We start from the raw sequence: 57671 nt of genomic DNA, 5'->3' as shown, positions 1-57671 counted from the left end.
ATACTTCAAGTATAGTGACTAAATGATGGGTTTGCTGTGTTTCAGTAGAGAGTTTTCAAGCAATTAATCCTGATTGGTCAATGAGTTAAACCAATCAGGGTAAGTGGATGAATATTATGACTTAGGTGGCTATGTTGACATCTAACAGACGCTTGAATACACGTCTAAATAAACAATGACACTAGCGGTTAAGGTAAACACTCGAGCGTTGTTCAATGACTTTGAAAATACGTGAAAGGGTGAAACATAACGCGAAGTAAACCGCACCAACAATCAGCCAGATCTCGAAGATCAAACCGGAAGAGTTCGCCATTTCAGTGCCAACAAATGTCATCTCTTGAATCGAAATCAGGGATACAATCGAGGTATCTTTTACTAGAGAAATTGCCTGACCTGCTAAAGGCGGTGTGATGGCCGTTAATACTTGCGGGCCAACCACAAATCGATACTTAGACAACGCCGATAAGCCGAGTGAATCGGCCGCTTCCCATTGCCCTTTAGGAATACTTTCTAAGCCAGCTCGAATCACTTCTGCGATGTAAGCCGAAGAGAGCAAACCAATACAGATAACACCAGACGCCAAGTTTTCCCAAAGGTTAGCAGGACCAAACAGAAAGGCTTGAACAGCGTTAATCTCGCCGTTGTGTTCACGTAAAATGCTTTCTAAACCAAGGAATGGAATCAGTTGGTTAGAAACGAAGAAATAGAATATGAAGACAAAAACCAGTGGTGGAATATTTCGAACCAGTTGGATAAAAATCAGTGCAGGCGTACGAAAGAAAGCAATTTTAGAGTGCCTAGCAACGCCAAGTAATGTGCCAAAAGAGAGTGCTAAAACCATGCTCCAAACACTCAAGCGCAGTGTCGCGATCAAGCCTTGGAAAAAGTAAGGAATATTGCCTTGAGAAGGCGGAATGAAAATCAGGGTAAACGCATCTTCCCAGCGCCAATGGTAGTTAATACCAACAGCGGAACGATAATAAAGCCAACCTGCGAACGCGAAAATGATCGCAAACAACACTCCATCTAATAGATTGAGGCGTTGATACCAAGGCTTCGTGTGAAGGTTGGGCTTGGGCGTTGATAATGCGCTAGTACTACTCACGTCATTCCTGTTTAAACAATGATAATTAATATGCTGTGAGAGTGGCTATGAGTTTATAGCTATCTCGGGTGTTTCTTAAAAGACAGTACCAGCAAGGTACTGCCTTGATTGGTTCTTTAGCGTCTAATTGGCAGTTGATTACTGACCTTGAGCAATCTGGTCTTGCCAATCTAGAGTAGAGAACCAGTACTCGTAACGCTCTTTCAACCAACCGTCTTCAGTACGTGCTTTGATCCACTCGTTGAAGAATTCTGTCTTGTCAGTTTCACCTAGGCGAACTGCAAATGCTTCATTACCTTTTGATAGGCGTTCTTCGAATGGAATAAATAGCGTGTCTGCGTTTTTAATCGCTTCATGTTCTGGTTTCGGGCTAGACGCGATCACCGCGTGCGCGTTGCCGTTTAACACTTCTTGGAATGCTTGAGCATCGTCATCGAACTGTAGAACTTTCGCTTTAGGGAAGGTTTCACGAGCCACTTGAACTGTGAACGCACCACGACGCGCAGCGATTTTTACACGGCGAGAATCAAAATCAGAGATTTGTGTATAACCTTCTGCTAGCTCTTTATTCGCCGCCAGTTGGACGCCGGAGTGCGAGTAAGGTTCAGTGAACAATACGCTTTTAGCGCGAGCTTCAGTGATAGACATACCGCCAATGATTACATCAAACTTGTTCGAAAGTAGAGAAGGGATGATGCCGTCCCATGCCGTAGGAACGAACTCGACTTTCCAACCCGAATCTTCGGCAAGGCGTTTCGCCACGTCGATTTCAAAGCCAACAAGATCGCCTTGTTTGTTACGCATCGCCCAAGGAACAAACGTCGACATACCAACGCGTAGAGAGCCACGTTCGTTGATTTTGTCTAGGTTAGGCGTTTCAGAAGCAAGAGCAGGCAAACTGACGGCAAGCGCAAGTAGGGCTGTAATTGCGGTTTTAAATAGCTTCATGCTGATAAATCCTTATTGTGTTCGCCAGTTAGCTCCGAGCTTATGCTCAAGCCAAGCTGCAACGGCAGAAAGTGAAAGTGTAAGTGCAAGATAAATGATCGCCACAGAGAACCAAATCTCGAATGGCATCGCGGTTTCAGAAACAATGTTTCTGGCTTCAGTCGTCAGGTCAAAAATAGCCATGACACTCACAATTGAAGAGTTTTTAATAAGAGAGATCACTTCATTGGTCAAAGGTGGCAAGGTGCGTTGCACCACCTGAGGAATAATCACATCCCAGTAAGTATAGGTCTTTGATAAGCCCAAGGATTGAGCTGCTTCAAATTGTCCTCTCGCAATACCATTTAAACCAGCACGAAATATCTCGGCGGTGTAAGCGCCTTGGAAAAGTGCCAAGGCTAAAACGGCAGTACTAAAGCGATCGAGCCCTAATACGGGGCCAAATACAAAATAGAGCAAATAAATTTGTACTAATAACGGCGTGTTACGAATCAACTCAACATAGCTGGTGGCTAAGGTGCGTCCAACCACCGAATTGGAGTTTCGCAATAGGGCTGTGGTTAAGCCAATCACCAGCGTTGCAACCAAAGAAATCAAAGAGATATTGATGGTAACTAGTAGCCCTTCAACTAATTCTGCAGGCCACCATTCACCATCTTCATAGAAAGCAATATAGTCCGGCACACGCTCCCATTGCCAGCTGTATCCCATGGTTTGTGCGCCAGAATCGAGAATCCAGACAACAGCGGCCACTAGTACAACAATTTGTATTAGAGCGGAAAGGGCTGGTTTAATAATTCGAATCAACATCAATAAGTCAGGATCTGATTTAGGAACGCTTGAGTACGTTCATGTTGAGGGTTTTCAAAGAGCGCTTGTGGGGTATTCGATTCCACAATTTGTCCTTCATCCATGAAGATAACGCGGTCGGCCACTTGTTTTGCAAAGCCCATTTCGTGGGTGACACACACCATGGTGATGCCTTCGCTCGCCAGTTCAACCATCACATCGAGTACTTCGTTGATCATCTCCGGATCAAGCGCTGAAGTGGGTTCATCGAACAAGAGTAATTCCGGCTTCATACACAGAGAACGGGCGATAGCCACACGTTGTTGCTGGCCGCCAGAAAGTTGCACTGGGTATTTGTTGGCCTGTTCTGCAATGTGCACACGCTCGAGATAGTGCATTGCTATCTTTTCGGCTTCTTGTTTGCTTTTTTTAAGCGTACGAATTGGAGAAAGAGTAAGGTTCTCAAGCACGGTAAGATGGGGGAATAAATGAAAGTGCTGAAACACCATTCCGACTTGGCCCGGTGTGTTGAACTTACTCGGGAGCACTTGTTCTAGCACGGAAAGTTCGCCACTTTCGAAAGGCTCTAGCTGATTGATACAACGGATCAATGTTGATTTACCCGAACCAGACGGCCCGCAAATCACCACTATCTCTCCTTGTTCAATATTTAAATCGATACCCTTTAGGGCATGAAAATCACCATACCACTTGTTAAGTGACTTAAACTTAACCATTTCCTTGAGATTGTTCAAATCGTTGTTCATACCTAGTAAAGAGACAGGTTTACCTTAACAATATAGAAATATGATTGCACATAAAATTAGGGACTTATGAGAATTTAATAGCATCTTGTAGGGCAAATTAAAAAGCAGCGCTCAAAATGAACGCTGCTTCTGTTGTACGAAAGAAAAAAGTAATGGGTTCAGTCAGATGTGAAAATTCATCGTTGTATGACCAATATCTTTACTTTCTCTCTATTTTCCCGATTCTTAGTGAATCGCAGACTCTAGAATCTCACGTGTTTTCTCTGGCGTGATTGCTTGGTTCTCACCAAGTTGTAGGTAGCCGTGTGATTCAAGTTGAGCAACAACATTGTCAATCGCCGTTGCTTTGTTTGTTTCGTAGCCGTCGAACATGGTTGCTACGTCTAGGCTGTGGTAGAAAGCTTCGATTGCAGCAATAGTGCGCTCTGCTAAATCGGCACCCGCTTCTAGGCCAAATACGTTGCGACCCATTTGCTCTAGCTTGCCACGCTTCGCTTCGATTTGATTACGAAGTAGTGAAGGTTGAACAATCGCAAGAGAACGCGCGTGGTCTACGTGCCATAGTGCTGTGAACTCATGGCCAATCATGTGTGTTGCCCAATCTTGAGGAACGCCAGTACCAATCAGGCCGTTAAGCGCTTGGTTTGCTGTCCACATTAGGTTTGCACGCCATGCGTCGTTGTCACGCTCGTCGTATTGCTTACCCAGTACAAGTAGGTTCTTAAGCAGTGTTTCTGCGTAACCGTCTTGAACCATTGCGTCTGTTGGCATCGTGATGTATTGCTCACATACGTGAACCCACGCATCAACTAATCCGTTGATCAGCTGGCGCTCAGGTAGAGACTTCATTACATCTGGGTCCATAACCGCAAACTTAGGCTGTACTGCAGGGTTCATGAATGCCAGTTTCTCTTGAGTCGCTTTACGCGTGATTACCGCACCCATGTTAGATTCAGAACCTGTCGCAGGAAGTGTCAGTACCGCACCGATTGGCGTCGCTTCAGTTACTTGGTGTTTGCCCGTTAGGATGTCCCAACCGTCGCCGTCATATTTAGCCGCTGCAGCAACGTACTTAGAGCCGTCGATTACTGAACCACCGCCAACAGCGATAATGAATTCTACGTTTTCTTCTTTAACAAGAGCGACTGCTTTGTCTAGCGTCTCTTTGGTAGGGTTTGCTTCAACGCCAGAGAACTCGATCCAATAGTGATCTTTCAAAGATTCTACAACTTGGTCGTAAACACCGTTGCTCTTGATTGAACCGCCACCATAGATGACCAGTACTTTCTTCGAAGTATCAACCGCTTGGCTGATAGCGTTGATTTGGCCTTGGCCGAAATGGATAACAGTAGGGTTAACGTAAGTAAATTGCATCAGAGATTCCTTGTGTAAAGCGAAATTTGTTATTTTGGTTTATTGCTCAATTTCTATATTTGCATATTAGTACAGTAATCTAGGTCAATGAAGAGCTGTTCCTCCAAATAAATTGCCTATTTCTACAAACTTGATATTCTTCCTCTGCTTTAGCTTACTTACTCTTAGCACTTAGAATGGAAAGTCGCCACTTATGAAAACACTCGCTCAGTTATTACAGTCTTATGTAGAACACAAAGGTTGGGATGACCTTGAAGGGATCAGAGAAACTGAAATTAGCGGCGTGTGGTTGTATAGAAGTAGTGGCGGGAATCAGCGTCAGCCATTTACTTACCAGTCTGGCATTATCATGCTCGGACAGGGTAAAAAGAACATCTACATTGGCGAAAGGCCAGTGACTTACGCTGCAGGTGATTATCTTGTGGTAGGTGTGCCAATGCCGTTAGAGTGCGAAGCCTTGCCTGTTAATGGTGAACCATTGCTTGGCTTGTCGATAAGCATTGATTCTCAACGTTTACATTGCTTAGTGAAAAAGCTCGAAGACCAAGGCTTCTTAGAAAGTTATTGCAACAAGCACAAACAGAACTCGAGTGGCTTAGAATCGACGCCGATGGAAGAGCAAATGCTAGAGAGCTTTACCCGGTTGGTGAAAACGCTGCATTGCGACATTGAAGCCAATATATTGGGCGATGCGATGGTGACAGAGATTGTCTACCGCGCATTAACCGGTTCAGAAGGGCGTGTGCTGTTTGATTTAGCTCATCATGATGGCCATTACGCACGTGTCGCTAAAGCGCTGTCTAAAGTGCATGAAGAATACGACCAAACCATCACTGTTCAATCGCTCGCTGACGAAGCCAACATGAGCGTGTCTGCCTTCCACTATGCATTCCGTAATGTCACTTTTGAATCACCACTGCAATATTTGAAGAAGGTTAGGCTCAACAAAGCGAAAGAGCTGATTCAACTAGAAGGCCTTCGTATTAGTGATGCTGCACGTCGAGTCGGTTACTCCAGCCCATCTCAATTTAGCCGCGAATTTAAGCGCCACTTCAATACTACTCCAAGAGCGGTTTAGTTCTTCTTTCAACGAAACTATGTGTTGAGAGCTATAATGCCAAAAGCTATGGTGACGATTGCTCATATTTGTTGAATTATATGAGTAAATGTATCTAATCATAGGCATTGTCAGATTGTAGGTATTTGATTCTCGAATATATTATTAACGTACTTATATAAAATAAGCTCTCGAAAATAATTAATTAAATAGCCTAAGAGTTTATGCACAGGTATAGGGGAGAAACTCACTAACTTAGCTATTAACGAAGTTTTAGTGTGAACAACCTATCAAATATTATCTAAAATTCTGGAATTACTCACCGTACTATCAGAGAGAGTATTCAGGATTATTGAATAGACTTAAAATTAAAGATAATTTAGCACTTGATAAAGCCTAGCACGACGGATAATTAGTCGTTTGATGACTAATTATTCTGTAACTTGCTGATTTATAGTCACCTTAGAGTCTGACGGGTATCACGTTTACCCTAAAATAATTCACTTAACATGGCGCTACTTTAATCATTCTTCCAAATACGATTGTTAAATATAAATACGTATACCTATTTTATTAAAAGGATAATACCGATGAGTAGCGATATCATTAAAATTTCAAGAAACACTGAAAACGCACCAATTAATTCTGTATCTACACAAACGGTCGCTTTTTCTCATTATAATAACTTTTCTGCTCAACTTCCGATTGACCCTAAAACGGGTGAAATAGTCATCGGTGATATTAAAGATCAAGCAGCACAATGTTTGAATAATATTAAAGCGATTGTTGAAAGCATCGACCATGTTATGGATGATGTCGTGAAGATTAATGTTTTCGTTAAGAATATTTCTGATATCGATGCTATTGATGAAGTTTACAAAAACTTCTTCCACAACAGCCTTCCAACACGCACTGTCGTGGGTGTCACTGCACTGCCAAGCAGCGATGCGCTGGTTCAAATGGATGCTCTCATTTCTAACGGTGAAGGCACTAAACCACAAGCACCTTGCGCGCTAATTAAGGTCTCAAGAAATACGGATAACGCACCTCAAAGTGCTGTGTCTACGCAGACTGCAGCCTTTTCTCACTACAACAATCTTTCAGCTCAGTTGCCTATAGATGTAGCCACAGGTGAGTTGGTTGATGGTGGTATCAAAGCGCAAACAGCGCAATGTCTATCAAACATTAAAGCTATTTTAGAAAGCATCGGACACGTCATGAATGATGTGGTTAAAACGACTATCTACCTAAAAAATATCGCAGATGCGGAAGTGGTAAATGAAGTATGTGCTAAATTCTTCCCAAGCTACGTTCCTGCTCGTACTGTTGTTAACGCAGCTGAATTACCAATGGGTGCTTTAATTCAAATTGATACATCCATTTCACATGGCGACGGTACACCGCCGCAATTACCAGAAGACACTCGCTTACTGGTTATTGAAACCAATAATACTGTTTCTGCACCATTCATGCCTTATTCGCATACTGTTGCTTTCTCTCACTACAATCATATTTCAGCCCAATTACCTTTAGATCCGAAAACAAATGAAATCGTTGCTGGCGGGGTAAAAGAACAAGCGGAACAATGTTTAAACAATATTAAGGCGATAATTGAAAGCGTTGACCATAGCATGGACGATACGGTGAAAATTAATATTCAACTTAAGGATATTTCAGATATTGATGTGGTAAACGAAGTCTACACCACATTCTTTAATGCTGAGTTGCCTGCAAGAACGGTAGTCGGGGTTTCAGAAATCCCAATGAATGCTTTAGTACAAATTGATGCTGTCGTTTCTAACTGTGAAGGGACACCTCCACAAGACGTTGTTGCATAAATCAATTGAACCCTTCTCGATAATATCGATCAGATCTCGGTTTAGCTTCCAAATAGGGAGCAAACTCAACAGGCCGAGATCTGATCCGTTCACTTCATTACTCAAGTCCATCGAAGCGACACACCTAAGCTTATCCCGTAAACATGGTATTTATAAGGTTGAAGTGTTTTAATATGAAAAACAGATGCTTAACGTAATAAAGAAAACCAGTTTATGCAATTTCGAGCCATTTTACTGCTATGCCTTACCCTAATAGGGTGTTCGTCCAATCAAGAGTTGGTACCCGACCCAACAACCATCACGCTATTTTATGGTGATACATCCATCGCCGCAGGTGTTTTAGAGGATAAAACATTCAATTCAGTCCTTGCCGATAGGGTTGAAAGCGTTACGTTTTCGGGCTCAATATCAAAGAAAGACTCTGGCTATTTTGTCGATATGTTAGTGATTCGAGAAACAAAAGAGCCACGTTCAACACGACAGCTTAACACCTCGCTTCTAATGAAACCGGGAGAGTTAGTAGATGTTGGCGGCGTGAATAACGATGTGTTCAGGGTAATCCTCGAGTAACAAAAATAAAGTGTTCAATTAATCTGATTTTTTGCTTTACCTCAACCTAACTTCAAGTCTTAAGCTTCTCTTACTGATTAAGAAGGAGCTTATTATGCAAAATAACTACGTAAAAGAACTCGCCGTTAAAACTTATCAAGAAGACCTTCAAAAAGAGTACGTTAGATCTAAAGCTCAGCCATTCCACGCCCCAAGTTTTATCGGTGGGGTGCTGTTGTCAGTTGTGCTGGTAGGACTGTTTTAATTTATGCAGAATTTCTGATCCATTGCCAACTCTCAACATATCTATTTGCTGCACTTTAATGCTTACGGCACAATCTCTTAGGTTGAATTGTGACGCTAATGTCGAGAGGAAGTGAAGTATGGCAAGTCCAAGAGTATTAAAGTCACAGATTACTGATATTACCTGTGGCGAGAATGTCACTATCATCGAGCCAAGTAACGTTTATGGCTGTGAGCTTAAAGATGATGTGTTCGTTGGCCCCTTTGTTGAGATTCAAAAGAACACCGTGATAGGTGCGAGAAGCAAGATTCAATCTCACACCTTTATCTGTGAGTATGTGACCATTGGAAGTGACTGCTTTGTTGGTCACGGAGTCATGTTTGCCAACGACTTATTCAAAGAGGGCAAGCCAGATCCTAATCCTGAAAGTTGGGGGCGTACCTTGATAGCTGACAACGTCACGATCGGTTCTAACGCTACGCTACCCGAAACTAAATCGGGTAGGGTATTAAGCGATACCTTGATCTCTTGCCATCTGCTTCGCGATCTTCGGCGCGTGCCATAGACACGGGAGCAAGATAAACGATACCGGAACCGCTGTGATTACAATGAACGACTGTAGAGCGGAGATGCCGCCTGAACCCATCGAGATAAGTGTGATCGCTACCGCACCCATGATGATACCCCAGAAGGTACGTACCGCTGCGTTTGGCTCTGTCGTACCCGTCATTACCACACTGATTGTGTAAGTCATTGAGTCACCTGTTGTCACGATGAACGTGGTCGTCAGGATCAGGAACAGAATTGCAATCAAAGTCGGGAACGGCAGTTGAGCGGTAATGGCCAGTAGCACAGCAGGAAGGTTAAAGCCTTCGAATGCACTAGAGATCACACCTGGGTTCTCTAATTCAAACGCTAAACCGCTACCACCAACGATGCTGAACCAGAAACACGTTACAAGCGGTGCAACGATGCTGATAGAAACGATCATTTGGCGAATAGTACGGCCACGTGAGATGCGAGCAATGAAGATAGCCATCATTGGGCCATAACCTAAGAACCAACCCCAGAAGAATACCGTCCAACCACCTAGCCACGCTGTATCTTGGCGGTATAGCGCCATTGGGATGAAGTTATCAACCATTTCGCCCATACCTTGCAGGTAGCCATCAACGATGAAGCTCGTTGGGCCAACAAGAAGGATGTAGCCGATTAGACACACAGACAAGATGATGTTGTAACGGCTTACCAGTTGGATACCTTTGTTCACGCCGCTCAAAGCAGAAAGCGTGTACATTGCGATAGCAAAGATAATAACAACACTTTGAGTTGCAAAGCTGTCTGAAATGCCAAACAGTTCGCTCAGTGCGTAGCTGATTTGTAGGCCAAGGAAGCCGATAGGGCCGATAGTACCTGCGGCTACAGCCACGATGCTGCATGCGTCGACAACGTTACCAACCCAACTGTTAATCGCTTTGTCGCCAAGTACTGGGTAAAGCAGAGTGCGAGGCTTAAGAGGAAGGCCTTTGTCGTAATGCAAGTGCATTAACACGATGGAAGACAAACCACCTAAGATTGCCCATGCAAGGAAACCCCAGTGCATGAAAGATTGTGATAGAGCATTGAACGCCATCGCTTGAGGATCTGCGTTGCCATACAGTGGCGGAGCTGAAACAAAGTGAGCGATAGGCTCTGCGGCTGCCCAGAACACACCACCGCCGGCTAGCAGCGTACATAGGACGATAGACATCCATTTAAAGGTGGTCATTTCAGGTAGGGCAAGCGTTCCTAAGCGAACGTGGCCGGTGCGACCTAGTGCAAGCACTAAACCGATAATGAAGTTGAGAAGTAGTAGGACTTGCCAGAAAGCACCGAACCACTTAGTTGAATAACTAAAGCCGATGTTTACAAGTTCGGACAACACGGAGGTGTTGGTGAAGGCTAGGATGACAAAGAGGGTTAAAAAACTGCCACTAAGCCAAAAGACTGGGTTTCCGAGTTCCAGTTTTTCACCCAAAGATTGAGCTTTATTGAAATCGATAGAAGTAGATTCTGCGTTGATGTTTTCGTTGGCGACTTGCGTCAAGTTGGACATTATTTCTTCGCTATATTTGGCTCTTTCGAGCCTATGTATTTCTCCCACACTTGCATTGGAAATGTGAGGTTCGTCAAAAAAATCCGCGATACTACCACAATTGTTAAGAAAAAGTGGGCAAATTTAGAAAAGAAATCAGTTCTACGGCGAAATCAATCCCTTTTGGTTAGTTTTAAAACGAAATTTCAGAACGAACAAATAAAGCAGATATGAATAGAGTTTTGTAATTAAGGATACGAATTAGGCGATATTTTTTAGCGTACCGAAATAAATTTAATATTAGTTGTTCGTGCAAAATAAGTGTCGACTCATTGCATGCTATAAACAAATTAATGCGAGTCATTTTATAAATATCGAATATTTTAGGTGTTAAATTGGCACTGTTACCTACAGTTGTTTTGCGAAGAGATTTAAGTGATGAGAAATATGACACTTAAATTAAGCATCTTGAAACAATAACTTAAGGGACAGCTAACATGCACCTAAACCAAGGAAGAGTGGCCAAGAAAGTTTTTACACTCAGTACTCTCACCGCGTCATGCTTAATGGCGTTCAACAGCTACGCGGCTGTGGATTGTTCAACGTTAGAAGCGTGGGATTCCGCCACGGTGTACACCGGTGGTGATCAGGTTTCACATGACGGCAGCGCGTACTCAGCGAATTACTGGAATCAAAATAACAACCCGAGCCAATTTGAGGGTGACTATGCACAATGGAAAAAGATTGATGTGTGTAGTGGTGGCGGAGGTGGCGGTACGCCAAATGAAGTACCAACGGCTTCATTAACGGCACCCTCTGCTTCTGACGTGATTACTGAAGGCGATAATGTTGTATTGAGTGCAACAGCACTAGATTCTGATGGCAGTGTGGCTTCGGTTGAGTTCTTTGTTGATGGCGCATCTGTTGCGGTAGTCACAGCGGCACCTTTCGAAGCGACTTGGGCTGCAACGTCGGGTAATCATCAGGTTTCTGTTGTTGCAACGGATAATGAAGGCGCAGCAAGTGTTGCAAGTGCGGTTTCTGTTTCTGTTGATTCAGCACAACCAGGGAATGAAGCACCGACAGTTTCAGTTGCACTTTCAGTGACATCTGTTGATGTTGGTGGTTTAGTCACACTGACAGCAACGGCAGCAGATAGCGATGGCACGGTTGATAAGGTTGATTTCTACGTAGCGGGTGCTCTTGTGGGCACTGCTGCAACGAGCCCTTACACGTTAGATTACACAACAACTCAAGCGGGTTCTTTAGCAGTTTACGCGAAAGCAACAGACGACCAAGGTGCGACTGCAGATTCTGCGTTGGCATCTTTGACCGTGAACGGCGCTCCAACAGTGAGCACATGTCGCCCTGATGGCTTATATCAAACTCAAGGTGTCGATGTTCCTTACTGTACAATTTACGATGATGAAGGCCGTGAGAAAATGGGCGCAGACCATCCCCGTCGTGTCATTGGTTACTTCACAAGTTGGCGTGCAGGGGATGACCCACAAGCTGCTTACCTAGTAAATGATATTCCTTGGGAACAACTCACACACATTAACTACGCTTTCGTGAGCATCGGTTCAGATGGCAAAGTAAACGTCGGTGATGTAAACGATCCAAATAACGCAGCGGTTGGTAAAGAGTGGCCGGGTGTGGAAGTTGATCCGGCATTAGGCTTCAAAGGTCACTTCGGTGCATTAGCGACAGCGAAGAAAAAACACGGCGTGAAAACGTTAATCTCAATCGGTGGTTGGGCTGAAACAGGTGGTCACTTCGCGACTGATGGCAGCCGCGTGGCTGATGGTGGTTTCTACACCATGACGACCAATGCTGATGGTTCTATCAACCATCAAGGTATCGAAACATTCGCGACTTCAGCGGTCGAAATGCTGCGTAAGTACCAGTTCGATGGTCTAGATATCGATTACGAATACCCAACTTCTATGGCTGGCGCAGGTAACCCATACGACAAAGACTTCATGGAGCCGCGTCGTCAATACCTGTGGGCGTCGTACCAAGTGTTGATGAAAGTGCTACGTGAGAAGCTCGATGCGGCGTCTGCGCAAGATGGCAATCACTACATGTTAACGATCGCAGCGCCTTCTTCTGGTTACCTATTACGCGGTATGGAAACATTCGATGTAACCAAGTACCTCGATTACGTAAACATCATGTCTTACGACCTTCACGGTGCGTGGAACGATCACGTAGGTCATAACGCAGCCTTGTTTGATACGGGTAAAGATTCAGAGCTAGCGCAGTGGAACGTATACGACACGGCGGCTTACGGTGGTATTGGTTATCTGAACACGGATTGGGCTTACCATTACTTCCGTGGTTCTATGCCAGCAGGCCGTATTAACATCGGTGTGCCTTACTACACTCGTGGTTGGCAAGGCGTAACGGGTGGTGAGAATGGTCTTTGGGGCCGAGCAGCACTGCCAAACCAATCTGAATGTTCAGCGGGTACGGGTGAAGGCGAGAAAAACAACTGTGGCCATGGCGCTATTGGTATCGACAACATGTGGCACGATACCGATCCAAAAGGTAACGAAATGGGCGCGGGTTCTAACCCTATGTGGCACGCGAAGAACCTAGAGAAGGGTATTTGGGGCTCTTACGCTGAAGCTTACAAGCTTGATCCTGTGAATGATCCTTCAGATGTTCTAACGGGCACTTACACGAGAAACTACGACAGTGTGGCGGTTGCCCCTTGGTTGTGGAACGCAGAGAAGGGCGTATTCCTTTCAACAGAAGATAAACAGTCTATCGACGTGAAAGCGGACTACGTTATCGACAAAGAGATCGGCGGCATTATGTTCTGGGAACTAGCAGGGGATTATAACTGTTATGTTCTCGATGCGAATGGCAACCGAAGCTCTATCGATACGACTGAGCAAGCGTGTAACAGCGGTAACGGTGAGTTCCACATGGGTAACACCATGACGAAAGCTATCTACGATAAGTTTAAGTCTGCAACACCATATGGAAACAAAGTAGCGACGGGTGCTATCCCGACAGAAGCGTTAGATATTACGGTGTCAGTTGGTGGCTTCAAAGTCGGTGACCAAAACTATCCAATCAATCCTAAGATCACGTTTACAAACAACACAGGGCAAGCACTTCCGGGTGGTACCGAGTTCCAGTTTGATATCCCAGTGTCAGCACCTGATAATGCGAAAGATCAATCGGGTGGTGGTTTGACCGTGATTGCTTCGGGTCATACTCGTGCGGATAACATTGGTGGGTTAGATGGCACCATGCACCGAGTGGCGTTTACGTTGCCTACATGGGAAGAGCTTCCAGCTGGTGGTGTGTATGAGCTAGATATGGTGTATTACTTGCCAATCTCGGGCCCTGCTAACTATGCAGTAAGCGTGAATGGTGTCGATTATGCCTTTAGCTTTGAGCAACCAGACCTACCATTAGGTGATATCAGTTCGGGTGGCGGTAACCCTGGCGATGGTGGCACAAACCCAGGTACATGTGATACAGCTGGTTTAGCGGTTTACCCAGACTTACCTCAGAAAGATTGGGCGGGTAATCCAAGCCATGCAAACACAGGTGACCAAGTGGTTCACAACGGCAGTATTTACCAAGCAAACTGGTGGACAAGTTCTGAACCGGGCAGTGATGGTAGCTGGACTCAGGTTTGTTCTTAATCTAACGCTAGATTATGTATTCATAGATAACGAATGAGAATGATTTTAAGTTTATTTATCAATACCTTAGTTTGATTTAAATACATGACTGAAGCGTAAAATTAAAACGCCGAACTGAATCCAGTTCGGCGTTTTTGCTATAAGTCACAGATTGCGTATAGAAACCTCTCAGAATATCGACACTCGTTCAGTAAAAAAGATAAGTATGATATAAAACAGTCTGCCTATAACAAAAAATAGCGTTACCTAAAATTAGAAAGCTATGGGGTAATCTTGAAAGTCAGACGTAAATACATTCTTAGTTTCTCAATTGTGCTGGCCGTAGTTTCTCTGATCCTCTCTGCTGTTCAATTCAACCGGACGAAAGAATCATTATTAGATTCCAACCAATTCTTCTTTCGTACTATTGTGAACGCGAGTTACGACATCGTAGACACCACAGTCAACGAAGCGATCAAAACCTATCTAAAAGGTGTGACTGATACCGTCGCCTCTCACGCACTGCGTGTCTCTCCAGAACAAGAAGTTGAAGAAGTCATTCGAATTGCCAACGAATTGGTGATTGGAGAGTCTGGTTATATCTACCTGATGTCACCACAAGGTATTCATCTATATCACCCGTTTTTACAAGGGAAAAATCGCGCGCATTTAACCCATATTCAACAACAACTGAGCTTACAGTCTGGAATGACCCAATACTCGCACGCCAATCCACATGAAGTTGGCAAGCGTGCGAAGGTCGCATATTCAGTGAGGCTACCGAGTGGCAATACATTGGTGGCGACCACCTATAAAGATGAACTGATGTACCTGGTTGATCTCGAAGCACTTAAAGACAAATTGAGAAAGTACTCGTATGGCGATAGTGGCTATGTATATATCGTTGATTTACAAGGCACGTTAGTCCTTCAACCTAACTTTGAACACGAGCACTTAAAAACCTTGATTGATGACTCTTCAGAGTTGCTTATCGATAAAGTCGTCGATGAACCTGAAGGTCACTTTAGTTACTCTATCTCTACGGCAGATGGCACGACGAGTAAAAACATCTTCTACAAGTTTTATCCGTATCTTAATTGGGTTATTTCTGCTGGTGTCTTAGAACAAGAGCTCAACAAGAACCACAGCTTATTGTTGGCAAGTTTGATGACGTTGGTTGTTAGTCTACTGAGTATCATTGTTGTTCTGGTGCTTTACCTGCGGCATCGTCATCTCAAAATATTGGATGTTGCGAGCCTCGATTACCTCACAGGCCTTCCTAGCCGACGGAGTTTTATCGAGCAGCTAAAACTGAAAATTACTCAAAGGTCGCCTTATCCGCTAACAAATGTCGGTGTCATTTTGCTGGATATTGACCATTTCAAGCGGGTGAACGATCAATATGGTCATGCTCAAGGCGATAGGGTTATCTGTGAGGTCGCAAAATCACTGAAGAGATTTGTTAACCGTCGTCGTTTGATTGCACGCTATGGCGGTGAAGAGTTTATTTTGGTGACGTTTGATTGTGATGAACATGAGTTATTCGAATTATCAGAGGCGTTACGGTTATGTGTTGAGCAACTTCAAGGCTTAGTGTCGCCAGTAACAATCAGCGCTGGTTGTTGCCATGCTCAAGCACTGACTGACATTGAAACCGCTATCGATAAAGCCGACAAAGCGCTTTATCAAGCAAAAGAGAGTGGACGTAACAACACTCAAGCGTATCGAGAGAACGAATATCACGTTGCTTACATGTGATCGGTTGAAAGCCTCATTGAATTGAAAAGTTTTGTTCACACAAATCGAGCTCTTGAGAACGACAAACACAAAAAAGCCCAAATAGATCGCTCTATTTGGGCTTTTTCAGAATTATTTGAAAGGCTAATCGTTAATTTAAGCTTTCGCTGCTTTCATCGCTTCCGTTTTTTTTTCCTTTTGCATTTTTGCAAGGAAGTAGATGTTTACACAAGCGATAAAGCCGTTGGTGGCTGCAACTGGCCATGCGTCAATCATGATGCCGTATGCTGTGAAGAGTGCACAGCCAATAAAGTTAAGGACACGCAGACGAACGATATCTTTCATTGTTAATGAAATTGCGACCATAATAGACGCAGCGTAACCTAAAATTTCAACCATATTGAATTCCATTGTTTGACCCTCTTAAATTTGCCGATACTTTGTCGGTACCAATTCTTCTCTTCATGAGATGATTGAGGAAGCTCCGTGCCTCGAATGGTCTGGTTTTGTTTAACGGGGAGAACTATACCAACTCTGTTTTTGTGATTAAACCCCCAAAACAGACAGAGGTGAAGGTTAGCGATTACGCAAACGTTTAATGACCTTTCTATTAACATAATTACTATTTATGTTGGAGGTTGAATTGATAGTTATTCTTATATAGGTAAGGAAGCCTCGAATGATAAAACGATCCATTTGTGCAACAAAAAGCATAAAAAAAGCAGCACTATTGGCTTTGATGGCTATTGGGCTGACCGCATGCTCTACGCAAGAAATACCACCCACACACAATTATGGTGTGGCCACTAGCGGTGACTTTGGTTTCATGAAACACGGCGTGATGACGTACTCCTGGCACCCTGAGTCAGAAAAGGTTTACCTTTCTCAAAAATACGATGAAACCGTGGTAACCGATTTAGTGCGTGATTCGATTCAAGAACAGCTCTCAAGTAAAGGTTATCAGTTAAAGCAGGATGGTGTCGGTGATGTTGTTGTAGGCTTTGGATTAGCGGAAGAATCGGAACTGAACGATGAGTCTATCTTCGATGCGATTAGGCTATCTACTGGTGTGCCATTTTACGATGGTGAAGGTAAAGTCGCGGAGAAAGGGTCGTTGTACATTGCGTTTTTCGTACCTAACTCAGAGGTCGTACAATGGCAAGCATTAGCACAGTCTGGCATCCAACCTGATTTAGAGCCAAGCGAGAGCAAACAGCGTATTACTGGCTTTGTTGAAATGTTATTTAGACGCATGCCTGAGCGATAGCATTAGGCGTTGAATGCATTCGTGGAGTAAATATTAGTTGTGGAAAATATGGTCAGATCGCAGATTATACTTTTTTATTTGTAACGAATGGTACAAATACGTAAAGCAACGTAAAGCTCGCGCTTCTTTTGCTAGTATTTGTCTATACTGCTCAAAACGTTAACTTAGGTTTGATTCAATGAAACTGTTTTCCAAATACTCTCTCCCTCTATTAAGTATATTCATTGTAAGTAACGCCGCGATGGTAAGTAATGCAGCTATCGCAGCACCTTCTATAGTACCAAGCCCACCTAGCCTAGGCGCAAAAGGGTATGTGTTAATTGATTTTAATTCTGGTGATGTGCTGGTAGAAAAAAACGCACATACGAAGTTAAACCCAGCAAGCTTGACCAAACTGATGACCAGTTATGTGGCAGGTCAAGAGATGAAGCGAGGCAACATCTCTGCTGATGATCAGGTACGAATCAGTGAGAACGCGTGGGCGAAGAACTTCCCAGACTCTTCAAAAATGTTCATCGAAGTAAACACCGATGTAGCAATGATGGATCTTTATCGTGGCTTGATTATTCAATCCGGTAATGATGCTAGCGTTGCGATTGCAGAGCATGTTGCAGGCTCACAAGATGCATTCGTTGACCTGATGAACTCTTGGGCTACCTCTCTGAAGCTAGAAAACACCCATTTTGCCAATGCACATGGTTTGGATGCAGACGACCTCTATTCGACTCCTTACGATATCGCGTTACTCGGTCGTGCCATTATTCGTGATTTACCGGATGTGTATGGCTTATACAGCGAACGCTCTTTCAGTTACAACGGCATCACTCAACATAACCGTAATGGCTTGTTGCGTGATAGAAGCTTAACCGTTGATGGCATGAAAACGGGCTACACCTCTGGTGCTGGCTACAGTTTGGCGAGTTCAGCGACACAAGGTGAGATGAGACTTATCGCGGTTGTGATGGGCGCATCAAGCGTTAAGAGCCGTGAATCAGACAGCAAACAGCTGTTGAGCTACGGTTTCCGTTTCTTCGATACACTAAACCCGCATAAAGGCGGCGATCAAGTGGCTGAAGAGAAGGTATGGTTTGGTGAGCAAGACACATTGAAATTAGGTGTGGCAGAAGACACGTTCATTACGTTGCCTAAGTCAGACAGTAAAAAGCTGACTGCATCTATCGAGCTTAACTCTGAACTGAAAGCGCCAATTGCAGAAGGTCAAACTCTAGGTGTGGTTCATTACACCGTTGATGGCGAAGATGTTCAAACTCAGCCTTTGATCGCGCTTGAAGCGGTTGAACAGGGCGGTTTGTTCAAACGTTTAATAGACTACGTTAAGCTGTTCTTCGCGAGCCTGTTCTAAATAGAGCCTGTGGCGATAAGCCGCGCTGAAAAGTCGAAATATTATGGGTGTTGTGAGTGAATCACAGCGCCCTTTGTTATTTCTACATCAATGAAAACGCCGCGCCGCACTATCTTTATTAGCCGTAGCGGGCGGTTTCGATTACTATACGCAAAATTTAGCAGTGTAGTCACTTATGACGATAGATATAAAGAACGTAACCGAACCCGAAGTAACCTGTGCAAATTGTCAGGCATGCTGTTGTCGTTTAGAGGTTATGATCATCACAGATACGGGCGTACCTGAAGAGCACATCGCTTATGATGAATGGGGCGGTGAAACCATGAAGCGCTTAGACGACGGCTGGTGTTCTGCGGTAGATAGAGAAACACTGATGTGTACTATCTACGAAAACCGACCATGGATCTGTCGCGAGTTCGAAATGGGCTCTTTCGAATGTGTTGACCAGCGCAAAGATGTGATGGGCTAGGCGTCTGCAGTATTGAACTCAGTAACTAAAGTACGCTAATGAACTGTGATAATCATATTAAAATTAAATATCAGGGTTCTATACCTTAAGCAGTTGTAGAACCTTGATGCGTTTTATGAGATCAAATATTGAGTGAGATAAGAGTCTTAGCTCGATAAGTTAGAGTTTAGAACTCGGAAGGCACTTCAAACTCCATCCATTCACCGGTTGTCGGGTGAATCAACTTTAAGTAGCCAGCGTGCAGGTGTAAGCGCTCGCGTTTGTATCCGTATAAGTCGTCACCACGAATAGGTACACCAAGCCCTAATGGATGAGCACAGTGCACTCGCAGCTGGTGGGTTCGCCCTGTTTTAGGGTACAAGTGAACCTTGGTTTTGCCATTGTGAGTGCTAACCACTTGCCAATGGGTCTCTGCATTTCGGCCGTGTTGGTGACAAACTAGTTGTCTTGGTCTGTCCGTGATGTCGCCGCGCAAAGGAAGGCTGATATTGCCAGATTCGCCCGTTATCTCGCCATCTAACAAAGCGGTGTAGCGTTTCTCTACGGTTCTATTAATGAACTGCTTCTGAATATGCTTGTTTGATTCCGCCGTGAGCGCCAAGATCAACAAACCTGACGTCGACATATCCAACCTATGGATAATCAAAGGACCAGTCGCATCCGGGTAACGCGCTTTTATGCGGGTATAAACTGAATCTTCGATGAACTTACCGGGAACCGACAAGAACTCTTCAGGCTTATTGACGACTACGATTTCATCGTCTTCATAAACAATATTAAAAGACTTACCAACCGCAGGGTTCACGATAAGCGGGTTATCTTCTAGCTCTATGCCACTTAACTGGTGTTCGAGGATCTCAAAGCTTTTACTCTGACAAACAGGGTAGAGGTTTGCGTGTTGTCGAATGATGTCTGTAGGCGGTAATCCCCACCAAAACTCAGATAATGCTAACGGCTTGAACCCGTGTTCAAACGCAAAGTTAAGCAACTTAGGTAGGCAGCAGTCACCAGAGCCTTCAAGCGCGTCTTTACCATCGAGCAACTCGAGTAAATTCTTAGATTGCTTGGCTTGATTGATAAAGCGATAGTGAGAGAGGCGTTGAGTTTCCAACTGTTGTGAAACTGCTTGGTGATCTTGCTTACGGTTTTTCAGTTCGCTTTCAATCAAATCAATTTGTGATTGGCGCTCTGCGATCTTCTGTTTCCACTCAATACGAAGTGCTTTTAGGTCACGTTTCTCTTGGCTACTTTGATTGCCCAGTTGTTTGAGCAAATTCGCCGCTGACTCTAGATTCCCTAATGCTTTTTCTTGATTGGCTTGTTCTCTGAGTTCGTTACGCTGAGCTTTGTTTGCGGCCATTGCTAACTGAAAGGCTTCGATAGCTTTTGCTGATTCGATTTTTAACCCTTCAAGCTCGGCCAATAATGTGTCTAGATTGTGCGACTGTTGCAGCTTTTCAATGTCGTCCGAGAGCTGCAATTGTCGAGCAAGGTTCGCACTGTTTTGAGATTGAAACTGTTTTGAATCGAAGGCTGGTGGAACAAAGTGAATGTTGTTTAACTGAGAGACCAAAGCCGGATCTAACTGCAAGCCTGAAAACGCAGAAAGGTAACCTAACCCTTGTGTGGTTGGATTCTGAACAAGAAGCACAGCGTAGAGATTACCTTGCGAGGTTTCATTCACACCACAGTCGACAAGTGATTGCTGAAGCTGCAGCATAGCGAATTCACACACAGGGTGCGGGGTATAGTAATACGGAAACGTAAAACGAGTCGGTAGCGCTAAATCGACATTCGTGTTTGCTAGGTGCAGAGGTGTGTATTGAGCGAGGTTTGTTGGCATTAAGATCAAACTCTATGGCTGTTCAGTTAGAGTTCGGTATTGTTGTCGAAATGAAGACAAATGAGAAGCCAAAGCAGAAGATAAATCGGCTTTGGCTTCATTTAGTTTCTTGTGTTTACTCTAGCAAGCACGTGTTTGAGTGAAACTCGATCAGTTCGAGTGTTCTAGCTCTACTTGCTCAGCTTTTTGGTAAGCAGGGTGGCTCTTTAAAAGTTCACCGTATTTAGCGATGTTAGGGTAAAGCGCAGTTGCACCAAAGTTACCCACGATTTCTACGATGAACGACATCATAAAATCTGCACCTGTTAGTGTGTCTGCAACCAAGTAGGTTTTACCTTCAAGTGCATTATTCACGTAAGTGAGGATCTTTTGGTTTTCGTCGTCTGCATAACCGCCTAGGAAGTTAGTTTCGCAGCCGTCCTTCATTACAAAGATCTTAAGTAACATTGGCAAAATACCTGAACTCTCAGCGAAGTGAAGCCATTGCGAATACTCAACGTAGTTTGCGGTGCCGCGTGTAGGTGCGAACTTACCCTGACCGTATTTGTCGATTAGGTATTCCGTGATAGCACCAGATTCAGTGATCACGACGCCATCGTCTTCAATGACAGGAGATTTACCCAATGGGTGAATGGATTTGAGTTCTGGTGGTGCAAGAAAAGTGACACTGTCTCGTTGGTAGGGTTTGATTTGGTAATCTACCCCAAGCTCTTCCAATAGCCAGATGATGCGCTTTGAGCGCGACTTATTCAGGTGATGCAAAGTAATCATGATTCTACCTAGTTAACGGGTTCAGTTTATTGAATTTATTTAGCTTCGTTCGTTTTGATAACAAGCTTACCGAAGTTCTGACCTTCCAATAGGCCCATGAATGCTTGTGGCGCATTTTCTAGACCTTCAACCAGGTGCTCACGATAGTGCATCTTGCCTTGAGACAACCATTCTGTCATTTGAACAGCAAATTCGTTGTAACGGTGTGCGTAGTCATCAAAGATGATGAAACCTTGCATCTTAATTCTTTTAACAAGCAGCATACCCATCAGGCTAGACATACGATCTGGTCCTTCAGGCAGTGAAGTCGCATTGTATTGAGAGATAAGGCCACACACAGGAATACGAGCACCTGTGTTAAGCAGAGGCATTACTGCATCGAATACCTTGCCGCCAACGTTTTCAAAGTAAACGTCGATGCCGTTGTCACACGCTTTAGCCAATTGCTCCGCGAAGTCGTCAGCTTTGTGGTCGATGCATTCATCAAAGCCAAGAATCTCTTTCGCGTACTGACACTTCTCTTGACCGCCTGCAACGCCGATAACACGACAGCCTTTTAGTTTGCCGATTTGTCCAACGGTTGCGCCTACAGCACCTGTTGCTGCTGCAACGACTAGCGTGTCGCCTTCTTTAGGTTGGCCGATATCAAGCAAGCCCATGTAAGCAGTAAAACCAGGCATACCCATGATGCCAAGCGCGTAAGAAGGGTGCGTTGGTTCTTTACCTAGTTTGATAAGGCCTTCACCGTTAGACACACCAAGATCTTGCCAACCTGTGTAAGCCAGTACCCACTCGCCAATTTCGTAATCAGCGTGGTTTGATTCTTCAACCTGACATACGGTTGCGCCTACCATCACTTCATCAATCGCAACGGGATCTGCGTAGGATTTAGCATCGCTCATACGACCACGCATGTATGGGTCTAGAGAAAGGTAAACTGAGCGAAGTAACATCTCGCCGTCTTTGATGCTTGGCGCAGCTACTGTCTCTAAACGGAAGTTGTCTTGAGTCGGTGCGCCAACTGGGCGAGAAGCCAATACGATTCGGCGATTGTCTTGTTGAGTCATTGGATGTCCTTAATTGTGTATTTTATACATTTAGAATTAGACCAGTCGTCTAGTCTTGTTGTCTAAAAATCCCGCCGTCATCAAATTGATAAGAGGGCGGGTGATTTTTTTAAGTTAAAGCCAATAAAGCGCGCTGCGCGTTATTAGCTTTCACCTTTTAAAATTCGTTCGGTAAGGCTCAAAGCTGACTGTAAGCTATGTGAGCTTTGGCTCAGCTTGCTCAATAAGCTGGCGCCTAACCACATTGAGTATAGGTTCTGAGCTGCTTCTTGGCTCTCTTCAACCTTTATGGAGCCATCTTCAATACCGCCGACAATGCACTGTTCGATGGTATTCGTCACTTTTTCTGCACCCTTTAATAGCGCTTGGCGCATAGGATCAGAAAGATCAGAAACTTCCGCGCTGAGTTTAACGACCAAGCATTTATGAGCATTGCAGGTGCCGTTTTCAATCTGTGACCATCGAGTGAAATAACTGACAATTCTCTGGTAATGGTTGCCTTCACCATGAACCAAAATAGTTTCAACTCTGCTGATGTAGGTCTCAAAATAGTGCTGGATCAGAGCCTCGCCAAATTGCTCTTTCGATTTAAAGTAGTGGTAAAACGACCCTTTCGGCACGTCCGCTTCTTTAAGCAATTGCGATAAGCCAACGCCGTTAAAGCCGTTGTTCACTATTAATTGGTAGCCAACATCTAAAACATGCAGGCGTGTGTCATTCGTTTTTTCGTTCATGGGCGGTACTATAAGTTAAATTAGACCAGTCGTCTAGTGGTCGGTTTTCGAGGGTATATTTGGTCGTTGTTACAGTAGCTAAATAGCTAAATAGCTAAATAGCTCAATATCTAAAGAGGCTTCAAATGTTCAGATATAAAAAAGCCCCGACATAGCGCGTATGTTGGGGCTTAAATCAGTAACTTCGATTATTTGATAGAGATGAGTTCTACATCAAAAATCAGAGTCGATGATGGTGGGATAGGGCCTGAACCGCCTTTACCGTAAGCTAGAGTGCTTGGAATAAATAGACGAACTTTTTGGCCTTCAACCATGTAAGTCAAACCTTCTTGCCAGCCTTTAATTACTTGCTTAAGAGCAAATGAGATTGGCTCGCCGCGCTCAACAGAGCTGTCGAAAACAGTGCCGTCGATTAGCGTACCGTGGTAGTGAACCGTTACTTTGCTGTTCTTAGTTGGGTGCTCTGTGCCTGTACCTTCTTCAAGAACAAGGTATTGAAGACCGCTTTCAGTCGTAATCACGCCTTCTTTAGTGCCGTTTTCAATTAGAAATTGTTGGCCTTGTTCGAAGTTTTCTCCGCCAGACTTATGATTCGTCCAAGTACGGTAAATCATGAAACCCGCCAAAAGAAAGACAATGACCGGGATGACAAATTTAGACATAGTAAAACCTATTTATATTGAGTGCTGAATTTCGTAGTTAATACAAAATGTGTTAATCAGTTGACTAAAGCCGTGATTATGGTTGAGTCAAAAGGTAGTTGATCGTTTTTGCAATGCCAGCAACGTCTTGGTGACCTGCTGTTAGTACTTGGTATTTACCGTTGATGATAAAGGTTGGTACTGAGTTGATCTGACCTTTTACTGAGATCTCTTCTGCTTGCTTAACGTAGTCGAAAAGAGCGACTTGCTGTTCTTTATTCAGCTGGTATGGGCTAACCAAACCACGAGAAGTAAACGCTGTCTCTAGTGCTTGTTGACGCTGCTCAGGTGTTGCATCTGCACCCATTTGAACGGCACCAAATAGGTCGTCCATGAATGCGTGGTCAGGCGTCGCATCAAGCTGCATCACTGCTGTGTAGTAGATCATTGCGCTGATTTGAGCGCTTTCGTTGAACGTCACGTGCATCTTGCCAATAGTTTGGTCTGTTAGAGATTCAATCTCTGGAATGGCACTTTCCATTTGACGGCAGTGACCACAGTTAAGAGAGAAGATTTCAGTGATCGGAGACAAGTTAAATTCTGTTAGAGCAGTAGGAAGCGCTTCGTATTGAACGCCTTTTTGTGGCTCGTCTGTTTCACTACAACCCGCGATAATGAGTACGGCAGCGAGTGCTGTGATGAATTTAGTAAATGGTTTAAACATAATGTTTGCTCTAGCGTTGAGAAGTCGTGAGATTCTAACTATTTAGTACGAATTGGAAAACAATTATAAGGTAAATAAATGCAAACAGTTCGAACTAGCGGCTGAACACAAGCTAGTAGACGGTTAACTGTGATCAACAGCACTTTTTTGGGTTCTGCTTTCTTTTCGTCTAAAGTTTTTCCCTCGGTGCCGATATAGACATTAGTGAATGGTTTATCTGCATGAGTGGTTGGTGAAGTAATGAGATATTTAGCGATAATGTTAAGCATAGCTTTGGCTGGGTGTGTAGCCACGTCACCAACTGACTTACTTGGCGGTGACATGCTAGAGACTGCACCACAAACCGATTACGACTTGATGCATCCTGAATGGGGTGTGGTTCAAACGACTCATGTAGCAAGCAATCGTGGGTACTCTATCCAGAGTAGCACTCATCAACACAGAACCATCACGACCAACTACGGACGTGGCGTTTCGACTAACGACCCACTGGAAGTCTTTTTAAGACAAAACCGCATCGATTTTGAAGTGTTGCCGGGTAACCATGTGATGGTAAAGCTTGAGCAGCACGTGAACTTTAAAACAGGTTCAGCATTCCCCGAGCCAGCTTATAATCAATGGTTAGATACGCTAGGCAGCTACCTTGCTCAACGCCAAGATATTGATGTGGTGATTGAAGGGCACACCGATAATACGGGCACAGATCGAATCAATGATCCGCTTTCAGAGCAGCGAGCAAAAGAAGTGAAGGCTCGATTAGAGAGTAACTACGTATCAAGTCGTTCCATCTATACTCGTGGCTTCGGTGAGTATGTTCCAGCTTGTACGAACGCTTCTGCGCAAGGCAAGGCGTGTAACCGCCGTGTTGAATTGATGCTGATTGTCACGAAGTAGTCGTTTGAACTTTCGCGCCCAATTTGAAGCGATTAACGCCAAATAACAGACATAAAAAATCCCTCACATTCGAGGGATTTTTTGTATCTGACTTTTGTTGCTTTATTGCTTATGCAAACTGCTTTTCTAAGTAAGTCACGATATCTGAAGATTCGTACATCCACTCAGTTTTACCGTCTTTTTCGATACGTAGACAAGGCACTTTCACACGACCGCCGCCAGCTTCAAGCTCAGCACGGTGTTGCTCGTTGTTTTTTGCATCACGAAGTTCAAATTGAACCGACTGACGTTTCATCGCGCGGCGCACTTTCACACAAAATGGGCACGCTTCGAATTGGTATAACGTGTGCGTTTTTGCTTGCTCATTTACTTTGCTTTGTTCTTCTTGAGAACGCTTCACACCACGTGGGCTGAAAACAAAATTCAATAACAAGATGACACGACCTAAGAACCAACGGATAAACTTCATAACTCTCTCTACATATTTAAAATTAGCGTTACAATTTGCAGCATTATATACACAAGTTTTGTCAGATGCTCGCAACAAACCGCTAATATCTATTTTGTCCGTTCGATCGTATGAGACTTAGCCACATTTAGCCCTAAACGCTTAGACAGTCGAGTCAGATTTGCTCGGTCTGTTTTCAGAACTCGCCCTGCTTGTGCCCAGTTAAAGTTGGCATCTTCCAACACCTCAGTAATGATACTGCGTTGAAAATCGTCCGTTGCACCACGTAGCCCAGCAGAAAGGTCGATCGTTGGTGTCGATAACGGTGTGTTCTTCACCTGTGTCGTCGCAATTGGCTGGTCTTGGTCGAGTGGGCCACAATCTTCTTTAGTGATTGTCACGAGGTTTTTGTTGGTGCTACGAGCTAATGCTTTTAGTGCCGAACGGCTAATCACGTGCTCAAGCTCACGTACGTTACCTGGCCAACCGTAACGGTTTAAAAATACCAGTACATCAGAGCGGAATTTAACTTGGTTGATACCAAGCTTACGACGGGCTTGTTCTAAGAAGAAACCCGCTAATAGGCTGATGTCGTCACCACGATCTTTCAGTGCTGGCACCGCGATAGGGTACACACTCAATCGGTGGTACAAATCGGCTCTGAATCGACCGTCTTCAACTTCTTGTTTTAGATCTCGGTTTGTCGCTGCCAATACTCGAACATCAATAGTTTGAATGTTGTCTTGACCAACAGGTTGGATTTCGTTGTTTTGTAGAGCGCGTAGGAGCTTACTTTGAGCAGCCAAAGGCAATTCACCAATCTCATCAAGGAACAGTGTGCCACCATCGGCTAAAGCAAATTTACCTAAGCGGTTTTTGTCTGCGCCAGTGAACGCGCCACGAACGTGACCAAACAGTTCACTCTCTACTAAGTTTTCAGGAATTGCAGCACAGTTTACGTAGACGAGTGGGTTACGTTTACGTTGAGATTGGTGGTGCAGGGTGCGAGCCACAAGCTCTTTACCAACTCCGGTGTCACCATGAATCAAGATATTAAACTCAGACGGCGCGACAACCGCGATGTCGTTCTTAAGCGCGACCATGGTGTCACTGTTACCAATCAACTCGCCGCCGTCACGTTCCCACGCTTCGACGTTCAACTCTTCGAGTAATTGCTTTGACTGTTTTGCTTGATGTTCAAGTTGCGAGAAGGTCAATGCCATCTGCATGGTTGAGGCTGCAATAGCTGCCAGCACTTCAAGGTTACGCGCCGGTATATTCGCAAAGACATCAGGTTTCAAGCTGTCTAGAGTCAGAATGCCTAAGAGCTTATCGCCAAATAGCAAAGGCAAGCCCATACAAGCATGCATTGGTAAATCGCCATCATGATCAATAAGCAAACCATCGAAAGGGTCGGGTAAGGAGCTGTCAGCATCGAAACGAACTGGAAAGCGAGACGCGCAGATCTCTTCAAATCGTGGATGTTCTGAAATGATAAAGCGACGACCGAATGTATCTCGGCTGAGCCCTTGCATTGCGATAGGTACTAGCGTGTCGCCTTGAAGACTTAAAAGCGCGACACAATCACACGTTATGGTTTTGCGAATGGCATCGATCAGGCGATTGAAACGATCTTGATCGTTGACACCACTTGCGAGGCCAATGGTCATTTCCATGAGGGTAGATGCGGAGATATCTTGCATAAAAAACTCTAACTGTGTGTGTTTATAAACATAATAGAGTCTTATTGACTTGAAAAAAAGGTCTTTTTGACATTTATATAAGATGAGTTTTGAGAAGAAAACCAGTAATGACGGGGATTGATAAAGTTGGCACTGATTGTGCTGAAGATACAGAGAAGCCCAATTATAGCGCTGATTAAACAGACTATTCTTGATCTCAATCAATCAGGTGGTATTAATCAGGTTTCGCGATTTTTTGAAATGAAAACGAGTCAAAATAACTCAGTTTCTAAAAATAACTAAGGTTTCAGAAAATCGATAAGTCATTCTTAATTTTTAGTAGTCAAAATGACATATAGGTCATAAGGCTCAGTGTTCGGAGTAAATTCATGCTTAACAATGCACATATCGAAATCATCAAATCTACTATTCCTCTACTTGAGAGCGCAGGCCCAGCTTTAACTCAGCATTTTTATCAACGTATGTTCACGCATAACCCTGAGTTGAAAGATATCTTCAATATGACTCACCAAAGAACAGGTCGCCAAGGCGTAGCACTGTTTGAAGCTATCGCGGCATATGCAAAGAACATTGAAAATCTAGCAGCGTTAACAACTGCCGTTGAACGTATTGCTCAGAAACACACAAGCTTTAACATTCAACCAGAGCACTACCAAATTGTTGGTTTGCACCTGATTGAGACATTACGTGAACTAGCTGCTGACGCCTTTACTCCAGAAGTGGAAGAAGCATGGACAGCCGCTTACCTATTCTTGGCGCAAGTATTCATCGATCGTGAAGCTGAACTTTACCTACAGCGTAAGCAAGCTGTTGGTGGTTGGGAAGCAGCGCGTGCGTTTGTGATTGCAGACAAAATCGAAGAGTCAGCGCTAGTAACAAGCTTTATCCTTCAGCCAAAAGACGGCGGTGAAGTTCTGGATTACACACCAGGTCAATACATCGGTATCGAAGTGAAACCAGAAGGCTCTCAATACAGCGAGATTCGTCAATACTCACTGTCTGATAAGCCAAATGGCAAGCAATACCGTATTTCTGTTAAACGTGAAGGACAAGGCCAAGAGACACAAGGCGTTGTATCTAACCACCTACACGATACGGTTGCTGTTGGTGATGAGGTTAGCCTATACGCACCAGCGGGTGACTTCATGTATCAAGAGCGCAGCAAGCCAGTAACACTTATCTCTGCAGGTGTTGGTGTAACGCCAATGCAGTCTATGCTTGAGTTCCTAAACACGGAAGATAAAAACGAGCCAGTACTTTACCTTCACGCTTGTGAGAACGTAGGCCAACACTCTTTCACGACTCGTGTTAAAGATATTGTTGCCGACAAAGGTTGGAAAGCGAAAACGTGGTACATGAACAAAGATGAATCTGCATGTGAAAACACGCATCAAGGTCAAATGGATCTAGCGTCTATCTCTGATACTAAAGGCTTTGAAGAGAGCGATTTCTACATCTGTGGTCCTGTTGGTTTCATGAAGAACATCGTGGAGCAACTAGACGCACTTAACGTTGATCGTTCACGCGTACATTACGAAGTATTCGGCCCTCACGCTAACTTCTAATAGTACTCGAGAGTTCTAGTAACACTCGCCTGAACTATTAATACCTTGCCTATTCAAAGGCCTCACAGTGTGAGGCCTTTTTTGGTTTGTTCTGTCTGACATCATCGATTACTACAGAGCACGATGGTTCAGCTAAGATCTTTTCGTTTTGACCTAAGAACGTTTAACCTTCTTAGACATGTAATCGGAATCAAAAAACTCAGGCCAGTACATTTTCACGTAACCGCCTGCCACCCAAATCACTAGGATGGTGGCGATGGTTAGCTCGAAGAAACCAAACTTGTGTAGCCAATACCATTGTGGGTATTCCGCGCCGAAAAATGTGGTTAGACGATGCATGGCAATAGCGCTGATCACGGATGGGAAGGTGACGGCAGCAATTGAAGGTTGGAACTTCAAACGCATTAGGCGGATGTAACACAAGTAAATCAATAGTGTCATGGTGATGGCGATGCCAGACAATGCGCCTGTTAGAATCGGATCTGGATTGTCGAAGTTAACCAAGTAAGCGGCTAAAGATAAGTTAACCGGAGCTGCCATGATAGCGAGTGTTGGTCTTGCTCGGCGAGGAAGGTTGCCTTCGAACACCAAGCGGTACAACACCACTGGCAACATAAGGAAATAGATACCAATACAAGTGACCGCAAGTGTTTCTGAAAATACGGTGTGCCCGAACTGTGTGCCAGCTAAGGAACTGCTGATCAAACCGACCGGATACAGAAACCAACTCGGTACAATGTTCGACATTTTGAAGTTGATGATCTGAAAACTAAAGAACAACACCATCATGGTAAAGTGCAGCAATAGCGCGCAGAACCAAACTGGGTAGGCGATAGCTGGCGATATCTCGGCTAAATAGTCGCACAGAATCAGTAAAGCCATGCTCATTGGTGCCATCAAGCTTCCACTTAACGGGTGGCGAATGTCATTAAGGAAGGTATTAAAGCTCGTTAAATAGCGCAGTAAAACAGGCAGCAATAATAGCGCGCCGAATGCAGCGAGGTAGGGACGAATTATCTCACCAATGCCCGGGATATATAACGCCCAAGCTTGTCCTAACCCAATAACGCCAAGTGCTAAAGACGCCTGAGATGGCGGCACATTTTTTACTTGGGTTAATCTTCTCCAGTTCAACGACTTACTCCGACTTAGTTAATTAAAGACTTTTAGAATATTTGCTTTATTTAGAGTGTGTAGGCCTTTCATCAATAGATTTTGAGGGCACTCAACTAATTTTGAGTGGATGATACCAAGTTTAACGTTTGCTTTTTTGATTTTGATACGGAATCGGGAGATTAAGCACGTTGAATGTGTGCTTTTGTTTCATGAGTCATTTGTAATTAACGTACTTTCTCTTGTTGAGGGAGATCTTGTTGTCTTAGTTTTTCGTTTTTCAGCGTACGGTTAAGCAGTTGACTGTAAATTGGCTGCCCACCCAACATTTGAGCAATGATTACCGCACCTAAGCAGGTGATGATCAACGGCAGGATCAGGTAGTAGTTATTGGTCATTTCAATAACCAACAGTATGCCAGTGATAGGCGCTCGAACAGTGGCAGCAAATAAGGCTCCCATGCCAGCAATGGCAAACATACCCGGTTCAATATTCAGTTCAGGAAAGAATGCCGCCGCGATAAGCCCGAACGCATAACCAAAGAGTGTTCCTAGCGCAAGCATTGGTGCAAAGATACCGCCGGGCGCACCAGAGCCGAAACAAAGCAGGGTAGTGAGGACTCGGCCTAAGAAAATCAACAGCAACACATTGGCGCTGTAGCTGCCATTCGTGATGTTCGGGATGATACCAATACCACCACCAGTTAATTCAGGTATATAGAGCAGCAACAAGCCAAAGCAACCACCAAGTAGGGTACCTGTCATCAAGTAGCGTTTACGGTCATTCTTGTGTATCGCCACAAACAGGTCTTGGGAAAGCGTGATCAGCTTATTGAAAATTACACCGAACAGACCGAACAACACACCTAACAGCAAGAACAACCAAAGTGCGTCGAGTTCAGGTGGCTGGTACTGAGGTATTGTAATAACGGCTGATTGACCATTGATAGAGCGAAATACAATGTTGGCCGAAACTGCTGAGATGATGACGGCTTTGATTGATATGAGTGAGTAGCGAAACTGTGGTCTCATCTCCTCAACCACAAACATGATGCCAGCTAGCGGTGCATTGAATGCGGCGGCTAAGCCACCAGCGGCACCTGAAGCCAACAGTGAATGGCGAGTGTCATCATCTTTGACTCGAAAGATATCTGTGACCATACGACCGATACTGCCGCCCATTTGAACGGTTGGCCCTTCGCGGCCTAAAACCATACCAGAGCCTAACGCGCCCATGCCGCCAAAGAATTTTACGGGTAATACTCTCCACCATCGAACAGGGCGCATGCCGTCCATTGCACCTTCGATTTCAGGGATACCTGAACCGGCAGCTTCTGGAGCAAAGCGGTGAACGAGAAAATAGCCAATAAAGGCGAATGCAGCACTAATAAGGAAAGCGGCAAGCCACAGTGGTAGATGGCTACCGATTTCATCTTTTAGCCAATCGGTACGGGTTTCTGTGATGAAATGAACCGCAACTTCGAAATAGGTACCCACTACACCTGCAAGTACACCCACAATACAAGAAAGGAAGAGAACCGAAGCTGGGGTCTTATCTCTTGAGAGAAATTGATTAATAGCATCCCTTGGCATTTTGGCTAATAAGGACTGCTTAATTTTCTCTCTTCTGGTCATAGAGATAAGTTTCCTGAATGAGTTAAGGCGGGGTTGCATTAAATTATACGCTTCCTCTGCATATCCTATAGCAACAAAGTTGAAAAGTTGAATTTCATTTATTGAATGTACGTGTTACATAAATGGAATCTATGGCCAATAGTGGAATCACCGTCACAATTTTGATCGATTCTCTGGCGGCGGCTTGAATATCCCCAAAAATGAACCATAGTTAAATCGTAAAGCAACATAACGAACCGCAAGGAGAAGTGAGGTTTTACACACAATTTGGATGGATTCAGAAACAAAGTTTTAGTTCCTCGTTAAATGTTCAGGTCGATATTTAAGGCTTCCTGATTCGCGAACTCACGATTGAGTAACGAGGGTGAGGCGTACTGAGTAAGTACGCCTTTAGTTCGTCTGGAGCATCCCATTTCCTCATTCCGCTTCTACTGCTTTATCTCTTCTGATTATTTTCGCGCCAACCTCTATTAACGAATCTCAGTGTAAACAATCGATTGGGGTCAACTTTTTGGTGATTGAGTATATACTCCCTTAAAAAGGAGAACTGATATGACTAAAAAAGTTCCTACAAACATCATTACGGGTTTCTTGGGTGTTGGTAAAACGACAGCCATCTTGAACCTGCTAAAAAATAAACCTGAGAATGAAAACTGGGCTGTTCTGGTTAATGAATTCGGGGAAATCGGCATTGACGGTGCATTGATGACAGATCAAGGCGCTTTGATTAAAGAAGTGCCGGGTGGATGCATGTGCTGTACTGCGGGCGTGCCTATGTCAGTGGGTATTAATGCCTTACTTCGCCAAAAGCCAGACCGTTTATTGATTGAGCCGACAGGGCTTGGTCACCCTAAACAGGTTATAGCGACACTGACTTCCGATCAGTACACACCATATGTCGATTTAAAAGCGACGCTTGGTTTGGTTGACCCACGAAATCTGTCTAATGAAAAGTACACCTCGAATCAGAATTTTAATGATCAACTAAATAGTGCAGATGTGATTCTTGGTACTAAGGTTGACCTTGTTCATTCTGAAGACATCGATGTGTTCAATGATTGGGTGACGGATCAAACGCCAGCAAAAGTCTTCCATAAGCTAATTCACGATGGTGAAGTGCCATTGGAAGTGTTAGACATTGAAAGAGTATACGGCAGTGCTTCATCTCATATTGAAGCGCATCATCACGATCACGCTGAACAAGAGCCTCAATTCCAACTTCCTCCTGGTGAAGCTTTCATCCGTAAAGAGAATAAAGGACAGGGCTATTTCAGTTGTGGTTGGTTGTTTGGCGCAGAGCATAAGTTCGACTTCGATGCGCTATTCTCTATGTTGTCAGATCTAACGGCCGAGCGTGTAAAAGCTGTCGTGAACACCGACCAAGGTTGCTACGCATTCAATGTGGCGAATCAAGTCGTGTCTGTGAACGAAATTACGCTTGATGGCTTTGAATCTCGACTGGAAGTGATCGACTCGCAGCTCATGCCATGGGGCGATCTCGAGCAGATTCTACTCAAGCTGTGTGGCATCAAATAGCCCTGTTTTTGCTGTTTGAACCAAGGATCTTGGTGTTTACCTCGTTGAAGGCGGGATAAACACCAGATTAAATGAGAAAGTTTGCGTCATATCACGATAAATGTGAGATAAATCACTCTAATTACTTTATAGTGCTCGGCTGAAATAAGAATGTAGGCTGTCTGCTTAAGGAACCCGTAACAATGTCATTTTCCTCTCAAGGTTTTGCTCCTGAATTAGTCAAAGCGTTGATTGAGTGTGGTTATGAAAAACTCACTCCAATTCAACAAAAAGCGATTCCAATGGCTCGTAAAGGCCATGATATTTTTGCTACTGCTCAAACCGGTACGGGTAAAACAGCGGCATTTTCATTGCCTGTTATTCAGCACCTTTTGAACAGCCGTAAAAAGGCGTCTAGAGGAACGGCTCGCGGCCTTATTCTTGCTCCAACTCGTGAGCTTGCTGCGCAGATCGCTCAAAACATTAAAGACTACGTTAAATACACAGATCTAAGTGTTTCTGCGGTTTACGGTGGTAACAAGATGTCTTCACAAGTTCGTCAACTAGAACTGGGTGTGGATATTTTGGTTGCAACACCTGGCCGTTTAGAAGAGCACTTAGAAGCGGGTAACGTGTCTATTGCTAACCTAGAATTTCTAGTATTTGATGAAGCTGACCGTATCCTTGATATGGGCTTTATCAATGCCGTTCGTAAGATCATGTTGGATGTAGAAACATCACCGCAAATCATGATGTTCTCTGCAACGACTTCTACTCAGTTAAACCAACTGTCTGTTGATATTCTGCGTAAACCAAAACGTATTAGTGTTGAGCGCGAAAACTCAACGGCTGCTACTGTCGGCCACGTGGTTTACCCAGTGGATCAAGAGCGTAAAACAGAACTGCTTTCTGAGCTGATTGGTCGTAAAAACTGGCGCCAAGTGCTTGTTTTTGTTAACTACAAAGAAACAGCGAACGATGTAGTTAAAGAGCTTAAGCTAGACGGCATTAAAGCAGTACTGTGTCACGGTGATAAAGCGCAAAGTGCTCGTCGTCGTGCTCTAGACGATTTTAAAGAAGGTAAAGCGCGTGTAATGGTAGCAACCGACGTTGCGGCTCGTGGTCTTGATATCGAAGACTTACCACACGTAATTAACTACGACATGCCTTTCCTAGCAGAAGACTATGTTCACCGTATTGGCCGTACAGGTCGTGCAGGTAAGCAAGGTCACGCTGTCTCTTTCGTTAACCGCGAAGAAGAGCTGACTGTCGTTCAAGTTGAAAAACTGATTCAACAGCGCATTCGTCGTGTTGAACAACCGGGTTATGAACCGAAGAAACGTGATGCTTACATCGAGAAGCTGAACACTAAATCGGCTTACAAAAACCGTCAGGGTCGTAAGAACAACGCGAACGAAGAGCCACAAGATCAAGCAAGCGCTGAACGTCGTTTGACTATGATGAAGCGAATTAAAAACCGTCGTAAGTAATTACGGTTGGTGATTGAAAAGAGCCACTGTTATGTGGCTCTTTTTGTTTGTATTGATCGCAATATTGTTTATTGTCATTACTGCTTCGTTTCAACCTCGCTTCATTTCAAGCCCGATCAAGAAACAAGAACTAATAAATAAAAACAAGTCGATAAGGTAATAATATGGATAGCGCACTACTTTGGGCTTTTATTCCCACGTTTTTCTTCGTGTCAATCACGCCCGGTATGTGTATGACTTTGGCGTTGACACTTGGAATGAGTGTTGGATACAAGCGTACATTATGGATGATGATCGGTGAACTGGCTGGTGTCGCTGTGGTTTCTATTGCCGCGGTATTGGGTATCGCTTCGATCATGTTGAATTACCCATGGCTATTTACGGGCTTTAAATTTGTTGGTGCGGGTTACCTGTTTTATTTAGGCGTTCAGATGTGGCGTTCGAGAGGCAAACTGGCGATCAGTACTGACAACCAAACAACAAAAGTCAGCAATGATTGGGACTTGGTGGTTCAAGGTTTTGTCACTGCAATTGCGAACCCAAAAGGCTGGGCGTTTATGATTTCTTTGCTGCCTCCTTTTATTAACAGCAATAAAGACTTAGCACCGCAGTTGTTCATTCTCGTGTCAATCATTCTGGTTTCTGAGTTTGTTTGCATGACCTTATACGCGACAGGCGGAAAGAGCTTAAAGCATATGCTGGGCAAAGCCGACAATGTTAAGTTGATGAACCGCATTGCAGGTACGTTGATGATGGGCGTTGGTGTTTGGTTGTTCGTGAGCTAATTCTGGTTAGCCTACAACGAGCAGAGATCCCCGACTCAGTCGTTCCTCCTTCTCGAGGGTGACGCGTACGTGGGATGATGACGACTTAGGATTACGGTGAGTTTTGAAAATTCGGATTCTTACTTAAACCGAAGAATGCATAGAATATAAAAAGAGCGATAGGGCATTTGGCCTTATCGCTCTTTTTGATTTTACTTAGCTAGCGAACAGAGACTAGATAACAGAAATGTTTCTGATCTTAGCCTGCGTTGTATATTTAAACCGCGATTTCACCGCCGTCTTCTCGACGAATCACAACCGTAGATGCTCTTGGGCGGACTTTGCCTTGAGTTTGTGCGGTTGCATCTTCAGACGATGGCCAGTTTGCCGGGTGTTGAATGTTCACAAACAGTGACTTGAAATCTGGGCTGATGGTAAAGCCAGTCACTTCACAACCGTTTGGACCCACAAAGAAGCGTTTAAGCTGTGCTTGGTTGTTTGCATCAATCACCGCACTGTTGCCGTTGTCATCCGTTAACTGAGATGGAACCACTGCCAGCATTTGGTCATTGGTGTAGCCAGTTACTTCGTCTGCGCCGTTATCTGTCTGAATCCACAAGATGCCACGAGCATCAAACGCTAAGCCGTCAGGGCTCGCGAACTGGTTCATGTCTGTTAGACCAGAGCGGTTAATAGACTTGTCTTCCACTGCTGGTGAACCAAATACGAAGATATCCCAATCGAACTCGCCTGCCGTTTTGCCTTCATCCCAACGGATAACATGACCGAACTTGTTGTCTACGCGAGGGTTCGCAGAGTTCGCTTCTTTACGCTTGTTGTTATTAGTCAGCGTTAGGTAAGCCGTACCCGTCATTGGGTCAACAGAGCACCATTCAGGGCGATCCATTGGCGTTGCACCAACAAGGTCGGCAGCGCCCGCTGTATTGATGATAAGCGCTGCTTGAGAGTCAAATGAATCACCTAGCTTGCCGCCGTTTGTAGTCTTGCTGCCCAACGTTAGTGGTAGCCACGTACCTGAACCGTCATCGTTGAACTTAGCCACATACAGCGTGCCTTTATCCATGTACTTGTCACCCGCACTTAGGCGATTACTCGGCTCTGCGTCACGCGGGTCCCATTTCTCTTCAGAAACGAATTTGTATAGGTATTCAAAACGAGAATCGTGACCAGAGTAGAATACGATCGGCTCGCCTTCGGTCAACTTACCAAACGTACAGCCTTCGTGACGGAAACAACCCAGTGCAGAACGTTTCTTAGCGCGAGAGTTTGCTGTGTATGGGTCGATTTCAACAATGTAGCCGTGACCGTGTGCTTCGTTACGGTAATCGTCCATTGCTGACTCACCTGTTGGTGTTACGTCAAAGCGAGCAAATTCGTCTAGGCGTTCTTGTTTGTCACCAGAAAGCGTGTCCCAACCGTAACGTGTTTTGTCGGTAGCGATACCAATACGTTCTTGCGCTGGTGTTGTCTCGCCTTTGTTAACGAAATAACCCGGCCAGTTTTCTTCACACGTTAGGTAAGTGCCCCATGGTGTGTAGCCATTACCACAGTTGTTCAACGTGCCACGAGCTTGGCTGCCGTCTTGTGAGAACTTGGTTTTGGTAAATTCACTGTGTGCAACAGGACCAGACAGATCCATTACGGTCGCGCCTGTGTAGCGGCGGTTCAGAGGATCGTTATCGACCATCACCCATTGGTTGCCTTCAAGTTTTACACGAACCACACTCACGCCGTGTGCGTTGATCTCTTTACGTACTTCATCAAGGCTAGGGCGGTTGCCTTCATCGTATGTAGGACCATTAGCGTGCAGTGCTTTTTGGTCGATGTATTCGTGATTAATCACCAACAAACCGTCGTTGCTGTTGCCATTAAGCGGGAAGAAGTGCATGCCGTCGTGGTGCATGCCCAGTGAGTTTGCTTGATCTTGTGCGTTGTTGGTTCCATCTTTTAACCAAGCATTGCCTTGCTTGTTAAGTGGAGTACCCCAAGGAACCAATACTTGTGCTGTATAGCCTTTTGGCACAATGACACTGTCTGTCAGTGAGCCTTTAACCGATTCGAATGCAAGTGTAGCAGTGCTTTTTTGCGGTGCGCTAGATGATGCTGTCGCCGCGTGCGCTGTGCTGTGGCCTGCTAAACCAAAAGCACCAAACGCCGTCATTGCACTGATGCCTAAACCGCCTTTGAGAACATTTCTTCTTGAAAGGTTCGCATCTAAAACTTCTTCGAAGGGTTTGTTTTTGCTCTTATTAAAACGAGTGCTATCAAATGTTTCCTTGCTCATCTTTACTGCTTCCTATTGGCTGATTTTATTATTCGTTATTCATGACTTACCCACCTACTAACTAATTGGTTAATAAGTTGGGTCAATGTGTGACTAATCGTGAAGCAGTTAAGTGACAGATTTTTATAGATTTGATTAAGGTTTTGTTTCTGTAGCACGATTTTTGCCATTAACACCCTTGTGTAATACAAAACTCTTGGGGATTGATGTGGAACTGTGTATAAATGCTTTATCAAACGAAAAGAGAGGCAGTTATGAAATTAGATAAAATCGAAAACAAAAATCGTCGCCTACGCAAAAAGCTATACCTAGGTGAATTCGCGATTCTGGGTTTTGAAGTAAGCTGCAAGACATCGATTACTGATTTTGATCAATACGATGTGTTCATTGATGAGTTCATTGATTTCATCGACAGCATCGGTCTGTGCTTTGGTGGCGGCGGCCTTGAGCTGTTTGAAGGTTTCTTATGCTCAATTGAGCGCTACCGTTCAGTAACAGAAGCAGAACAACTGCAAGTTGCTCAATGGCTTGAAGCTCGTGCTGAAGTAAGCAAAGTGGAAGTTAGCGAACTGATTGACGCAAACTACGCGTTCTAATTTGATGTTGTGTTGTTAGCTCGATTGAAAGGCCAAATACGGCTTAGGAAAGAGTAACAACAGTACGCTAGAATAAAGGCCGAATCGTTAAATCGATTCGGCCTTTTTGCGTTTTATTCGTTCCATTTCTATTCTTTATCTTCTTTTCTATCCCTTCTGACGTAAATGATAAATTGATATTTTTCGATTAAATATTAGTACTTTATCGCTATTTTTATTTGCAGTAATAAGTTTGGATAAACTTGTGAGAGTTTTATGAGAATTCAATGAAGTTGCTGATAGATTTGATCGTCATTCTTAGAGTCAACAACACCACAGTTCGTTCTGGCAAAGGTAACGGTATATCGCTGTTATTCGTTTTGTTGGCAACGATAGGACTCGATAAAGGATGGAATCAAAATGAATAAACGTACTCAAATCAGCTTAGTGATCAGCTCGGCTATATTGGCCTTCGGAGCGGCTCAAGTTCAGGCTGCTGAGCTTGAAGTCACTGTCACTAATGCAACGAAAGGGATCTACTTTACGCCTATCTTAGCGGCGGCTCATGACTCAAGCTTGTTCATGTTTAGAACGGGTGAAACGGCTTCTTCGGAACTAGAGTCCATGGCCGAAGGTGGCGATATTTCAGGTTTATCTGGTGTCATTGCCAACGCGGGAGGCGTGGTGGTTGAGAACCCAGCGGCCGGCATCCTCAATCCAGGCGTCGCAACTACGTTTGATATCAGTACTGGTGATTTAGAGTACCTATCATTGGGTGCAATGTTGCTGCCGACAAACGACGGCTTTGTTGGTCTAGATAGCTGGAAGATCCCAACTCAAGCGGGCACCTACAAAGCGACTCTAAATGGTTATGACGCAGGCACAGAAGCCAATGATGAGCTGGCGGGCAGTATGCCGAACCCTCCATTCATTACCTTTGGCGCTGGTGGCACAGGTGTAGAAACGGCAGTATCAAACGCTAAGGTTCATATTCATCCAGGTAACATTGGTGATGCGGCGGGCGGCATCAGTGACCTCGATAGCAGTAGCCATCGATGGTTAAACCCTGTTGCAACTATCACCATTGTTGTGAAGTAAGGGGGATGTATGAAAGCTAGAATTCTATTTATCGCTGCATCAGTAGCTGTGTTAGCGGGTTGTCCGGACGATGACGACGATTACTATCGCTATGATGTGAGTGTTACTAACCTCACCCCCAATCAACCAATGTCACCACTCGCGGTGTTGACTCACAATACGAATTTTGATCTGTTTGAAGTTGGGCAAAGTGCCTCTGTCGATCTGGAATACTTGGCGGAAGGGGGTAGTAATGCACAATTGCTTGCGCTCAGTGACAGTGACGCCAATGTTTATCAAGGCATCTCAGGCAATGGACTGATTCTTTCAGGTGAGCAAGACACGGTGTCGATTCGTGTCGACCCAAATCAAGAAGGGTATATCTCAGTTGCTTCCATGTTGGTGAACACCAATGATGCGTTTGTCGGCGAATCCGGATTATCGCTCAAGTCATTAACGGTGGGTGATACCTTTACCATGAACATGAATGTTTGGGATTCGGGAACTGAGCTGAACGATGAGCTTGCTGCAACCATTCCGGGACCAGCAGGCGGTGGTGAAGGTTTTAATACCACACGAGACGACACCGATATAGTGAGTTTTCACTCTGGCGTAATCAGCCAAGATGATGGCCTTACGACTTCTACTTTAAGTGCAAATCATCGTTTCCTTAACCCCGGTGCAAGAATCACCATTACTCGAACTCAGTAACAGGTTGAAAGCACGATGAAAGAATTCCTGCTCTGTTCCGGTCAATTGAAAGGTGGGCGGACTCAGAATAGAGCAGGGATCATGAATAGTGCTGCGGTAAATTTGATGGCAAACATATTGTTGGTTGAAGACGATGATGACTTGGCTGAACTGGTGCAGATGCATCTTAAGTTCCAAGGGCATAACGTAATCAGAGCTAATGTGATTGAAAAGGCTCAGGCGCTCTATAAAGAGGGTCATTTCGATTTGATCGTACTGGATCGTGGCTTACCAGACGGTGACGGACTCGATTTCTGTCGAATGTTGCGTCAGCAAGAGGATTGGACGCCAGTACTCATGCTAACCGCAAGAGACGCTGAGTTAGATAAGGTGTCAGGCTTAGAAGCCGGTGTTGATGACTACATAACGAAACCTTTCAGCGTTCTCGAGTTTCAAGCAAGAGTGAGGAACGTGCTTCGCCGTTTAAGCCATGTCGAATCAGCGACTCAAGAGGTTGTGACAGCAGAATCGATTATGAATTTTGGTGTGCTCACTATTCAACCTGAACGCCATCAGGTGTCACTCAATAACCAAGACGTACCGCTGACAGCTACCGAGTTTACCTTACTTCATTTCTTAGCAACCCGCCCGGGGCGTGTGTATAGCAAAGACGAGCTGCTCGATCATGTTTGGAATACTCATCACTCTGGCTATCACCATACCGTGTGTAGCACAGTCAACCGTCTAAGAACCAAGCTTGCGATGCCGAATAGTGATGATGATTTCATTAAAACCGTTTGGGGTGTTGGTTATAAGTTTGAGTCGAAAGCTTAGGCCTATGTGTCGCGTCCGAAGTTTACTAAAAGGCCAGTAAGACCTAAGAGCCATCGAGGAGAGAACATGAGTTTCAAATCGCGTTTAGTGTTGTTCACCAGTTTGTGGTTTCTGCTCGTGAGTGTGGTGATTGCTTATACCTATAATTGGCAAAAAGAGACCATAGAACAAAGAACTAGGCAGAGCTTACACAAAGAGCTCGCGGTTCATATGCGCGATGATAATCCTCTGATGATTGGTACAGACTACAACCCTAAAGCGCTCAAATCCATTTTCCACACCTTGATGTTGATAGGGCCAGATTTTGATATCTATTTCCTCGACAGTCAGGGCAAGATTACGACTCATGCTGCGCCAGAAGGCACTGTGTTAGCCAACCAGATAGACTTAGCACCCATTCAACAGTTTTTAAACGACGAGCCTTATCCCATTCTGGGGGAAGATCCGATCAATCCCGGGGCTCGTAAGGTGTTTTCCGTAGCAGCGATTGAAGAGCTAGGTTCGACGGTGGGTTATTTGTATGTGGTGATAGGAAGTAATCGCCATACTGTGATCACCAACTCTCAGGTTGATACACCATACATCGCACTTGCAGGGCTCATGCTGATCTCTATCTTGGGTTTTGCAGTTGGGGCTTATCTATTGGTTAAACGTAGCCTGTTAAACCCAATAGAAGCAGTAACCAACAAGCTGCAACAACAAGCAGAGCAAGATTTTCGATTGGACCCGAACTTCATTCATCAAGTACCAGAATTGGTGCCGATTGCACGCTCGTATCAGTTGATGGCGAAGCACATTCAACAGCAATTTTTGCAACTTGAATATCAGTCGTCACATCGAAGACAAAGCTTATTACAGCTCAGTCATGATTTGAAAACGCCATTGTCGAGTGTATTGGGGTATCTAGAAACGTGGAGGATTCAAAACCCACATTCGGATCCACTCATAGATGTGGCATATCGCAATGGCAACAAGTTATCTGAACAGCTCCATTCGCTGTTAGATAGCGCCAAGAATGATAACCCGGTACCCACATATCAATACGCTTCAATCGATTTCAATGGGCTGATGAGCGAATGCTTAGAAACGATACAAAGCAAATATCGCCATAAAAATGTTGAGTTGAACATTAATATGCCTATTGGAATCAAGGCTGTGGGTGACAGTGATCTGCTTGAGAGGTTGATTTTGAATCTGTTAGATAATGCATTGAGGCATAGCCCAAGTGGCACTGTGGTGTCGTTAGATGTTGGTTTTGAAGCGGATTCCAAACGGGTGAAGGTGGTGATTCATAATGAGGTTGAACTGGAAGCGCCGAATGGTTCTTTGGGAATAGGAACCAAGATCGCGCAGTCGATACTGATGTTACATCATAGTGTTTTAGAAACAACAAAGGCAGAGAACTCCTTTCAGCAAAGCTTTTATTTGCCTTCGGTATAGCTCTGTCTGCCTTCGTTTAGCTCGATGTATACTTACGTAGAACTAACGTTAAGCGTCTTTACTGTCTTCGTTGCCTTCGTTCACTTTCGCGTAGAAGTGAAGCAGCTCAGTTAATTCTTTAACCCAGCCAAACGCATCTTTAGGTGCGTTCTTTAAGATCTTTTCTACTTTCTCACAGTGCACTTCGATTGCGATTGCTTCTTCAAGGTTGAAAGAAATTGAGTAGAAGTGCCAAAGCAGTAGGCGAGTCATTCGCTCGATGTTCTGTTGCGAGTTATCCGACTCTGAGAAGGCTAGGTTTACTTCACCAAGCGCGATAGCTGTCATTCGAAGCATTGCGTCAAATTTCGCTGATTGCATGCGTTCTTCGCTGGTGACTTCTTCTTGCTCGAACGTAAACAATTCCGTCATTGCATCTTCAGGTACAAGGCGATGAATCATTCTTAAACTAAATTCTTCTAGTTCATGGCGAGGCATGGTGATTAAGCAATTTAAGGTGTAGTCGCGTTGCATGGTGTTCTCTTGGATCTGCAAAAAGGTCGGACAGTGTAATGGAGAAGCGAGTTTAGAAAAAGCAGATTTTAGATAAGCCTGCGTTGGCAGGCTTATCTGTGTACTACAAGCCCTAAAATCGATGCTTAGGGGAACTGTATTTAGGTTTGAACGCAGTATCAGGCTTTGCTATGGCTTGGCGGTTGGTACTGCATCGACTGGTCGTTTCTCATGAATATGTTGCTCGCGACCAAACTGCCGATGCAAATAGAACCAAGGGCGAGCCAAGTCATCGCATCAGGAATCTCGTTGAATAGTGGGATCGCCAACAAGGTCGCCACTGCGGGTGTTGCACTGCCAAAAGCGGCAGAGCGTTCAGCCCCTAAGGTATTAACCGCATAAAGGTAAGTGAACGCAGCGATTAAACCCGCCCCAACGCCTTGCACTGTTGAATGAACGGCAAGCTCCGTGAAGGGCCAATTAGCGATTGGTGTGTCCATTAGGTGGCTTGGGAGGGTTCCAGTCAGGATTAGGACGAGTAAAAGCAAAGTAGAACAGAGAGAAATAAAACCGGCACTGACTAACGCATTAAGATTAGCGACACGGGCTGAGATGGTGAACATCGCCCACATTAAGCTTCCGCATAAAAACAACAAATGACCTTTGGTGTATTCGAAGTTGAAGCTGCTTAAGCTACTCCCTAAAAACAACAGTATGCCGAGCAAAACCAAACCTAAACCAACAACACGATGTCGGCTGAGTGGCTGCTTAAAAAAGAGTACCGCAATTCCTGTAACGAACAGAGGAAGCGTGCCCGGAACAAGAGCACTGCCATGAGATACCGGAACAAACTGCATGGCCGTTCCGGCAACAAGCAGATAAGGTAATCCGCTACCTACGAACATACCCGTTAGATACCGTTTAGGGACGACGGCAATTGCGCTGCGTGCTTTCCACATCAAAGGCAATAACACCAAAGCCGGTATGAGAAATCTTGTGAGAGCGATATCGGCAGGTGTTAAATCTGAATTTGCGCCGCCTTTAAGAGAAAGAAAAAAGCTCGCCCAAATGAGTAGGGTGACAGTAATAGATAAGTAGCCAAGATTCATAATATAGAAGGAGAGTGGGTGATGACTCATTATGGAACAGTTGGTGTGCCACAGGTTGGCAAGTTTTGGCTAAACTTGAACTATCGTTGATGATTTCTGCTAATATTCACCAAATAATTAACGGATTTAACTAATGTTTGGCATTTACTATGGATAGAATTGATAGGCATCTTCTCGAACTGCTACAAAAAGATGGCAGGTTAACCACGGCTGAACTTGCTGATGAAGTGGGTTTATCACCTTCGCCTTGTGCAAGACGAGTCAAAAGGCTAGAAGAAAAGGGCATTATTGACGGTTATCGTGTGAGCTTGTCACGAGAACAAGTCGGCATCGCAATGAGTGTGTTTGTTGAGGTGAGCCTAAACAACCACCAAGAAGTGTCGATAGATAAGTTTGAGGCGGCTGTTGTAGAGATGGAAGAGGTGATCAGTTGCCACGTTGTATCTGGGGCTTATGACTATTTGCTAGAAGTGGTTAGCCCGAACTTGATGGCCTACGAGGCATTTACAAGAAAACTTCAAAGGCTCTCTAACGTGAAAGATATTCATACCCACCTTGCGATAAGACAAGTAAAAGGCAATGCACCACTGCCAATTTATACCGATTAAGCCAAACTCTGAGCAGTAACACGAAGGCAGAATGAGCTGAAAACGAAATGGTTTACTCCTGAAGTAGAAGCGCGGTCAATATCAAAAATCATCCATTAAGTGTCAGGCTTCAGGCAATAAAAAACGGAGCACCTCGTGAAAGGTACTCCGTATATGATAGGTGCAAAACTTAGTGATACTTAAAGTTAGAGATTGAACAATCCCCAGTTTGTGCATTAATTCTGAATGAAAAAGCATGTGAATGATAATCCACGCCGTCATTCCAAATTGTCTCTCCAAATATCTTACATAGCTCTAGCTCACTTACTGAACCGAACTCTTCCATGTGTTTAGCTACAGATAAAAGTTTACCTCTTATCTCTGCAGTCCATTCCGTGTTACTCAAGCAGTTGGAAGCCATAGTCTTTTGCATATTACCTAGCCAAAATGTTTCTTGTTATTAAGTTATATGAAGATTCATGATAACAATTTTCTGGCGTTTGTAAATCTATTTTGTGATGAATATCTCACATACTCGCTTGCATTGGTCGGAAATTGAACTTCATTGTTGATAGATAGCACATTACTTTCACAACCTATTGATAAAGCTTTGATTAACGAGTTCTTAGAATATTATGAATGGGATTGAGCATATTTATCGGAAAAGTCCAGTCGAACGAGTGAGAGAATCTAATGGTGATTTCAGTTTGATGCACCGTTTGCTGGTTGGTTTATGTGGCGGGCTTCGTCAATCATCGTCGCTTCTCTGCGGTATTTTGAAGACAGCTGACGGAATTTTTCACTGAGTGTATGGAGATCTCGGGAGAGTGATTGTGAGCTTTGGACGTGCACCTGCGCGCTTTCTGCCTGGCGTGGGAGTTTTGCTTTGGTGCAGTGTTTGGCGACGGCTTGCCATGAATACGCTAGAGAGTCAGCGCCTTCAAGTTCACTAGACACAAAATACGCCTGTTGTAGCAAAACGTCGGAGACGTCATACGCGGTATTCATATGACTATTGAGCTGCACATTAAACCTTTCTTCGTACTTTGCCCAAAGCTCAATGATCTGCTTTTCATTAAAGTGTTTAGATAACAATGTCTGTGACTCATAGGTTGAAAGAACTTGGTTGAACTCTTTGGTGTACTGACTATAGCGACCTTCAAAAGAGAGCTGACGATCCAACAGTGTTTGCCAGTTTTCACGGTCACAATGATTCGCTAGAGCGACATTGGCACTCAAAGTTACGCTTACAATGATAACTTTCCCCCAAAAACTCATGACTTTCCTCTACTTACCGTGCGCTCTATTGAGAGTATAGATGAGCAGCAGCATGAGTTGATGTACACTTGAGACATACCTATAACGGAAGAGCTGGTGGATTTGATGAAAAAAGCGCTGATCGCTTTACTTGTGTTGTTGATATTGGGCGGAGGGGGAGGAGCGGCATACTACTTCTTAGTCATGAATAAAGACCCAATCCCACAAGAGAAAACGGAAGAGCCGGCGTTAGAAGCTACCGAGCAATCTGAATCTGACCTCGTACCCATCATGGATCTTCAGCCTGAACCAGAGCAGACGGAATTTTACGTTTTGGAGAGAAAGCTAGAAGTGGTCGAGCAACCTGAAATTGATGGCTTGATAACGGATTACCTCTACAAAGGGGAAAAGGTGGAGGTACTCGAGAAACAGGGAGAATGGGCTCGTATCTCAGACTATATTGTCCTTAAAGATGGCGGCCCACAGACGGCGGAATGGGTCTCTATGTCAGGCTTATCGAATGATGAAGTCATTATTTCGGAAAAAGAAAGCAAAGAGATATTGGATTCCTATTTGGTTAAGTCTGATGACCTCAAGATCCATCAAGAAAAATTCCGTAATTCGGTGGCTAAACTGATCTCTGAGGGGGAGTGTGCCCCAAGTGATTTTGAAGAATTAGGCGGATGGGTGAAATCTGTTAAGTACAGTCACAGAGATGTCTATTTTATTTATTGTGGTGGGTTGTCCCTTGAAAACAAAATTTATCTTGATGTAAATACAAATGAAATATTTACGAAGTAAAAATCGCCCCATTTTAAGTGTTGGACGTATTAATATTCTTTAGGGTTACCGTTCATAAGTAAAATTTTTGAAATCTTACTTTATCGCAGAGTGGGCTTCTTTATTGGCACCTCATTATATTTAATCCGATATAAGCAGTATCTGGCTATTCCGTTTAAACAATGGATCTACAGTTTTTATGGTATGAGAGTATTGTTGTCGGGATTCCGTAAAGCAGGTGCTGCCGATTCTTGATAAGGAAGATGTCGATAAAGAGAACGTCGATCCAGAAGCTTCGGAAAACCAAGCTTAACGTTTTGCCTCTTACTTAACAGTAGGAATACCTTAACAGTCGAAATACGAAGCACCAGACAATAAAAAAAGCCACTGAAATCAGTGGCTTTTTCGTATCAACTCATATCAGAATTATCTGGTAGAAGTTGATGGAATCTCGATTGTTAATCGATTTCTTTGTCTTTACCCATAGATAAAATCCAAAGAGATACGGCTGCAACAGCTGCAAAGCCACCAAGAATGATAACTGGCATAGCGCTGTAACCTAGGATGTGCCAAATTACGCTTTCTAAAGTACTCATTCAATCGCTCCTTATTGCCAGCCTTCAACGCCGTGCATGTCTGGTAGTTTGTGTGCAATACCTTTGTGACAGTCTACACACGTTTTTTCACCAGAAGCTAGCGCAGTCGAGTGTTGTTTCGCACTACGGGGGCTCTGCTCTGAGAAGTCCATGTAATCAAACTGGTGACAGTTACGACACTCAAGTGAATCGTTCTTCTTCAAACGAGCCCATTCGCGCTCAGCTAAGTGATGACGACGCTCTTTGAATTTCTCAGGCGTATCAATTGTCTTAGCAATAAAGTGAGCGTATAGCTCTTTTGATGCTTGAACTTTACGAACGATTTTATCAGTCCACTCATGCGGTACGTGACAGTCTGAACAGATTGCACGAACACCAGAACGGTTAGAGTAGTGAATTGTCTCTTGGATTTCAGCAACGATAGGTGCGTGACAGCCAGAACAGAATTCTTCCGTGTTGGTTGCCTCCATACCCGTGTTGAATGCACCCCAGAACAAAAGACCACCCGAGAAACCCAAGAACAAAACAACGCCTACGGCTGCTTTGCTTGGTGTCGCAAGTCTTTTCCAAAACGCTTTTAATAATTTCATATAATAGCCTCTCTACAATACGGCTAAGATTAGCGTAGTGAGTCAACAGGTTTGAACTCGTTCTCTACTAATGGTTTCGCATTAGCTTGAGGAACGTGACACTGCAGACAGAAGTAACGACGAGGTGAAACGTCAGCAAGTACTGCATCTTCACGGTTCATGTAGTGAGTAACACTAATTTTTGTCGCACCCATCTCTTTCGCATTTTTCCAGCTGTGGCAAGACAGACATTTGTTTGCGTTCAGAGAGACTTCGTAGCTACGGATATTGTGAGGTACCAATGGTGGCTGGTATACGTAATCGCTCTCAAGCACTTGGTCGCGAGGGTACTTTTTGAAGTCGTCAGCTGCTCGTGTTGCTTCAAGCTCACTTACACCACGTAAAGACTCTACGCCACCAATGCCGCCAGGGTTATCCAGCTCAGCTTGAGCTACGCCAGCTAGCAAAAGACCGGCTGATAGTAGGGCAGTAATCAGTTTTTTCATGTTAATTTCTCCGCCTAAAGGCTAATTCTTTGAGAGGACTACTTCTTCAAAAGGATGAAAAAGTAGTCGCAATATTAAATACTTAAGATCGTTTCTCTAAGCCTAGGGCTTAAGCAACTTTAGTGATCTTAACTGGACACTTCTTGTAGTCTGTCTGTTTAGACAGAGGATCCGTTGCATCCAAGATCAACTTGTTGATCAGAATTCTTGCATCAAAGAATGGTACGAATACCAAGCCCTGTGGTGGACGGTTACGGCCGCGAGTTTCAACACGCACACGAACTTCACCACGTTTGTTTTCGATAAGAACTTCATCACCACGGCGAAGACCACGAGCTTTAGCATCAGCAGGGTGGATGTAACAAAGTGCATCCGGTACTGCTTTGTAAAGTTCTGGTACACGACGAGTCATAGTACCTGTGTGCCAGTGCTCAAGAACACGACCTGTACATAGCCACATATCGTATTCATCGTTTGGTACTTCAGGTGGCGCTTCGTATGGTGCATTGATGATCAGTGCTTTACCATCTGGTTTGCCGTAGAAGTCCCAATCAGAACCTTTCTTAGCATATGGATCTGAACCTTCTTTAAAGCGCCATAGTGTCTCTTTACCGTCAACAACAGGCCAACGTAGACCACGAACTTGGTGGTAGCGATCGTATGGTGCTAAATCGTGACCGTGGCCGCGACCAAAGGCTGCGTATTCTTCGAATAGACCTTTTTGAACGTAGAAACCTTGAGCTTGTGCATCGTCGTTAAGCTCTTGAGCTTCAGACAGTGGGAATGCATCAACGTTGCCGTTTTTGTAAAGCACGTCGTACATGGTTTTGCCACGGTACTCAGGCATTTTCGCAACCAGTTCTTCACCCCAAACTTCTTCAATAGTGAAGCGCTTAGAGAATTCCATGATTTGCCATAGGTCAGACTTAGCTTCACCTACAGTTTTCACTTGTTGGTACCATGCTTGTGTACGACGCTCTGCGTTACCGTAAGCGCCTTCTTTCTCAATCCACATTGCTGTTGGAAGGATGAGGTCAGCCGCTTGAGCTGTTGCCGTTGGGTACGGGTCAGAACATACAATGAAGTTATCTGGGTTACGGTAACCTGGCAGACGTTCAGTGTTGATGTTTGGACCCGCTTGCATGTTGTTGTTACACATTACCCAGTAAGCGTTGATTTTACCGTCTTTCAACATACGGTCTTGAAGAACAGCGTGAGCGCCGGGTACCGGTGGAATGGTGCCTTCTGGAAGTTTCCAGATATCTTCTGCAATTTTACGGTGTTTAGGGTTAGCAACCACCATATCGGCAGGTAAACGGTGAGCGAATGTACCAACTTCACGCGCTGTACCACACGCTGACGGTTGGCCAGTTAGTGAGAATGGGCTGTTACCTGGAGTAGAAATCTTACCTGTAAGAAGGTGGATGTTGTACACAAGGCTGTTCATCCATACGCCACGAGTATGTTGGTTCATACCCATAGTCCAAAGTGACATTACTTTGATGTTTGGATCGGCATATTGCTTAGCCAGCTTGATAAGGTCTTCTTGAGGTACACCTGACATTTCAGACGCTTTCTCAACTGTGTATTCAGCAACAGACGCTTTGTAGTCTTCGAAAGAGATAGCAGTCATTTCGCCTGAGTTAGGGTTTGCGGCTGCTTTCTGTAGTGGATCATCGTCACGCAGACCGTAACCGATGTCTGTCGTTGCTTGCTTGAAGTTCGTGTGCTTGTTCACGAAGTCCCAGTTAACGGCATCGTTTTGAATGATGTAGTTAGCAATGAAGTTAGCAATTGCTAGATCTGATTGAGGTTCGAAGATGTAACCCGTGTCTGCAAGCTCGAAAGAACGGTGGTAGTAAGTAGACAGTACGTTTACTTTAACGTGTGGGTGGCTTAGACGACGGTCTGTAATACGAGTCCATAGTACTGGGTGCATTTCTGCCATGTTTGAACCCCACAGTACGAATGCGTCTGCGTGTTCAAAGTCATCGTAACAACCCATTGGCTCATCAATACCGAAAGTGCGCATGAAGCCTACTACAGCAGAAGCCATACAGTGACGAGCGTTTGGATCTATGTTGTTTGAACGGAAACCCGCTTTCATCATCTTAACGGCTGCGTAGCCTTCCATTACTGTCCATTGGCCTGAACCGAACATACCAACACCTGTTGGACCGTTCTTCTTCAGTGAAGCTTTCCATTTCTCAGCCATCACGTCGAACGCTTTGTCCCAAGATACGGGTGCGAAATCACCATCTTTATGGAACTCACCGTCTTTCATGCGAAGTAGAGGAGTCTCAAGACGGTCTTTACCGTACATGATTTTTGAAAGGAAGTAGCCTTTAATACAGTTAAGGCCTTTGTTTACAGGAGCTTCTGGATCGCCTTGAGTCGCAACCACTTTACCGTTTTGAGTACCTACTAGTACTGAACAGCCCGTACCACAAAAACGACAAGGCGCTTTATCCCACGTGATTTTTGTTTGATCAGAGCTAGCGATCAGGTTGGTTGCTGTTGCCGGTAGTGTTACACCTGCAACGGCTGCCGCTGATGCAGCTGCGTTTGCTTTCACAAACGCACGTCTTGTCATTTTCATACTTCACCCTCAAGTTGAGAATTGTTACTTCCAGTTTCTAAATCCGTTTCGTCGAGTCCAGTTTCGATTTGGTGATAAACCAAAGCTGTCCCCAAAACGTTCTTAATGTTGTTTATTGCTTCGATGGTGTCCGTTACAAAACCTTGGTTTTCAGTTTCTAGGACCACGATGATTTTGCCTTCAGGGCTATCTCCGTAGATTTCAGCGTTATCGAATTGATCGATCTCCGCTTTGATCTCATTTAGATGCTCAGGGCTCACATGCACGACTAAACTTGATATATGCACTTCATTTAGTGCCATAAATTGCTCTCGTTATTTTTGTTTTATGCATTACTCACAAGAATAGCCGAAGTAGGGCAAATTGCTACGCAGGCCCCACAACCGCTACACTCATCTAACTCGATTTTTGGTAGAGCAACACTGCCTGCTCTAAGTTCAAATTGAATGGCCATAGGTTCACACATGTCACCACAGCTTCGGCATTCAACATTTTGTTGCGCTAAACACTTATCAGAGATTTGTGCTTTTGCTTGCCAAGGCTCTCCTTGCTTTGGCTTAAAAATGGGTTCGGGACAAACATCTGCACATTGATAGCAGAACGTACACTCATCAATAGAGAAATCTACAGTGGGAAAACCACCATCGCCTACAATGATTATCTTAGTCTCACAACTCTCGATGCATTTACCGCAGCGAGTACAGTCATCTGTAAAGCTTTCTAGGCTGTCAATCCAAGGCAAACGAATCTGGCTTGAGTCAACTTTTCGTCTTGAAAAAAGACGGCGTTTTGATAGATCTACCACTAGATACCTATAGATGTTACTAAGATGTTGTAATTGTAGGTCATTATTCTATTAATATCTTGTAATGAGTCCTCACAAGTAGTGTAGTTTTAGAAACAATTGTATAAATACCCCCTAAGGGCTAATTGGGGGCATATATTGTCTTAGATCAATAAATTACGGAGCGAGTGATCACATATTGAATGGAGCTATGATTTTTGATGTGTGACAATACGATATCGCTGGCAAGTCATTTATCAATAGGAAGGCACTTTTGCTTATAAAACCGGTTTCATCTGTAACAAGTACGATAGCAAAATCTTTGCTCTCTATACTGCTGTTGTCGGTTGCTACGACTGGCTTTGCCATCTTTACTTTGGCTTCAAGTTTGAATGATGCGGAAGCGGTTAACGTGGCCGGTTCAATGCGAATGCAAAGCTACCGTTTAGCCCATGATATTCAAATAGAATCTGTCGATTATGAATCTCATATTCGTGAATTCGAAAGTTCTCTTTACTCGCCATCCATGACTAATTTGGTCAGTTGGAATGTTCCGACAGACATCACAGAAGATTACTATTTAATTATCGGCCGTTGGCATGAGCTAAAACAGGTCTTGAATAGCGAAGAGCGCGATCACTATCTCGTGTTGGTTGAAAACTTCGTGGCTGAAATCGATGGCTTCGTTTATAAGCTGCAAGAGTTCTCTGAAGACAAGTTAATAAAGTTAGCGTGGGCTGGTGGTATCGGCCTTGGTGGGATTCTGGTCATATCTCTTTTTGTTGTTCACTTTGTACGTAAACAGGTTGTTAAACCGCTACATGCTCTTGTCGGTGCGAGCCAAAGAATCAAAAACAGCGACTTCGAGGTAGAACTCAAGGTGACCAGTAACAACGAAATGGGCATTTTGACCAAAACCTTCAACTCGATGGCCAAAGATTTAGGCGTGCTTTATCGAAACCTTGAAGATGTGGTGGATGCAAAGACGATTGAGCTGCAAAATGCGAACCAGTCGCTGCAGGCACTTTATAACTCGTCACAAGAGCTCACGGTGACGCGTATTGCTCCTGAAAACTTCCGAGCTATCTTGCAGCATCTCGTGAGCTTGGAAGGGATTGGATCACTGAGGCTCGAGATTGTCGATAACTCAGGCCGTTCATTGATTATGGATGAAGGTTACGATTCGAATTTAGACTACGAAAAGTTTGAGATGAAACTCGACGATAACGAACTTATTCTCGGCTATTTATACTGTTCATATCACCACGGGCACTCAACTAAAGCTCTGATCGAAAGCTTCATTCAACTGCTATCGAGAGCGATCTACTACAATCGTGCTCAAAAGAAAGCTGAACAGCTTATTATCATGGAAGAGCGTGCCACGATTGCACGTGAACTCCACGATTCATTGGCTCAATCACTGTCGTACTTGAAAATTCAAGTTACACTATTAAAGCGTGTGATTGGCAAACTGCCAGAGCAACAGCACCGAGAGCAATCTGAACAAATCGCGTCTGAGATCGGAAACGGCTTAGCCGACGCTTATACCCAGTTAAGAGAGCTACTCACCACATTTAGGTTGACCATTAAAGAGGGCAACTTTGGAGACGCCTTAAGTACCATGCTTGAGGCGCTCAGCGAGAGAACCGATGCGAAGATTAACCTCACTAATAATCTCTCATCGATCGAGCTTGATGCGCATAGTCAGGTTCACTTGCTTCAATTGATTCGTGAAGCAACAATAAATGCAATAAAACACGCCAATGCCGACTTGATATATGTATGCTGTATCGATGAGGACGGTGAAGTATTAGTCGTGATAAAAGATAATGGAGATGGCTTTGACTCAAGTAGTTCCAAGGTGAACCACTACGGGATGAGCATTATGCAGGAGCGTGCGGCAAGACTGAATGGCGACTTGACGATTGAAGCGGCGCAAGGTGAAGGCTGTACAGTCATATTGAAATATAAAAGTTTGAAGGAAGTTAAAGTTGACGATTTGTAAAGTAATGCTGGTTGATGATCATCCATTGATGCGCAGAGGTATAAGCCAATTACTGAGCTTTGAAGACGAATTCGAAGTGATTGCAGAAGCAAGTAACGGCACTGAAGCGGTTGCTCTTGCTCATGAAGAAGAACCTGATTTGATCCTTTTGGATCTCAATATGAAGGGCATGTCTGGTTTAGATACCTTGAAAGCACTTCGCACTGACGGTTCTAGCGCAAACATTGTTATTCTAACGGTTTCTGATAGCCCTGCAGACATTGAAGCGATTGTAAAAGCAGGCGCTGATGGCTACTTGTTGAAAGACACTGAACCCGATGAGTTAATTGAACTGCTTAAGCAAGCACACAGCGGTGACAAGGCTTACAGCAGTGTGGTTGCTCGTTACCTAAATGATGCTGGAAGCCGCAATGATATCTTCGAACAACTGACTGAACGTGAAATGCAGATCCTTCAAGAAGTCGCGAAAGGTTACCGTAATAAGCAGATCGCCGATCACCTGTTTATTTCTGAATCGACAGTTAAGGTACATATGAAAAGCTTGTTGAAAAAGCTGCAAGTGCCTTCCCGTACCGCTGCAACGGTTCTGTATCTAGAACGCTATGGTGAAATGAAGTAGGGCTTGTTCCTTTGAGATAACACTATTTCAAGCCTGACTGTTTATACATTTTGTACATGTCTCGATAGTTTTAACGATGTTGAGAAAGTGACATTAAAAAAGGCGCTGAACTTATTAAGTTCAGCGCCTTTTTGTTTACGCATTTTATATTCAGTATTGGTGTTCGTTTGTTCTTCGCTCTTTGAGATTAGGAACTTAAGGCTTACGCCGACATTGGAACCAATACAAGCGTACCGAAGATAACCGTAATAAGACCACAGATTACGGGTACAGACGTACGTTTTACGACTTCAAATGGGCTGATTTTACCCATACCAGAAGTCGCTACGATTACGCCAGATACTGGTGAAATTGTACGACCTAGGTTCGATGCTTGAAGCATTGGGATGATTAGGAACGCTGGGTTCAAGCCCATTTTCGCCGCTAATGATGGAGCCAGTTCTACGAATGCATAGAAAGGTGCATTACCTGAACCTGTCGCAATTGCCGCAGCAACCGTTAGACCTGTGAGGATAAGCATCAATGCGATACCGCCTGCGCCTGCAGATTCGGCAAGACCGATTAGGTTATCAATTGCACCGATAGACATTAGACCTTGAGCAAATACGCCCGCCGCAACCAACAGCATTACCACGCCTTTGAACGCGTCAGCCATGCCTTGGTAGCAAGAGTCTAGATCTTCTAGTGTTTTCTCGCCGTCAAACTTCTTAACAACGTAATCGATAACTGCGCCTACGAAGATAGAACCTACCACAATAGTGTAGATATCAAGTGAAAGCCCTGGAATCGTACGACCGTTGAATAGGAAAACGCCGATGATAGGTAGGAATGGAAGTGCAGCGTAGAAAGCCGGCGCCGTTGTTTCGATTTCAGAAACGTCTACTTTTTCCATTGGTGTGTTTTCTTTCTTATCTAGGTATTTGTTCCAGAAGAAAGCCGCACCCGCCATCACGATGATCGCACAGATAGAAACAGGCAGTACCGTTTGAACAGCAAACACATCAAGAGACATGCCTGATTTTTCTGCCGCGATAACCACATCACCAGACGTTGGTGAAAGAATGATGGCTGCAGGTGACGCACAAACTGCAACTGCCGCTGGGCGAGAAATACCCATTGCCGTCATCATTGGGAATAGGGTTGCCATCAATAGCACACCAAGACCCGTTGCAGAACTTACTGCTAGAGACATCAGACACGCTACGATGTAAGCCGCAACAAGAAGTACATAGGGAGATTTGATCGCAGCAAGCGGTTTAGAGAACTGTTTCACTACCACGTTGTTAGCACCAATGTGCGTCATGTAAGAAGCAAAACCACAAAGAAGCATGATTTGCATGCCTAGGCCGCCCCCGCGGTACTGAAGCATGTATTTAACAAATTCTAGTGAGTCGGTAACCATGTTACCTGTTGAAGCTACCTTAGCTGGTAAGACTGTGTGACCAATAAGGCCGGTGATAAGAAGTAGGGCAAGGCCAGCAGTTAGTAATACACCCGCCGCTTTATAGCCTTTTACAATAAAGTAACCAACAGCAATAGTAATCACTAATCCGATCAAGAGCTCTAACATAGAAATCTCCACAAAGTTTAAAAAATATAAGAAAGTGTTTCAGAATATGACAATGAATGTACAGAAAACTGCACTGTGGCACGAGGCATAGTTGAGGTTGATATGATCTAAGACAAACATTTTTTTCGATGTTAATTGTGGTTGTAAATCGTGAATAACTACTGTTGTTTAGATGTTAATAAACAAATTATCTATCTCAATAGAATATAACTTGGATCACCTTTATAGTGAGGAGTTGTATACAAAGGTGTGGATTTATAAATCTATGACTTTTGGAGCCTAACGTGCAGAACTAAAAAGAAGTGTGTATTTTTACATGATATCGGATTAATTTATGAACTGATGCCTACTGGGAATGGAAAGTTAAGTAGGCTTCAGCGAGAGTTGAATTGATGTGGAAATGCATAGCTCCTAACGTATTGGCTTAAGTACAGCTACTGACCGAAATAGTTGATAGTTAAACGATTAGTTAATGTTCAATTCAGGATCTGCATTCGAGTAAGTGGCCAGGTCGGCGCATATCACTTTTTACAGAAGTGAATCATTCCGCGCTGAGTGACCAATAATAATTCATCATTATTTAGTGGGATATAAGCCATGGTATCTGAAGAAAGCACTGCACCTTCACTGATCATCACCTTTTCGTAAAATGTGAGCTCTCTATTTGGTATGATTTGTTCATGTTGAGTCTCGTCTAAAGAAATGTCGTGTTGGGTTACCACGTAAGTACCTGACGACGCAAAGCCAGCTTCTTTCGTAGAGACATATAACAATTCATAGCTGTTATTCTTCTTAAACTCGATATTAACGGCAGCTTGATTATAAATGACTTTTTCTTGTGGGTTGACCACCGAGGCTGTGTTGGATAAATAATGACCTTTAAGATAACTTTGAGGAATAAAGGTTGTCATCCATCCGGCCATAATACCGATTATGGCGATTGCAACGAAGATCTGTTTTTCTTTATTCACAAGTCACTCCTTTAAATTCACTTGGGAAGCTCAGAGATTTTCCTGAATTATCGATGATGATTTTTTTCCCTTATATTCGTAAAGCGTCACGTTGAATAACTCATTAAAAGTGAACTCGTCGGATTCGATTTTACAAGAGATAAAATGGGCTTTGTTGGGCTTTGTTGCGTAATTA

Annotated in this window: 54 protein-coding genes and 2 pseudogenes; 25 read left to right on the top strand and 31 right to left on the bottom strand. The window is 44.2% G+C overall.

The window, feature by feature from the left end; genetic code table 11:
• Nucleotides 1-181: 181 nt before the first annotated feature.
• The 5 genes from AB4263_RS02795 to AB4263_RS02775 form a co-directional block, all read right to left on the bottom strand.
• Complete coding sequence (locus AB4263_RS02795; RefSeq protein WP_372097408.1) at nt 182-1105, bottom strand: amino acid ABC transporter permease; 924 nt, start codon at nt 1103-1105, stop codon at nt 182-184.
• A 138-nt stretch (nt 1106-1243) separates the two neighbouring features.
• Nucleotides 1244-2053: a transporter substrate-binding domain-containing protein gene (locus tag AB4263_RS02790; protein ID WP_017062665.1), complete on the bottom strand. Its 810-nt coding sequence runs from the start codon at nt 2051-2053 to the stop codon at nt 1244-1246.
• A 12-nt stretch (nt 2054-2065) separates the two neighbouring features.
• Nucleotides 2066-2863 carry an amino acid ABC transporter permease gene (locus AB4263_RS02785; protein ID WP_372097406.1) on the bottom strand — a complete coding sequence of 266 codons (798 nt, stop codon included), beginning with the start codon at nt 2861-2863 and terminating at the stop codon, nt 2066-2068.
• A complete protein-coding gene (locus AB4263_RS02780) occupies nt 2863-3609 on the bottom strand; it encodes an amino acid ABC transporter ATP-binding protein (RefSeq protein WP_029224268.1) in 747 nt (248 codons plus the stop codon). The genes AB4263_RS02785 and AB4263_RS02780 overlap by 1 nt, the downstream gene beginning before the upstream one ends.
• Nucleotides 3610-3834: 225 nt before the next feature.
• On the bottom strand, nt 3835-4983 hold the full coding sequence (locus AB4263_RS02775) for an iron-containing alcohol dehydrogenase (protein WP_372097404.1): 1149 nt from the start codon (nt 4981-4983) through the stop codon (nt 3835-3837).
• A gap of 193 nt (nt 4984-5176) precedes the next feature.
• On the opposite strand from AB4263_RS02775, the gene AB4263_RS02770 reads away from it, so the two are divergent.
• The 5 genes from AB4263_RS02770 to AB4263_RS02750 all read left to right on the top strand — a co-directional run bounded on the left by AB4263_RS02770 (nt 5177) and on the right by AB4263_RS02750 (nt 9236).
• Nucleotides 5177-6061: an AraC family transcriptional regulator N-terminal domain-containing protein gene (locus AB4263_RS02770; protein ID WP_372097402.1), complete on the top strand. Its 885-nt coding sequence runs from the start codon at nt 5177-5179 to the stop codon at nt 6059-6061.
• Between the two features lie 569 nt (nt 6062-6630).
• Nucleotides 6631-7878 (top strand): RidA family protein, encoded by a 1248-nt coding sequence (locus tag AB4263_RS02765; RefSeq protein WP_017064467.1) that lies wholly within the window; start codon nt 6631-6633, stop codon nt 7876-7878.
• A gap of 213 nt (nt 7879-8091) precedes the next feature.
• Nucleotides 8092-8448, top strand: a complete 357-nt coding sequence (locus AB4263_RS02760; RefSeq protein WP_017062659.1) for a hypothetical protein — start codon at nt 8092-8094, stop codon at nt 8446-8448.
• A 94-nt stretch (nt 8449-8542) separates the two neighbouring features.
• Nucleotides 8543-8692, top strand: a complete 150-nt coding sequence (locus AB4263_RS02755) for a hypothetical protein (RefSeq protein WP_017062658.1) — start codon at nt 8543-8545, stop codon at nt 8690-8692.
• 118 nt (nt 8693-8810) lie between these two features.
• Nucleotides 8811-9236, top strand: a complete 426-nt coding sequence (locus AB4263_RS02750) for an N-acetyltransferase (protein ID WP_372097400.1) — start codon at nt 8811-8813, stop codon at nt 9234-9236.
• Here the strand turns inward: AB4263_RS02750 and AB4263_RS02745 are convergent.
• Nucleotides 9180-10766, bottom strand: coding sequence for a BCCT family transporter (locus AB4263_RS02745; protein ID WP_017062653.1), 1587 nt, complete (start codon nt 10764-10766; stop codon nt 9180-9182). The two genes, AB4263_RS02750 and AB4263_RS02745, sit on opposite strands and share 57 nt — an antisense overlap.
• A gap of 476 nt (nt 10767-11242) precedes the next feature.
• Between AB4263_RS02745 and AB4263_RS02740 the strand changes: the two genes are divergently transcribed.
• Both AB4263_RS02740 and AB4263_RS02735 read left to right on the top strand, forming a co-directional pair.
• Complete coding sequence (locus AB4263_RS02740; RefSeq protein ID WP_372097398.1) at nt 11243-14410, top strand: chitinase C-terminal domain-containing protein; 3168 nt, start codon at nt 11243-11245, stop codon at nt 14408-14410.
• 273 nt (nt 14411-14683) lie between these two features.
• A complete protein-coding gene (locus AB4263_RS02735) occupies nt 14684-16147 on the top strand; it encodes a sensor domain-containing diguanylate cyclase (RefSeq protein ID WP_102333489.1) in 1464 nt (487 codons plus the stop codon).
• 135 nt (nt 16148-16282) lie between these two features.
• Here the strand turns inward: AB4263_RS02735 and AB4263_RS02730 are convergent, their stop codons facing one another.
• Nucleotides 16283-16537, bottom strand: coding sequence for a YgjV family protein (locus AB4263_RS02730; protein ID WP_017068159.1), 255 nt, complete (start codon nt 16535-16537; stop codon nt 16283-16285).
• A 268-nt stretch (nt 16538-16805) separates the two neighbouring features.
• Between AB4263_RS02730 and AB4263_RS02725 the strand changes: the two genes are divergently transcribed.
• The 3 genes from AB4263_RS02725 to AB4263_RS02715 all read left to right on the top strand — a co-directional run bounded on the left by AB4263_RS02725 (nt 16806) and on the right by AB4263_RS02715 (nt 19225).
• Nucleotides 16806-17393 (top strand): DUF4136 domain-containing protein, encoded by a 588-nt coding sequence (locus tag AB4263_RS02725; RefSeq protein WP_372097396.1) that lies wholly within the window; start codon nt 16806-16808, stop codon nt 17391-17393.
• Nucleotides 17394-17571: 178 nt separating this feature from the next.
• Complete coding sequence (locus tag AB4263_RS02720) at nt 17572-18756, top strand: D-alanyl-D-alanine carboxypeptidase family protein (protein WP_017064476.1); 1185 nt, start codon at nt 17572-17574, stop codon at nt 18754-18756.
• Nucleotides 18757-18931: 175 nt separating this feature from the next.
• Nucleotides 18932-19225, top strand: coding sequence for a YkgJ family cysteine cluster protein (locus tag AB4263_RS02715; RefSeq protein ID WP_080582263.1), 294 nt, complete (start codon nt 18932-18934; stop codon nt 19223-19225).
• Nucleotides 19226-19391: 166 nt separating this feature from the next.
• Here AB4263_RS02715 and AB4263_RS02710 read toward each other — a convergent pair whose 3' ends face one another.
• From AB4263_RS02710 to AB4263_RS02685, 6 genes are all read right to left on the bottom strand, one after another.
• Complete coding sequence (locus AB4263_RS02710; protein WP_017062646.1) at nt 19392-21068, bottom strand: RluA family pseudouridine synthase; 1677 nt, start codon at nt 21066-21068, stop codon at nt 19392-19394.
• Nucleotides 21069-21218: 150 nt separating this feature from the next.
• Nucleotides 21219-21839: a glutathione S-transferase family protein gene (locus AB4263_RS02705; protein ID WP_017064479.1), complete on the bottom strand. Its 621-nt coding sequence runs from the start codon at nt 21837-21839 to the stop codon at nt 21219-21221.
• Nucleotides 21840-21874: 35 nt separating this feature from the next.
• Nucleotides 21875-22906 (bottom strand): NADP-dependent oxidoreductase, encoded by a 1032-nt coding sequence (locus tag AB4263_RS02700; protein ID WP_102428560.1) that lies wholly within the window; start codon nt 22904-22906, stop codon nt 21875-21877.
• Between the two features lie 143 nt (nt 22907-23049).
• Entirely contained in the window at nt 23050-23640 is a 591-nt protein-coding gene (locus tag AB4263_RS02695) for a TetR/AcrR family transcriptional regulator (RefSeq protein WP_017062643.1), read from the bottom strand.
• Nucleotides 23641-23828: 188 nt separating this feature from the next.
• Nucleotides 23829-24302 carry an FKBP-type peptidyl-prolyl cis-trans isomerase gene (locus AB4263_RS02690; RefSeq protein WP_017062642.1) on the bottom strand — a complete coding sequence of 158 codons (474 nt, stop codon included), beginning with the start codon at nt 24300-24302 and terminating at the stop codon, nt 23829-23831.
• A gap of 76 nt (nt 24303-24378) precedes the next feature.
• Nucleotides 24379-25005 (bottom strand): thioredoxin domain-containing protein, encoded by a 627-nt coding sequence (locus AB4263_RS02685; RefSeq protein ID WP_017062641.1) that lies wholly within the window; start codon nt 25003-25005, stop codon nt 24379-24381.
• Between the two features lie 258 nt (nt 25006-25263).
• On the opposite strand from AB4263_RS02685, the gene AB4263_RS02680 reads away from it, so the two are divergent.
• Nucleotides 25264-25899 (top strand): OmpA family protein, encoded by a 636-nt coding sequence (locus AB4263_RS02680; protein WP_372097394.1) that lies wholly within the window; start codon nt 25264-25266, stop codon nt 25897-25899.
• Between the two features lie 109 nt (nt 25900-26008).
• Here AB4263_RS02680 and AB4263_RS02675 read toward each other — a convergent pair whose 3' ends face one another.
• On the bottom strand, nt 26009-26368 hold the full coding sequence (locus tag AB4263_RS02675; protein WP_017062638.1) for a glutaredoxin: 360 nt from the start codon (nt 26366-26368) through the stop codon (nt 26009-26011).
• An 89-nt stretch (nt 26369-26457) separates the two neighbouring features.
• The gene (gene norR, locus AB4263_RS02670; protein WP_372097392.1) at nt 26458-28050 is read right to left on the bottom strand and encodes a nitric oxide reductase transcriptional regulator NorR; all 1593 of its coding nucleotides are present in this window, start codon (nt 28048-28050) and stop codon (nt 26458-26460) included.
• 368 nt (nt 28051-28418) lie between these two features.
• On the opposite strand from norR, the gene hmpA reads away from it, so the two are divergent.
• Nucleotides 28419-29615 carry an NO-inducible flavohemoprotein gene (gene hmpA / locus AB4263_RS02665; protein ID WP_372097391.1) on the top strand — a complete coding sequence of 399 codons (1197 nt, stop codon included), beginning with the start codon at nt 28419-28421 and terminating at the stop codon, nt 29613-29615.
• Nucleotides 29616-29768: 153 nt separating this feature from the next.
• Here the strand turns inward: hmpA and AB4263_RS02660 are convergent, their stop codons facing one another.
• Complete coding sequence (locus tag AB4263_RS02660) at nt 29769-30749, bottom strand: TDT family transporter (protein ID WP_061038186.1); 981 nt, start codon at nt 30747-30749, stop codon at nt 29769-29771.
• A gap of 206 nt (nt 30750-30955) precedes the next feature.
• Nucleotides 30956-32362: a H(+)/Cl(-) exchange transporter ClcA gene (gene clcA / locus AB4263_RS02655; RefSeq protein WP_102320762.1), complete on the bottom strand. Its 1407-nt coding sequence runs from the start codon at nt 32360-32362 to the stop codon at nt 30956-30958.
• Between the two features lie 552 nt (nt 32363-32914).
• Between clcA and AB4263_RS02650 the strand changes: the two genes are divergently transcribed.
• The 3 genes from AB4263_RS02650 (at nt 32915) to AB4263_RS02640 (ending at nt 36152) form a co-directional block, all read left to right on the top strand.
• The gene (locus tag AB4263_RS02650) at nt 32915-33898 is read left to right on the top strand and encodes a GTP-binding protein (protein WP_017069160.1); all 984 of its coding nucleotides are present in this window, start codon (nt 32915-32917) and stop codon (nt 33896-33898) included.
• Between the two features lie 182 nt (nt 33899-34080).
• Nucleotides 34081-35367, top strand: coding sequence for a DEAD/DEAH box helicase (locus AB4263_RS02645; protein ID WP_372097389.1), 1287 nt, complete (start codon nt 34081-34083; stop codon nt 35365-35367).
• A gap of 164 nt (nt 35368-35531) precedes the next feature.
• Nucleotides 35532-36152, top strand: a complete 621-nt coding sequence (locus AB4263_RS02640; protein WP_017064486.1) for a LysE family translocator — start codon at nt 35532-35534, stop codon at nt 36150-36152.
• Nucleotides 36153-36408: 256 nt separating this feature from the next.
• On the opposite strand, the gene AB4263_RS02635 is transcribed toward AB4263_RS02640, so the two are convergent.
• A complete protein-coding gene (locus AB4263_RS02635; protein ID WP_372097387.1) occupies nt 36409-38436 on the bottom strand; it encodes a PhoX family phosphatase in 2028 nt (675 codons plus the stop codon).
• Between the two features lie 254 nt (nt 38437-38690).
• On the opposite strand from AB4263_RS02635, the gene AB4263_RS02630 reads away from it, so the two are divergent.
• From AB4263_RS02630 to AB4263_RS02605, 6 genes are all read left to right on the top strand, one after another.
• Nucleotides 38691-39032, top strand: coding sequence for a YggL family protein (locus AB4263_RS02630; protein WP_017062629.1), 342 nt, complete (start codon nt 38691-38693; stop codon nt 39030-39032).
• A gap of 266 nt (nt 39033-39298) precedes the next feature.
• Complete coding sequence (locus AB4263_RS02625) at nt 39299-39439, top strand: hypothetical protein (RefSeq protein WP_017067451.1); 141 nt, start codon at nt 39299-39301, stop codon at nt 39437-39439.
• Nucleotides 39432-40109, top strand: a complete 678-nt coding sequence (locus AB4263_RS02620) for a spondin domain-containing protein (protein WP_372097385.1) — start codon at nt 39432-39434, stop codon at nt 40107-40109. Before AB4263_RS02625 ends, AB4263_RS02620 begins: the two co-directional genes overlap by 8 nt.
• 9 nt (nt 40110-40118) lie before the next feature.
• Nucleotides 40119-40799 carry a spondin domain-containing protein gene (locus AB4263_RS02615; protein ID WP_372097383.1) on the top strand — a complete coding sequence of 227 codons (681 nt, stop codon included), beginning with the start codon at nt 40119-40121 and terminating at the stop codon, nt 40797-40799.
• Between the two features lie 81 nt (nt 40800-40880).
• Nucleotides 40881-41612, top strand: a complete 732-nt coding sequence (locus AB4263_RS02610; RefSeq protein WP_017067448.1) for a response regulator transcription factor — start codon at nt 40881-40883, stop codon at nt 41610-41612.
• A 66-nt stretch (nt 41613-41678) separates the two neighbouring features.
• Nucleotides 41679-43052 carry a sensor histidine kinase gene (locus tag AB4263_RS02605; protein ID WP_372097381.1) on the top strand — a complete coding sequence of 458 codons (1374 nt, stop codon included), beginning with the start codon at nt 41679-41681 and terminating at the stop codon, nt 43050-43052.
• Between the two features lie 48 nt (nt 43053-43100).
• Here the strand turns inward: AB4263_RS02605 and AB4263_RS02600 are convergent, their stop codons facing one another.
• Both AB4263_RS02600 and AB4263_RS02595 read right to left on the bottom strand, forming a co-directional pair.
• Nucleotides 43101-43565 (bottom strand): hypothetical protein, encoded by a 465-nt coding sequence (locus tag AB4263_RS02600; RefSeq protein ID WP_017062624.1) that lies wholly within the window; start codon nt 43563-43565, stop codon nt 43101-43103.
• A 158-nt stretch (nt 43566-43723) separates the two neighbouring features.
• The gene (locus AB4263_RS02595; protein ID WP_017064490.1) at nt 43724-44653 is read right to left on the bottom strand and encodes a DMT family transporter; all 930 of its coding nucleotides are present in this window, start codon (nt 44651-44653) and stop codon (nt 43724-43726) included.
• Between the two features lie 149 nt (nt 44654-44802).
• Between AB4263_RS02595 and AB4263_RS02590 the strand changes: the two genes are divergently transcribed.
• Nucleotides 44803-45261: an Lrp/AsnC family transcriptional regulator gene (locus AB4263_RS02590; protein ID WP_017062622.1), complete on the top strand. Its 459-nt coding sequence runs from the start codon at nt 44803-44805 to the stop codon at nt 45259-45261.
• Between the two features lie 169 nt (nt 45262-45430).
• Here the strand turns inward: AB4263_RS02590 and AB4263_RS02585 are convergent, their stop codons facing one another.
• Entirely contained in the window at nt 45431-45673 is a 243-nt protein-coding gene (locus tag AB4263_RS02585; RefSeq protein WP_372097379.1) for a hypothetical protein, read from the bottom strand.
• Nucleotides 45674-45942: 269 nt separating this feature from the next.
• Nucleotides 45943-46518, bottom strand: coding sequence for a hypothetical protein (locus tag AB4263_RS02580; protein WP_372097377.1), 576 nt, complete (start codon nt 46516-46518; stop codon nt 45943-45945).
• Nucleotides 46519-46614: 96 nt separating this feature from the next.
• On the opposite strand from AB4263_RS02580, the gene AB4263_RS02575 reads away from it, so the two are divergent.
• Entirely contained in the window at nt 46615-47298 is a 684-nt protein-coding gene (locus AB4263_RS02575) for an SH3 domain-containing protein (RefSeq protein WP_372097375.1), read from the top strand.
• Between the two features lie 437 nt (nt 47299-47735).
• Here AB4263_RS02575 and AB4263_RS02570 read toward each other — a convergent pair whose 3' ends face one another.
• The 6 genes from AB4263_RS02570 to napF all read right to left on the bottom strand — a co-directional run bounded on the left by AB4263_RS02570 (nt 47736) and on the right by napF (nt 52352).
• Nucleotides 47736-47873 carry a TIGR02808 family protein gene (locus AB4263_RS02570; RefSeq protein ID WP_372055221.1) on the bottom strand — a complete coding sequence of 46 codons (138 nt, stop codon included), beginning with the start codon at nt 47871-47873 and terminating at the stop codon, nt 47736-47738.
• 11 nt (nt 47874-47884) lie between these two features.
• Nucleotides 47885-48463 carry a NapC/NirT family cytochrome c gene (locus AB4263_RS02565; RefSeq protein ID WP_017069144.1) on the bottom strand — a complete coding sequence of 193 codons (579 nt, stop codon included), beginning with the start codon at nt 48461-48463 and terminating at the stop codon, nt 47885-47887.
• Between the two features lie 29 nt (nt 48464-48492).
• Nucleotides 48493-48948 carry a nitrate reductase cytochrome c-type subunit gene (locus tag AB4263_RS02560; protein ID WP_008219291.1) on the bottom strand — a complete coding sequence of 152 codons (456 nt, stop codon included), beginning with the start codon at nt 48946-48948 and terminating at the stop codon, nt 48493-48495.
• A gap of 109 nt (nt 48949-49057) precedes the next feature.
• Nucleotides 49058-51547 (bottom strand): periplasmic nitrate reductase subunit alpha, encoded by a 2490-nt coding sequence (gene napA, locus AB4263_RS02555; protein ID WP_372097373.1) that lies wholly within the window; start codon nt 51545-51547, stop codon nt 49058-49060.
• Entirely contained in the window at nt 51544-51849 is a 306-nt protein-coding gene (locus AB4263_RS02550; protein WP_017062612.1) for a chaperone NapD, read from the bottom strand. Before AB4263_RS02550 ends, napA begins: the two co-directional genes overlap by 4 nt.
• A gap of 23 nt (nt 51850-51872) precedes the next feature.
• A complete protein-coding gene (napF, locus tag AB4263_RS02545; RefSeq protein WP_017062611.1) occupies nt 51873-52352 on the bottom strand; it encodes a ferredoxin-type protein NapF in 480 nt (159 codons plus the stop codon).
• 253 nt (nt 52353-52605) lie between these two features.
• On the opposite strand from napF, the gene narQ reads away from it, so the two are divergent.
• Both narQ and AB4263_RS02535 read left to right on the top strand, forming a co-directional pair.
• The gene (gene narQ, locus AB4263_RS02540; RefSeq protein WP_372097371.1) at nt 52606-54336 is read left to right on the top strand and encodes a nitrate/nitrite two-component system sensor histidine kinase NarQ; all 1731 of its coding nucleotides are present in this window, start codon (nt 52606-52608) and stop codon (nt 54334-54336) included.
• A complete protein-coding gene (locus tag AB4263_RS02535; protein ID WP_017062609.1) occupies nt 54323-54955 on the top strand; it encodes a response regulator in 633 nt (210 codons plus the stop codon). The genes narQ and AB4263_RS02535 overlap by 14 nt, the downstream gene beginning before the upstream one ends.
• 202 nt (nt 54956-55157) lie before the next feature.
• Here AB4263_RS02535 and dcuC read toward each other — a convergent pair whose 3' ends face one another.
• The 3 genes and pseudogenes from dcuC to AB4263_RS02520 form a co-directional block, all read right to left on the bottom strand.
• Complete coding sequence (gene dcuC, locus AB4263_RS02530) at nt 55158-56525, bottom strand: anaerobic C4-dicarboxylate transporter DcuC (RefSeq protein ID WP_017062608.1); 1368 nt, start codon at nt 56523-56525, stop codon at nt 55158-55160.
• Nucleotides 56526-56990: 465 nt separating this feature from the next.
• Nucleotides 56991-57496 (bottom strand): annotated as a pseudogene (locus AB4263_RS02525) (hypothetical protein).
• Nucleotides 57489-57671, bottom strand: a pseudogene (locus tag AB4263_RS02520) (hypothetical protein); the annotation flags it as partial. The pseudogenes AB4263_RS02520 and AB4263_RS02525, both read right to left, overlap by 8 nt.

Origin of the sequence: Vibrio sp. 10N.261.55.C5 (genome assembly GCF_041470505.1) — a bacterium.
Lineage (GTDB): Bacteria > Pseudomonadota > Gammaproteobacteria > Enterobacterales > Vibrionaceae > Vibrio > Vibrio crassostreae_C.
The sequence above is the reverse complement of the archived record's forward strand: the minus strand, read 5'-3'. Positions and strand labels throughout refer to the sequence as shown.

Coding starts and splice junctions, on each gene's coding strand:
- AB4263_RS02710 (WP_017062646.1), bottom strand. CDS start 21,068: ATGCCAACAAACCTCGCTCAATACACACCTCTGCACCTAGCAAACACG.
- AB4263_RS02705 (WP_017064479.1), bottom strand. CDS start 21,839: ATGATTACTTTGCATCACCTGAATAAGTCGCGCTCAAAGCGCATCATC.
- AB4263_RS02570 (WP_372055221.1), bottom strand. CDS start 47,873: ATGAGTACTTTAGAAAGCGTAATTTGGCACATCCTAGGTTACAGCGCT.
- clcA (WP_102320762.1), bottom strand. CDS start 32,362: ATGACCAGAAGAGAGAAAATTAAGCAGTCCTTATTAGCCAAAATGCCA.
- AB4263_RS02590 (WP_017062622.1), top strand. CDS start 44,803: ATGGATAGAATTGATAGGCATCTTCTCGAACTGCTACAAAAAGATGGC.
- AB4263_RS02550 (WP_017062612.1), bottom strand. CDS start 51,849: ATGGCACTAAATGAAGTGCATATATCAAGTTTAGTCGTGCATGTGAGC.
- AB4263_RS02785 (WP_372097406.1), bottom strand. CDS start 2,863: ATGTTGATTCGAATTATTAAACCAGCCCTTTCCGCTCTAATACAAATT.
- AB4263_RS02790 (WP_017062665.1), bottom strand. CDS start 2,053: ATGAAGCTATTTAAAACCGCAATTACAGCCCTACTTGCGCTTGCCGTC.
- AB4263_RS02765 (WP_017064467.1), top strand. CDS start 6,631: ATGAGTAGCGATATCATTAAAATTTCAAGAAACACTGAAAACGCACCA.
- hmpA (WP_372097391.1), top strand. CDS start 28,419: ATGCTTAACAATGCACATATCGAAATCATCAAATCTACTATTCCTCTA.
- AB4263_RS02730 (WP_017068159.1), bottom strand. CDS start 16,537: ATGGAATTCAATATGGTTGAAATTTTAGGTTACGCTGCGTCTATTATG.
- AB4263_RS02700 (WP_102428560.1), bottom strand. CDS start 22,906: ATGACTCAACAAGACAATCGCCGAATCGTATTGGCTTCTCGCCCAGTT.
- norR (WP_372097392.1), bottom strand. CDS start 28,050: ATGCAAGATATCTCCGCATCTACCCTCATGGAAATGACCATTGGCCTC.
- AB4263_RS02595 (WP_017064490.1), bottom strand. CDS start 44,653: ATGAATCTTGGCTACTTATCTATTACTGTCACCCTACTCATTTGGGCG.
- AB4263_RS02720 (WP_017064476.1), top strand. CDS start 17,572: ATGAAACTGTTTTCCAAATACTCTCTCCCTCTATTAAGTATATTCATT.
- AB4263_RS02675 (WP_017062638.1), bottom strand. CDS start 26,368: ATGAAGTTTATCCGTTGGTTCTTAGGTCGTGTCATCTTGTTATTGAAT.
- AB4263_RS02585 (WP_372097379.1), bottom strand. CDS start 45,673: ATGCAAAAGACTATGGCTTCCAACTGCTTGAGTAACACGGAATGGACT.
- AB4263_RS02690 (WP_017062642.1), bottom strand. CDS start 24,302: ATGTCTAAATTTGTCATCCCGGTCATTGTCTTTCTTTTGGCGGGTTTC.
- AB4263_RS02620 (WP_372097385.1), top strand. CDS start 39,432: ATGAATAAACGTACTCAAATCAGCTTAGTGATCAGCTCGGCTATATTG.
- AB4263_RS02745 (WP_017062653.1), bottom strand. CDS start 10,766: ATGTCCAACTTGACGCAAGTCGCCAACGAAAACATCAACGCAGAATCT.
- AB4263_RS02715 (WP_080582263.1), top strand. CDS start 18,932: ATGACGATAGATATAAAGAACGTAACCGAACCCGAAGTAACCTGTGCA.
- AB4263_RS02625 (WP_017067451.1), top strand. CDS start 39,299: ATGAAGTTGCTGATAGATTTGATCGTCATTCTTAGAGTCAACAACACC.
- AB4263_RS02580 (WP_372097377.1), bottom strand. CDS start 46,518: ATGAGTTTTTGGGGGAAAGTTATCATTGTAAGCGTAACTTTGAGTGCC.
- AB4263_RS02685 (WP_017062641.1), bottom strand. CDS start 25,005: ATGTTTAAACCATTTACTAAATTCATCACAGCACTCGCTGCCGTACTC.
- AB4263_RS02680 (WP_372097394.1), top strand. CDS start 25,264: ATGTTAAGCATAGCTTTGGCTGGGTGTGTAGCCACGTCACCAACTGAC.
- AB4263_RS02630 (WP_017062629.1), top strand. CDS start 38,691: ATGAAATTAGATAAAATCGAAAACAAAAATCGTCGCCTACGCAAAAAG.
- AB4263_RS02760 (WP_017062659.1), top strand. CDS start 8,092: ATGCAATTTCGAGCCATTTTACTGCTATGCCTTACCCTAATAGGGTGT.
- AB4263_RS02635 (WP_372097387.1), bottom strand. CDS start 38,436: ATGAGCAAGGAAACATTTGATAGCACTCGTTTTAATAAGAGCAAAAAC.
- AB4263_RS02780 (WP_029224268.1), bottom strand. CDS start 3,609: ATGAACAACGATTTGAACAATCTCAAGGAAATGGTTAAGTTTAAGTCA.
- AB4263_RS02640 (WP_017064486.1), top strand. CDS start 35,532: ATGGATAGCGCACTACTTTGGGCTTTTATTCCCACGTTTTTCTTCGTG.
- AB4263_RS02600 (WP_017062624.1), bottom strand. CDS start 43,565: ATGCAACGCGACTACACCTTAAATTGCTTAATCACCATGCCTCGCCAT.
- AB4263_RS02610 (WP_017067448.1), top strand. CDS start 40,881: ATGAATAGTGCTGCGGTAAATTTGATGGCAAACATATTGTTGGTTGAA.
- AB4263_RS02750 (WP_372097400.1), top strand. CDS start 8,811: ATGGCAAGTCCAAGAGTATTAAAGTCACAGATTACTGATATTACCTGT.
- AB4263_RS02605 (WP_372097381.1), top strand. CDS start 41,679: ATGAGTTTCAAATCGCGTTTAGTGTTGTTCACCAGTTTGTGGTTTCTG.
- AB4263_RS02725 (WP_372097396.1), top strand. CDS start 16,806: ATGATAAAACGATCCATTTGTGCAACAAAAAGCATAAAAAAAGCAGCA.
- AB4263_RS02565 (WP_017069144.1), bottom strand. CDS start 48,463: ATGAAATTATTAAAAGCGTTTTGGAAAAGACTTGCGACACCAAGCAAA.
- AB4263_RS02615 (WP_372097383.1), top strand. CDS start 40,119: ATGAAAGCTAGAATTCTATTTATCGCTGCATCAGTAGCTGTGTTAGCG.
- AB4263_RS02650 (WP_017069160.1), top strand. CDS start 32,915: ATGACTAAAAAAGTTCCTACAAACATCATTACGGGTTTCTTGGGTGTT.
- napA (WP_372097373.1), bottom strand. CDS start 51,547: ATGAAAATGACAAGACGTGCGTTTGTGAAAGCAAACGCAGCTGCATCA.
- AB4263_RS02755 (WP_017062658.1), top strand. CDS start 8,543: ATGCAAAATAACTACGTAAAAGAACTCGCCGTTAAAACTTATCAAGAA.
- AB4263_RS02560 (WP_008219291.1), bottom strand. CDS start 48,948: ATGAAAAAACTGATTACTGCCCTACTATCAGCCGGTCTTTTGCTAGCT.
- dcuC (WP_017062608.1), bottom strand. CDS start 56,525: ATGTTAGAGCTCTTGATCGGATTAGTGATTACTATTGCTGTTGGTTAC.
- AB4263_RS02645 (WP_372097389.1), top strand. CDS start 34,081: ATGTCATTTTCCTCTCAAGGTTTTGCTCCTGAATTAGTCAAAGCGTTG.
- AB4263_RS02740 (WP_372097398.1), top strand. CDS start 11,243: ATGCACCTAAACCAAGGAAGAGTGGCCAAGAAAGTTTTTACACTCAGT.
- AB4263_RS02770 (WP_372097402.1), top strand. CDS start 5,177: ATGAAAACACTCGCTCAGTTATTACAGTCTTATGTAGAACACAAAGGT.
- AB4263_RS02775 (WP_372097404.1), bottom strand. CDS start 4,983: ATGCAATTTACTTACGTTAACCCTACTGTTATCCATTTCGGCCAAGGC.
- AB4263_RS02695 (WP_017062643.1), bottom strand. CDS start 23,640: ATGAACGAAAAAACGAATGACACACGCCTGCATGTTTTAGATGTTGGC.